Below are 54,549 nucleotides of genomic sequence, written 5' to 3' on the forward strand. Positions count from 1 at the left end.
ATATCTTTTTTTAAAAATTTACTTAGAATTTAAAAATATCCCTCAACATTATGAAAGGGCTGAATATATTCAGCCCTGAACTAACTACAGACTACTAACTATTAACTGATCTTAATTGTTAATTGTCAATTGCTTCTATACATTTATTCCAGCTTCTTCAAACGTAATCATTTCATTATTCATATAAACTGCTGCTTCAACAATATTAAAGGCTAAAACTGCACCTGAGCCTTCTCCAAGTCTCATATCCATATCTAGCATTGGCCTTAATCCTAATAATTTAGAACCTTTAATAGCACCCTTTTCTGCTGAAAAATGTGATGGAATTAAATAATCTTTAACCTTTGGCTCTATTTTATAAGCTATTAAGGCAGCAGCCGTAGATATAAATCCATCAACTACCACTGGAACTCTATTTGCGGCCCCTGCAAGCATTACTCCTGCCATTCCCCCTATTTCTAATCCTCCAACCTTTGATAGAATATCTATTCCATCTTCAGGATCTGGTTTGTTTATTTCAATTGCCCTTTTTATTACACTTGCTTTATGTAATAGCTTATCTTCTGGATAGTTAGCTCCCTTACCAGTAACCTCTATAGGGGCATATCCTCCAATTACAGATACTATTGCAGAACTTGGAGTAGTATTACATATTCCCATCTCCCCTGTTGCAAGTAGATTTCTTCCTTTTTTAATTTCCTTTTCTGCTATTTCTATTCCAACTTCTATAGATTTTATAGCTTCTTCTCTACTCATCGCAGGACCTTTAGCCATATTATCTGTCCCATATTTTATTTTTCTATTTATAATTCCTTCTTCCTTAACATCTTCTTTAATACCAATATCAACAGGTATTACATCTGCTCTAGCCTGCTTAGCAAGTGCACATACACCAGTTACACCCTTTACAAAATTAAGTGTCTGTATAACAGTAACCTCTTGAGGATAGGCTGCAACACCTTCTTCATATACTCCATGATCTGCTGCAAATACTATTACTGCTTTATTATCTACCTTTGGAAAAGGCTTTTTAGTTATTCCCGATAATTTAACTACTATATCTTCTAGTTTTCCTAAACTACCTATTGGCTTAATAAGATTATCTACTCTTTTTCTTGTCTTTTCCATAATTTCATCATCAAGCTTACCTATTTTTTTTACAGTTTGATTTAATAAGTCCATTCAGATACCCTCCTATTTCCTTTTTACACAATAAAAAAAGTTCATGATCTATTTGCATATAACAAATAGACCATGAACTTTACCATCATTCATGACCGTAAAAAGTTATAGGCAGGTCTCCTGGCTTAGGTTCATAGCCTTTATACGCCTTCCCAGCAAATTTCATTGCCAGTGGCATAATGTATAAAGACTCCCCCTTACAGTGGCGGGACCGCTGGAGATTTTCACTCCATTCCCTATTATCCTTAACCTATATAGTTAAGGCACCTATAACTTTTTGATATTCTTTTTTCTATATAATTATATTCTTCAAAGCTCTATAAATTCCTCTTACAATTTTAATTTTTCTAAATCAATTAGTTAACTCTATTTGTCTATTATTATTTAGTATATTAGTAATCTTTTTTCTCAATTCTTCACTACTTATACTACATTTTTCTAATTTTGTTTCTCCCTTTACTATAGCTTCAGCAAATTTTCTACAACTATCATATCCACATCCTCCACAGTTATATTGTGGTAGTCTATTTTCAACTTTTATAACTAAATTACTCTCCTTAGCTTCCTTTCCATTATCCTTAATTATCTCTTGTTTATCAATTAACTTTTCTACCATATACCCAATAAATATAATAGCCGGAACAGTTAAAATTCCTCTAATAATCATAAACTGAAAACCTATAAACTTACTCTCAACTATCATCATTGGCACTTTTACAACTGCCCATGAACTTATTATTATAACTATATTAGATATACTTGCCCCTTTTCCTAAAAGTGAAAATGCTACTGGAAAGGCTGCATATATTGGCCCTGCAGATATAGAACCTATAAATACAGATATTAATTTTCCCTTTAAACCTGACTCTTTACCAAAGTTCTTAATTATTACTTCTTTAGGAACCCATACTGTTATAAGACCAGAAATTATAAAAACTGCTGGAAGGATCTGAAACATCTCTTTTAAGTAACCTGCTGTTGTTTTAATTGCAGTAAAGAATATTTCTGAATTAACCACTAATGTAAAAAGGTATAAAATTACTGTAACAATTTTTAATCTATGTTTTTTTATACTACTTGTACTTATCATAATATCACTCCCATCCCAAAGGCGATTAATATAGCTGCAATAATACTAATTCCATTTCTAATAAGAGTAAATTTTTTACCAAAATATTTTATTTCTATAGGCATTGTGGCAAAACCTACCATTGTTAAAGTAGTTAAAAAAGCAGCAATTGCCACTAAATTTGAACCACTTTTTAATAATGATCCTGCAAGTGGAAAAGCAACAAAGGCTGGAATAATCGTTATAGTACCAATGGCTGCTCCTAAAAGAATACTAAATATTTCATTAGAGCTTCCTAAAAGTGTTTTTATTACTGACTGTGGAATCCACGCTAAAAATAAAGCAACTAGTGCCATTATAAAAAAGACTTCTGAAAAAGTATTTTTAAACAATTTAGTAGAAATTTTAAGTGTTTTTTTAGTTTTTGCCTTATCTTTTATAAATGACCATAACAAAGAAATAACCGCTATTAAAATCAAAATTATTGTGGTCATAAAACCCCTCCTTTGAATGAATGTTCATTCACTTATTCTTAAAAAAAATTATTTTTCTATACCCTTTAGAATAAATTGAAGTACTTCTTTCTTAGTCATTTCATAATCCTTTAAAATATCGTTTGTTGACTCAACCCTATAAACAGCTCCCCTTATAGCATGAAATATAACATGGGAAACCAGCTCATAATTTAATTCTCTTATTTCATTTCTTTCTTTTGCCTTTTTTAACATACTTGTAAATATAATTGGTAAGTCATTTAAAAACTTTTTTACTCCTTCAATTGAACGTCTATTTGGCATCATACTCTCTTGTATTAATACTTTACCAACCTTCGGATTTTCTTTTAACTGTTCAAAGTGGAAATCCAAAAACTTACTTATCTTTTCTGATATATGCTTATTATTATCTTCAATGTCTTTTAAAAATTTTACCCTTTTATCATGTTCAACTCTAAAAATATAGTCGATTATTTCGTCTTTATTTTTAAAATAATTATATATAGTTCCTACTGCAACATTAGCTTTATCCGCAATCATCTTTATCGTAGTATTGTGATATCCCTTTTCTGATATTACTTCTATTGCACATTGTCTTATTAATTCTTTTTTTTCCATACTACTCCTCCTCTGAATGAATGTTCATTCACTTTTTATTGTAATTTTTTCTCCATTAATTGTCAAGTAGTAGTTTAGTATTCCAAATGAAATGTATTACAAATCCATCAACAACGGTTGAAACAGTTTTTGGTGTTTAGTGGATAGTGGTTGGTTTAATAAATCATTAGCTCCATTAGCATTTCAATTTATTTTTGTTTTAAATTTTTTCTAACTATAAATTCTCAATTGTCCATTGTCAATTGCTTTTTAAATGCAGTTTTTGGTGGTTAGTGGAACGTAGGTAAAAAAATACTGAGGGACTAAATGCCCCTCAGTATTTTTAATCTATTTTATGATTTTACTAAATCAGCATCATCGGCTTTACCTAAGTCTAGTATCTGTTTAGCCTCTTTACCAACAATAAGAGCTAATATTATTAATATTATTGCTGTTATTCCTAGCACATAGTTAGGCTCTACTCCAAACAAGTGATTGTATCCTTGATATATTAATGCTGCAATTGTTGTTACAATCATAAATACTGCAGGATAAAGTGTATACTTAGTTGGTTTCTTAACTCCCACTAAGTATGCTGTAACAACTAATAATGCTAATGCTGCAACTAACTGGTTAGCAGCTCCAAACATTGGCCATATGATTCCATAAGTTCCTGTATATCCTAGATAGAACGCTGGTATTGCTATAAATAATGAACCTGCCATTCTATTTTTAAGTACAGGAATCTTTGGACCTAAAAGCTCAGCTGTAACGAATCTTCCTAGACGGATAGTTGTATCAAGGGTTGTCATAACAAATGTCTTAAGCATTGTAACACCAAATAACATACCGAATGTTCCAAGTAGAGGCTCAACTAGTCTACCATATCCTACACCAAATGCTTTAATAGCCCCACCTTTATTTAATATTTCAAATAAAGCAAACTCTTCCATACCAGCTGGTGCTTTCCAGAATAATCCTGCACTAACTGTTAATAAAGCTAGTGTTGCAAGAACACTCTCAACAAGCATTGCACCATAGCCAACTTTTTTACCATCAGTTTCCTTAGCTAGCTGCTTAGATGTTGTACCACTACCTACTACTGAGTGGAATCCAGAAATTGCACCACATGCAACCATGATAAATAGCATTGGCCAAAGTGGTCCCTTGCCACTATTTACAAATCCTGTAAATGCTGGTGCATTAATAGGTGGGTGAGTAATTAATGTTCCTATAACACCTATTGTTAATCCAATAATTAATACCCAGTTTGATATATAGTCCCTTGGTTGTAAAAGCATCCAAACAGGTAATACTGACGCTATAAGTCCATATAACATTAAAAGTACAAACCAAAATGCAAAAGCAGCGTTTCCAGTAAAAGGAGCTGATATTGGGAATAAATATCCTAAATAAATTAGTAAGAATAAACCTAATATTGCTATAATAGTCCCAACTACAATATTTACATTTCTCTTATATACTAAATAACCGAATAACATAGCCAATGGTATTATTCCAAATGTAGGTATAACTACTGCTGGAGTTGTCATTAATGTATTAGCAGCAACATATCCAAATACTGCAACGATAAGTATTAACGTAATAAGTAGGAAAACTGAGAATAGATTTCTTGCCCTTTTTCCTATTACTTCTTCAGCAACCTGTGAAATAGAATGACCTTTGTATCTTACTGATACCATAAGTGATAAATAGTCATGAACTGCACCTATAAAGACTGTACCTAAAAATATCCATAATATAGTTCCACCCCATCCAAATGCGGCTACGGCTGCTATTGGGCCAAGTATTGGGCCAGCACCTGCTATTGATGAGAAGTGATGTCCAAATAAAATCCCGGCTTTACCTGGATAGTAGTCTACACCATCTTGTAAAGCTACTGAAGGAGTAGGATTATCATCATTAGGTTCTACTAGTTTTCTTTCCATCTTAGTCCCATACCACTTATAAGAAATAGCAAACCAAACAACAGAAAGAATTAATAGTACTGCAGAATTCATCTAATCTCCCCCCTTTCCATCGTTTTTAACATCTGGCAATATTCAGAAGATTTCGACTCCTAAAAATATCTCACCTCCTCGTGTTTTTTTAGTTATAATTTTGCCAAAAAATTATCTAGAAGTCAATTTCTTCTAGATAGAAAATTAAAATTAAAGGTTAAAATGTAAATATAAGGGAGTGAACTGTTTGCTGTTAACACTTAAGATTGTGATGCCTTTTCCCTTACTTTGTTCAAATTTTCAATAGCTACATCTCTTTTTATTTTTAAAAGCTCTACATTTTTCATCTTAGCTACATTCTTAAAATCTTCAATTGATAGTTCAAGTTTATCCATTTCTCCTTTATCTTTTTTATCTAATTTAATTTTTTTCCTAAGCCTACCTAAACTTGAATCTATCTCTTTTAAAGCCATATTAGCCTTTTCCCAATCATTCATCTGACCATACAAATATACTTTATTTATTGAAAATTTTAATCGCATTATTTCTCCATCAGGCTTTCCTTTATATAAGTCTAGAAACTTAGATAAATAAAAAATCATATTATTTGCTTCTATTAAAGATCCCATTTCATTTTCTGCTTCAACATTTACTGTAAGTCGATTTAAAGTTTTTTCAAAGCCCTTTATATCTTCTTCACTTGCTCCATCCTTTATTGCAGTTATTTCATATGTGTTCCAATCTGTATGTATTTTGGTAACTTTTTCGTTAATACTATCCCACATTCCCTTAATCTTGTCTTCCTTTGTTTGTTGTTTACTCTGTTGTTGACCTTGATTTTGTTTACCTTGCTGATTTTGTTGTCCTCCCTGTTGGTTTTGCTTATCTTGTTTTTCATTTCCTTGCTCTTGTTTATTTTGATTTTCTTCTTGTTTATTTTGTTTTTCTTCAGGCTTTTTCTTCTCTTCCTGTATTTTTTCTAATTCACTAATAGTATCTTCTACTCTTTTTTCTATGGTTTTTAAAGGCTTAGGTACTTCCTCTGACTCTTTTTTTACCATTGGCTTTTCTTGTTTAGGGCTACAGCCAAATAAATTTATTATTAAAAGTATAAAGATAAATATAGGTATTATTGACTTTATTTTCTTTCCTTTGTCCATCAACATTATCACCTCAAGGTTAGTATATCCTAATATATCTATTTTAATGAGAAATATTAAATTCTAATTAGCTATTTCCCTGGAAATTAGTAGTATCAATGAACTAATTTTTTTACATCCCTTGTTAAAATTTTAGCTGCCTCATTATCTCCAATTATATCTTCTATATGCTTTAATCCTAATTCCTTTAATATTTTTACTACATTCATATTGTCAAATGGAGTCATTATAAGGGAATCTTCTCCAAATTCATTTACGATATTGGTTGCTTTATCTTTATCAATATTGGTCCTTGGTCCACCTACACATCCACCTTCACACCCCATACCTTCTATAAAGTTTGCTCCTATGTCCTTACCATTTGAAATATCATCTAATATCTTTTTACAGTCTTTAACACCATCTACTTTTTTAGCTTTAAATTTAATAAGTCTTCTTGGTGCAAGCCTGTTTACAACCGTTTTAACAGAAAAGCTTACTCCACCTGTCCTAGCATATACTCTACCTCCAAAGGATGCTTGGTCCTTTTCATCTCCTGGTAATTCCTTTAATCTTATATCTAAAGCTTTAAAAATCTCTTCCATCTCCCTAAAGGTTAGAACAAAATCTATGGCTCCTTCTAACCTTTCATCCTTAGCTTCTGCTTTTTTAGCAATACATGGTGCTATAAAAACTACTTTTGAATTTGGATATAGCTTCTTTAATATCCTTCCAGAAGCTATCATTGGTGATACAGAAGGAGACATATGTTCAAATAATTTAGGATAATTCTTTTCTGTAAGATTTATCCATACAGGGCAACAGCAACTAGTTAGGAAAAAGTCATCTTTAGTAGTTACCAATTCATCAAATTCAAGGGCTTCTTTTATAGTAAGAATATCTGCAAATAGAGCAGTTTCAACCATATCTTTAAAGCCTAAAAGTCTAAATGCAGTCCTTAACTGTCCCATTGTAATATTATCTCCAAATTGTCCTACTATTGATGGTGCTACTGATGCAAAAACAACAGTATCTTTATCTTTTAAAAAGTCAACTAATGGCATAAACTCTATTTTATCTGCTATAGCTCCAAAGGAACAACTAGTAACACACTTACCACAGCTTAAGCATTTATTATTAACAATTACAGGACCTCTACTCCTTTTATAAACCTGTGCTTCATATTTACATGAACCATAGCAATCACTCTCTTCAAATTTCTCACCACAATAATGACATACTCCATCTATTTTAGTAACTACAGGACCTTTTACACAGTTTAAATCTCTTACTTCCTTTAGTTCATCTGAAAACTCTGTATCCCTTCTAGGATTAAGTCCCATGGCTAATCTAATATGGTTTTTAACAAAAGGTATATCTCCTTCATTATAGTTATACTTATCCTTCATTTTATTTACTAGTCCCTCTAAATCTTCATTTTTTAATTGTCCTTTCCATCTTTTTTTTACTAATTCCCTAAAGATTTCCATTCTCTTAGCTTGAAAATCATTAAACCTTTCATCCATAGTATCACCTTCTTTATTTTTTTCTCATTTTAGTTTTTCAAATAAAAACAAAATAAATACAAAAAAGATAGTATTATCAAATAAATAGACTATGTTTTTAGTACTGATTTTTAAAAGTTTTCTATTTTACCTAAAATTTTAAGTTTATTTTGGAAAGTTAATGATAAAACTAACACTAAGAAAGTGTGAAAGGAGGAAATTTTTTGGTAAGAATTGGACAACATGCTCCAGAATTTGAACTTCCTAGTACCCATGATAAAGATATTTCTTTAAGGGATTATAGAGGTAAATGGGTTGTATTATTCTTTTATCCACTAGACTTCACTCCTGTCTGAAGTACAGAGGTTCCAGAGTTTAATCGTAGATTAGATGATTTTAAGCGATTAAACTCAGCTGTATTAGGTATTAATACAGACAGTATTCCAACACATAAAGCTTGGATTGAAAGCTTAGGTGGGATAGACTATCCACTGTTAGCCGATTATGATAAAGAAGTAACCAAATCCTATGGTGTTTTCTTTGATGAAGCCGGTGGTATTGCTTTAAGAGGTACCTTTATAATAGACCCAGAGGGCGTAGTACAGCATATTTCTATCAACAATCTTGATGTTGGAAGAAGTGTAACAGAAGTGTTAAGAACCCTTAAGGCTTGCCAAACAGGCGCAGCATGTCCTGTTGACTGGGATGAAGGTCAAGAAACTTTATAAAAATAAGGCACTTTTTTGTGCCTTATTTTTCATTATAATGTGATTCAAATCATATTTTTACAATTTTAAATCTTATATAATTTAAGTGAGATACTTAACATAAACACCCAACAATTATAAACAACACATCTTACAAGGAGATGATTAGATGAGTAGATTTTTAGCACCAATACACTTTTGGTTATTTAATAAGATTAAACTTTATGAGAAATTAGAATATGAAATAGTTGAAAATATTGAAAAAGAACTTAGTGCTAACATATCTGATATAGTATCAGATTTAAGAAATAAAATTGGAAACCCTATTGAAGATAAACCTCTAGATGAATTGATTGATACTAATAATATCCATGGCTGGCTTCAAAATAAAATTAATATTGCAGAAACTAGACAGGCGGCACTTATAACTGAAATAATTAAGAAATTTGGAGATAAAGGATTAAATATTGTAAAAGAAAGCTATAAAGACCAAGCTATTAGATGTGGAAAAGAGGCTAGCAAGGAACTTGATGTTTCAACAGCTCCTTCCCTTTACAAGGCATTAAATAACTATATTTTAGATGGTATGCCATGTGATAATGTAAATAATATAACTATAGAAGAAAACGATAGACTTCAATGGAAGGTAGTAAATTGTCTTCATAAAGGTTACTGGGAAGAAGTAGAAGGAGATATAAACATTCTTTATGAATTGCGTGAAATATGGATATCCAATTTTATAAGAAATGCAAATCCAGATTTTGACTATCAATTTAAAATAGATAAAATAGATGATAGGAAGATACTAGTACATGAAATTAAGAGAATTTAAGGAGGTTTTAAAATGAAAATTACAAAGGATATGTTAATAGGTGAGATTTTAAAACAAAATCCTAAAGCTGCCGAAATTTTAATGGGCTTTGGCATGGGCTGTCTAGGTTGTCCTTCTTCACAAATGGAGACTCTTGAAGAAGCTGCCAATGTTCATGGTATTGATTTAGATAAATTGTTAGAAGAATTAAATAAATAAAAAAACATCTGGATTTTAAGTCCAGATGTTTTTTTATTTATTTGCTATTTTTTCTATTTCTTCTGCAAGTCTTAAATATTTTTGTTGTACTCCCTTTTCTTCAGCCTCTTTTTCAACCTCTTTGCTTTTCTCTTCTACCTCTTGTAATGAAGATTTACTTAGTTTTTCCTTTCCAAACTTATATATTGTATTATCTTCTTTATCTATATGTCTGTGTAATAAGTCGGTATATGATATTGCATTAGCTATAACATCTACCCTTGAATCCATATCTCCATTTTTTACCCTTTCTACTGCTTCTTCTAAGTTTCTCATATAGAGTCTGCCTAAATCGTGTTCTGCCAACATGCCTAAGATTGGATTTTCAACTTCTAATTCCTCTGTCATCTTTTTAAATAGAATATCCTCTTCTTTGCTATGATGATGTCTGTCTGCATAGTTTCTCACAAAGTCTATAATTTTATGAAATACATCATAATCTATCTCTTCATCATTTAAAACTTTAATACATAACTTTCTAATGGCTTTTAAAACCCTTTTTATAACCTTATGTTCCTCCATCATTAATGTTATAGAATCCATTTTAACACCTCCATATTTGTTATTTATTTATTTTATCTTTCTCTTCCTTTAGCCTTTCAAATAAAATATTATTTTCTAAATGAATATGGCTAAATAGGTCTGCTTCTATACTTTCAAGCTTTTCATAGGTTAATTCAAATGACTTACAACCTGTTTCAGGTACTTTATAATCATTAGTTATTCTTCTCATTTCCTTAAGAATATCCCCTGCTGTATTATGTTCATCTTCCGTTTCATTCATAACCTTAAATATTTTATTTAGAAGCTCTTTAGATGGCTTCTTTTCATATTCTTTTATAAGTGGAAAGAGAACCTCTTCTTCCTTTACAAGATGCTGTTCAATATCAGCTTTTAAGCTATTAAATAATTTATGGAGTTTAGATAGAACCTCTCCACTATCAACATAGTGAACCTTTAATATTTTATTTAGTAGTTTAGATGTAGATGGTAGTTCTTTTTTCATAAAAGTATGATGTTTTTCAATTATATGGTCTATTAGATCTGACATCTTTACTAATCTCCAGTCAACTTCTTTAATCTTTTTGTTTACAGACTCTTCATATACTTTGTTTAACCTATTAAGAACTTCTTCTTTATTTAAATTTTTCTCTTCTAGTGCATCTTTTAATAATCTATTACCTCCACAGCAGAAATCTATTCCATATTCCATAAAGATTTCTGAAGCTTTGGGAAACTCAGCTACTATTTCTCCAACCTTTTGATCTATATTAAATTTTTTTTGAAGTGTTGGCATTATAATTCCTCCTTAATTTTATTTGTTAATTCCATTATATAGGTTAATCCATAAAAAATCCGTGATTTAGGTCAAATAAAAAATACTTAAACTGTATACTTTTCTAACTCTTCTTCATCTAATAAAAGTATTTTCTTATTTCCTACTAATTTAATAATTCCTTCATCTTCAAATTTCTTTAACTTTCTACTAATAGTTTCCCTAGCCACTCCAGTATAATTCGACATATCTTCTCTAGTTAATGGGAGATTAATCTCTATACCCTCTACAGTTACCCTTCCATATTCATCTTTTAAGTCTAATAGTAAATGTGCTACCCTTGCATCTACATCATTAGTGGCTAGATTTTTTACCAATGTCTCTAATTTTGATAACCTTCTAGCTACTGCCTCTAAGATTTTAAGACCTATTTCTGGTTTTTCTAATATAATTTTTCTTATTTTTTCCTTACTTAAAGTACAAAGCCTAGTTGGAATAACAGCCTGTGCATTAAAGCTATATTCTCCTTTTTTTAAGAGATTTAATTCTCCAAAAAACTCTCCTTCAGATAATATATGTAAAATCTGCTCTTTTCCATCCTTTGTATATTTAAATAATTTTATTCTACCCTTATTTACAATATATAAGGTATTACTTTCCATTCCCTCTAGAAATATAGTTTCTCCCTTTTCATAATTTTTTCTAACTATCATAGAGGCTATTTCTCTCAATTCTTCATCTGAAAGGGCTGAAAAAATAGAAACTTTCCTAGTACACGTTTCTCCCCTACAATTTAAGCATCCGTGCTTCATCTCTTTTCCCCCTTACATTCCTTCCATTTATCATATAGTATACCCAAACTTTACATAATAAAAAAGTCTTCTATTAAAAATAGAAGATTGTTAAGGTTGACTTTTTTGAAACACATAACGGAAATTATATTTTATCCACAGTTTTTATTTGTTTATAATTTTATATGTGTTATAAAGACATAAAATATAAGCGACCAACAGGGTCGCTTATATTTTTTATCCCATCATTTTTTCTAAATCTTTTTTAGCATCTCCACTTATCATTTGTAGATTGAAAGTATCTTGTAACACTTTTAGTACTCCCGGTGTTACAAATTTTGGTGCACTTGGACCAATATACATGTTTTTCACACCTAAGCTGAATAACCCTAGAAGGATTGCTACAGCTTTTTGTTCAAACCATGATAGAACAATTGAAACTGGTAAGTCATTTACATCACAGTCAAATGCATCAGCTAGAGCCAGAGCAATTTTAACGGCTGAACCTGAGTTGTTACATTGTCCAAGGTCAATATATCTTGGTATATCAGTTCCTGGTACTGTACCATAGTCTACATCATTAAATCTAAATTTACCACAGGATGTTGTTAGGATCGCGCAATCTTTTGGTAATGAAGTTGCTAATTCTCTGTAATAATTTCTACCTTTAGTAGGAGCATCACAACCAGCAATTACAAAGAACCTCTTAATTTTACCTGCTTTAATTGCATCTACAATCTCTGGTGCTATATCTAATACTGTATTGTGGTGGAATCCTGTTGTCAATGTTTTATCTGATTTAATATTAGCCTTTGGTAATGATAATGCCTTTTCAATTATAGGAGTAAAGTCATCATTTTCAATCTTCTGTACTCCTTCTAATCCAGCAGTTCCATAACTCCAAAATCTATCAGCATAGCTTCCTTTAATAGGCATTAAGCAGTTTGTAGTACCTAAAATTGCCCCTGGGAAGCTTTCAAATACTTTTCTTTGGTCATACCATGCTTTACCTACATTTCCCTTTAAGTGAGGGAATTTCTTTAATTCTGGATAACCATGTGCTGGAAGCATTTCTGAGTGAGTATAAATATTAATACCTTTTCCTTCTGTTTGCTTTAGAAGTTCATGTAGGGCATGTAGATTATGTCCTGTAACAAGTATTGAATGTCCTTCTACTTTATCTTGAGAAACTGTTACAGGTTGAGGTACACCAAGTTTTGATGTATGTGCTTTATCTAGTAAATCCATTACTTTAACTGTAGCTTGTCCGACCTTCATTGCCATATCAATATGCTCTTTTAGATTAAAGTTTGAATTTGTTAGTGTAGTATAAAGTGCTTCATGAGTTATTTTATTTACTTCTTCATCCTCTAATCCTAATTCTCTAGCATGTGTAGCATAAGCGGCAACACCTTTTAAACCAAAGATAATTATATCTTGCAGACTAGCTATATCAGGGTTTTTACCACATACACCAAATTTAGTACATCCAGTTATAGGGGTTTGTTCACATTGGTAACAGAACATTGGGTTAGGTTCATTAGTTTTCTTTACTTCGTTATTATTTTTATTTTTAAATAGTCCAAACATTATCTTCTGTCCTCCCTTTCATGTCTTATTACATAAATAAATATATAACAATTCATATAGACATACTGTGATTTATGTCACATTTTAATTTTTTTGTGATTTTTTAAACAAAACAGTTTTTTTAATAAAGAATAAGTGAAGTTTTTTTACGGAAAAATAAAATAGAATAGAATAGCTAAAACTAGAAAAAAGGAGGTAGTCAATTGTCAAATAAAGGTGTAAAAGAATCCTATAAAAAGAGTGCTGAGAGAATGAGGGGAGATAATAAAACCTTAGGTTCTCAACTTACCCCTGAGGATTTTAATGACCCAAATATTAACCAAAAAGCCTTTGAAAGTAAACAGGTAAACTATGATAATATTGAAAAATCGCCAAATATGGAAGAGGTCCATAAGTGGCAAAGGGAACACATAAAAAAGGATGACCAATCAAAAGATGGATATCCACTAAACGTTATATTAGACCCGGCAATGCGAGAAATGTATCAAGTTGTTCATAATTCTGATATGACAAACGTATTTGACAGATTTAGTCAGCAACAACCTATTCAATGTAAGTTTTGTGTAGAAGGTCTATCCTGTCAATTATGTGCAAATGGTCCTTGTCGTATAACACCAAAGGTACCTAGAGGAGTATGTGGTGTTGATGCCCATACTATGGTAGCAAGAAACTTCATGTATAGGCATGTAACCATAGGTACAGCTGCAAACATATTCCATGCCCATCAGGCTGCAAGAACTTTAAAGGCAGCAGGACAGCACCCTGAAAGTGGACTTAAAATTAGAGACCCAGAAAAACTAAGGAAATTTGCCGATATGGCAGGACTTGATGCAAATAAACCTATAGATACTCTAGCAGTAGAATTTGCAGATTGGGTTATGAATGATATTCACAGTCCTTATCATATACCATCAAAAACAGTAGAAGCCTTTGCGCCTACAAAGCGTAAAGAATTATGGAAAAGATTAGGCTTATTCCCTGGTGGAGGATATAGTGAGGTTTCATATGCACAAACAAGCTGTATGACAAACTTTAGATCAGATCCAGTTGAATTCTTATTAAATAGTGTTCGTCTTGGTGTAGCAAATGAATATCAAGGTTTATTTATGTTAGATATACTTCAGGAAATTTTAATGGGAACACAAGAGATTCAAAAGAAAAAGCAAAATATGGGACTTCTTAAAGAAAACATGGTAAACATTGTAACAAACGGTCATATGCCACTTGTAGCCCATGTTGCTTTAGATTTAGCTTCAACTGATGAATGGCAACAAAAGGCTAAAGATGCTGGGGCAAACGGAATACAAATACTTGGTCATGTATGTGAAGGACAGCAGATGATTAACTATAGTGGAACACATAATCAAGTGGCATATGGAGGACAAGAGGGTGAATGGTTATCAGAAGAATATCTATTAGCTACTGGTGCAGTTGACCTATTTATGTTTGACTATAACTGTACAGTTCCGACCCTTCCTTTATATGCTGATAAGTTTGGTACTAAATTAGTAAGTACCCATCCAGTAATAAAACTACAGGGAACTGAAACCCTAGACTTTGTACCTGAAAGAATGAAAGAACAGGCTGAAAAACTTCTAAATATGGCTATTGAAGGATTTAAAGAACGTAAGGCATCAGGAAGAGAAGTATATATTCCTCCACATACATCTGATTGTATGGTTGGTTTCAGTACCGAATCTGTTAAAAAAGCATTAGGTGGAAGCTTTAAACCCCTAATAGATCAAATAGCTAATGGTAATATAAGAGGTATAGCAACAATAGTAGGTTGTACAACTGCAAGGTATGGTCAAGGTGGAAGCAATATCTTCAAGATTGCAAAAGGTTTAATTGAAAACAACATTTTAGTTTTATCTGGTGGATGTACTTCAGCAGTAATGGAATACACAGGACTTACTGATCCTAAAGCTGCAGATGAAGCTGGAGAAGGGTTAAAGGCAGTTTGTAAGCAACTTGGAATACCACCAGTATTAACATATGGTGCTTGTGTAGATATTGGTAAAATGACTCAAACTGCTAAAGAAATAGCAGATGCACTAGATGTTGATACAAATAAATTACCACTAGTTATAGGTGCCCCTGAATATCTTGAGCAAAAGGCAGTAGCAGATGCTTGTACTGCTGTAGCATTAGGTTGGTTAGTACATGTTGCACCTGTTCCTTCTATTACTGGTAGTGATGTTGTTGTTAAAACCTTAACTGAAACTACAGAAAAATTAGGACTGGGTAAAGTAGTAGTTGAAATGGATGCTGAAAAGACAATTGAAATTTATAAAGACCATATTGAAAAGAAACGTAAAGAATTAGGATTAAATTAAAAATAAGCGGCATATGCCGCTTATTTTTATGTAATACTTTTAGCTATTTTCTAAAATTGGATATAGTTCAGTATTTTCTTTTTCTAATCTCTTCATTAAAATAGTTAAAACTTTTTTTGATTCTTCTATAAATTTATCTACATTTGATAATATTTTACTTTTAGTATTATATTTAGCCTTATAGGACATAAATAAATCAAATATATTCTCCATTTCATTTTTGTAAGTTTTATGGAATTCTCTCAATTTAGGATTATCACTTTCTGCTATATTAGGATAAAGCCATCTATCCTCTTCCTTTAGATGTATTTTTAATTTACCTGCCAAAATACTTATATCCTTTGAAATATCTTTAGATTTTTCCTCAACTTTATTCTTTTTTATAGTATCCAAAATATTATTTACTATTTTGTCTATGTCTTCATGCTGTCTTTTTAGCACAACTATATTAAACAAGTTAATCACTCCCTTTTTCTACTTTCAATTTAACTTTACATTATATATGTAAATAGGGCAGTGATTAGAGTCACATAATAAAAGGGCCACCATCAGGTGGTCCCTTAAACTTATTCTAATTCTTGTTTTATCTTATCATATAATTCTTCAGGAGTATCTGCTTGAATAAACTCATCATTTACTAAAGCAAATGGTCCCATTGCACAATCTCCACAATAGCCAAGACAAGGCTCTACCTCAACATTAACATTATCCATTTCATTTTCTACCTTCAATTTTACATCCCCAACTCCTTGGGCGAAATTATTTTCACAAAACTTTACTTCTGACATTTAATTCACACTCCCTTATTTTTTATTTCATAATAAGCTTTCTCTTTTTGCTCTTTAGTGTATCTACAAATTCATCTATAGACATATTTTTATAGTCAATTCCACTTAAATCAGTTTCATTTTCAATTGCTTTCTTTAATACTGGTGAACTTTTAATATTTCCAATTACTACTGCTCCTATAACCTTATTATCTTTTATTAAAATTTTTTTATAACTATTTTTTTCTGAATTATCTTCTACTAAAATTTCTGATGCATCAGCTTCATTTACATCTCCCATTGAAAATAGTGAAAGATTAAAGGCACTTAACCTTGTTACTGGTACTATATGTTCATATATGGCTTCTTTCCCTACCATGTTGTAGCCAGCAACTTTTCCCTGTCCTATTGCAATATTCCATAATCCATAAATGTTATTATCATATTCAGCAACATCTCCAGCAGCATAAACATCTTTAACATTAGTCTCCATTTTTTCATTAACAATAACTCCGTAATTAGTTTCTATTCCTGTTCCCTCTAAAATATCTATATTTGGTTTTATGCCTATTGAATAAACAACACCATCACATTCTATAACAATCCCATCTTTTGTTTTAAATCCTTTAACCTTATTTTCACCTAATACTTCATTAACTTCTGTATTTAGCATAACTTTTATATTATGGTTTTTAATAGCTCTTTCTAATATTTTTGATGCCTTTTTATCTAGTTCCTTGGGCATAAGTCTTTCTGAAATTTCTGCAATTATAACTTTCTTACCAAGCTTAGATAATGTCCAAGCTGTCTCTAAACCTTGTATTCCTCCCCCTATATTTACTATAGTTTCCATATCCTTTATTTCATCAATTATCTTTCGGGCATCCTGTAATGTTTTTAAAGTTAAAACACCTTTCTTATTGATACCTTTTACTGGAGGCACCCTATTTTTAGCTCCATTTGCCAATAAAAGTTTAGTATATGAAACCTTTGTTCCCTTTGAAAGTTCTACCTCCCTTCTATCAGTATTTATAGATACTACTTTTGTATCTATATTAAGATTTACATTATTTTCTTTATACCAATCTTTTTTCTGAAGTAGTATTTTATCTTCTTCTAATTTATTAATTAGTCCCTTTGATAAAGCTACTCGATTATATGGATAGAATCTTTCATCACCAAATAAGTGTATCTCACTTACTGTGTCAATCTGTCTTATTGACTTTATAGCTGTTATTGCAGCTATTCCGTTTCCTACAATGACAATTTTTTCTGACAAATCTTTCCACTCCTTTTATTTGTCTTTTGTCATTTAGTTTTTCATCTTTTTTTGTTTTTTATAAAAAAGTCTTCTATATAAAAATAAAAGATTCTGAATGTTGACTTTTTTGAAACACATGACGAAAATTATATGTTATCCACACTTTTTATTTGTTTACAATTTTCTATATATTAAAAAAACGGCATGTGCCGCTTACTTATTTTCAAATTTACTCTCCATATATTTAACTAATGGAGCTATTTGAACTAATGTTGGTGCGCCCTTCATCCAAACTTGTTGCTTCAATACTTCTAATATTTCTTCCCTTGTAGCTCCATATTTTATTGCTTTGTTCATCTCTAATTTTGCCCTTTTTTCATTTTCATCAAAAACTGCTGTAGCTAAAGCAATTAAATATCTATATTTTAGAGGTATTACACCCTCACCCCAAATTTCATGATGATATTCTGTAATTATTTTTTGAAAATCTTCTCCAAGCTTCTCTGCAACCATAACTCCAGGTGGTATGAAACCAATCTCATCTTTAAATTCTTCTTGTAATTTTTTCCTATCCATAATTATCCCCCTTAATTTTCTTTTTCTGTTAATTATATGTTACCCTTTTTTACCTTTTTTATCAGTAATTTGAATCAAAATATAAAAAATAAAAGCGGCCAAATGGCCGCTTTATATCTTATTCATTTATTTTAACTTCATATTTTTCCTTAAGTTCATTTCCTTTGTTTTGATATGCTTCATTTTGCTTTACTGCCATTAGATGTTGCTTTATTCTTCCTTTAACCTCATCTAATGTACTAATTCCTTCTTCTTTCTTATCAATTACTTTAATTATATGATACCCAAATTGAGTTTTTACAGGTCCCTTTACTTCACCTTTTTCCATACTAAAAGCTGCTTTTTCAAACTCTGGAACCATTTTACCCTTTGTGAAATATCCTAAATCTCCTCCTCTAGATTTTGAAGGACATTCAGAATACTTTTCAGCAGCTTCTTCAAATTTAAGACCTGACTCTAACTCATTTAATATCTCATTTGCTTTTTCTTCTTCTTTAACTAATATGTGACTTGCCTTTACTGATTCAGGTTTTTTAAATTGTTCTTTATTTTCATTATAATAATTTACTACTTCATCTTCATCAACAGTTATTTTCTTTAAAAACTTTGTTATTGCATATTGCTTTAGAAGATTTGCTTTAGTTTGTTCAAGCTGTTTTTTAAATTTTTCTTCTTCATCTAAACCTTTGTCAATAGCATCTAAGTAAAATAATTCTTGATTAATTAACTCATCTAATAATTTCTTTTGTCCTTCTTTTGAAGCAAATTGCATAGCCCTCTGCTGTCCTAGGCTTTGCATTAAAGAATTTACATCATTTTGTGTAATTTCTTTACCATTAACTGTTGCTAAAACTTTTTTTTCCTCCATTAAACAAAACTCTCCTTTATTTTAATAGTTTTTTCTATGATAACAAAAAAAATTCATTATGTCCAATTTGTAACTAATTCCCTTAAAGCCTTTTCAAAGTTTTCATCATCTTCTTTTTTCCTTTTCTTTGTATTTTGAGTCTTACCACCTGCTCTTCTTACCTTAGCCGATAAATGCCTATGAAATAATAGTCTGTCTATATTTTCATTATTATATACAAGTCCATTTTGATTTAATGCTTTAGCACCCTTTGAAAGTGCCATCGTAGCAACTCCATAGTCTTGAGTTATAACAATATCATTTTTTTCAACCTTGTTTATAAGGGCTATATCTACCGAATCCTTTCCTTTTCCAACAATTACTGTTTCTGAATATCCATCTTCTATAATATGACTTGTATTTACAACCATAATTATAGGAATACCATACTCCTTTGCTACCTTTACTGTTATATCCTTTACTGGACATCCATCTGCATCAACTAATATCTTCACAATATCACCTTTTCTACTATAGTTTTTTTACAATTTATTTATCCCATAACTTCCTTTATTACTCTATAGAAGTTTTTATACTTTATTTTTTCAATATCTTCTTCTGTATAGCCCCTTGTTCTTAGTATTTCTATAATATTATTAACCTTAGTTACATTCTCAATTCCCTTTGCTCCAAATCCTTCTCCTGGGTCTTCTTCTAAGTATTCAAAAAAGTCGAAACCAAATCCTACATGGTCTATCCCCATAACTTCTACCATATGGTCAATATGATTAGCTAAATATTCTATATTCTGTTTATCTTCATTAGTATGGACAAATTTTCTAAATGCGTTTATACCTACTACTCCGTCTTTTTCGGCTATAGCCTTTAATTGTTTATCTGTAAGATTCCTAGGGACATTACATAATGCTTTACAATTAGAATGTGAAGCTATTATTGGCTTTGTTGTAACTTCACATATATCCCAAAATGTTTTTTCATTTCCATGGGATACATCTACAATCATTCCTAGTTTTTCAAGCCTTTTTACTGCATTAATCCCATATTTAGTAAGACCCCTATTAGGATTTCCATTTACCCCTGTTGCCAGTTCATTTTCTTCATTCCATGTAAGTGATGCATGTCTAAAACCTAATAAGTATAATGTATCTATTAAATCTATATCTTTACCAATCCCACTTAATCCTTCTATACCAATTAAAACAGCTAACTTTTTTTCAACTTCTGCTTTATCTATATCCTTGCAGCCTTTAATAATATTTAGTATATCTTTATTTTCTAATAGTTCTACTGACATGCTTTTAATTATTTCTAAAGTCCTTTTTTTAGAATCCTCATTATATGGATCAATCCATACTACAAAAATTCCCCCATTTATTTCTCCTTTTTTAAAATTATCTAAATGATAATTTTTTATAATATTTTTATGTCCTCTTTCCCTCTTAATAGCTACATGGGTCCAAATATCCGCATGAGCATCAAATATCATATATATCCCCCTTATTTACTTTATAAACTCTATATTAACTATTCCTTGACTATCATTAATACTATACTTATATCCCTGAAAATCAATATTATAGTTCTTATTTGCAATATCTTGTATAGTGTTAGGGATATCATATATTTTACTATTATAATTTAATATCTTTAACTCTAGCTTACTCTTATTATTTAGTAAAGCATCTTTAATTTTATTATAAAACTGATTATAATTTTCAACAGCCATATCATTGTAATAGTAATAATTATACTTTATACCATTACAGGATGGATATTTACTTCTGTTCCAAATATGGTCTTTACTCATTTGTTTGTCAGACAAGTTAAAATAATCATACCTTAGTACATCACTACCATCATCCATAACTGGGTCATCCCATGTTAAATCTATATGATAGTATTCTCCATCTAATTTAATTATGTTCCAAGCATGGTCTTGATTACCTGCCCTTCCAGAGACAATTATAGATTCAATTCCTAAATCATCCATTATTAACTTAAAGGCCTCTGCATAACCTTCACATACCCCTGTACCCTTTACTAATATTCCATAGGCTGAATAGGATTCAGGGGGAATAGTGTTATTATTATAGTTAACACTATCGTATTTAGAGTTATTTATTATATAGTCATGTATAGCCTTTACCTTTTCATAATCAGACATATCAGGTTTTATTATTTCTCTTATTATTTCATCTTTTGCTTTTTTAAGTACATTTAAATGTTTATTAATTGTACTTTTATCTTTACTGTATTCAAATTTAAGTATTCCATTACTCCAATACTCTGCACTTTTGTAGTATAGTACTTCAGGATTTTCAATAACAACCTTTTCTACTACCTCAAATACACTTTTACTATATTTGCCCTCTGGAAAGTCTGAAACATCAACCTCTTTTTTGCCTGTAATAAGGGCTTCTTTTATCACATCATATATACTATTTTCTTTTTTATTTTCATTAGTCCTTTTAGGTAAGCTTTTATCTTCTTCATTACTTTCTGTTTTATTATCAGTATCTTTCTTAGCATTATCTTTAGTTTTATTGCCTATTGATTGCTTGTCTTTATTATTATTAATCTCTTTTAATTCTTGTCTATTAGCATCTATATTTTCCTCATAGCCATTATTTGTATTATTAAAAAGAGCTTTCTCAATTTCTTCATTTTCATTATTGGAAGAGAAGATAAAAAAATAAGTAAAAATTGATATAAAAAATAACCCTATTATATTTACCCCTATAATAATTAGCCAAGCTATTGGTTTAGGTATTCTTTTTTCTTCATTACTCATAATTTTTCCACCTGCTTTTTATATTTCATTCTTTATATTATATTTTATCATAATATGAATTAGTCTATATTGTTTGCACATATACTGCAAAGACTATCTCCATCATAAACTTCATTGCCACAAATACTACAGTATCCTGTTACTCCAGATTCAACTCTAGAAAATATGTCTTCTAAATATTCTTCTTCTGAACTTTCTACTTCATACTCAGTTTCCTTTTCCCTTATTCCATAATCATTTATTATTATTATGTTATTGAGTATATAGTAGTAAAAAATTTGTCCTAATATCATAAGGTCTAATAGATCTAATAATGAATCAAACTCATAATTACAGCAACATCCACTTGTATTAGAAGTTATTATTCCTTCTCTTTTTAATGATTTATGGAAAGCCTCAAAAAATGGGTCGTTTAAACCTAAATTAGGTTCTTCTCCCATTGAATCAGCAAATGGTACAAAAGCATCATATGTATTTATAGTTTTGTATACTTTACCCTCTATTTCTAATTTTCTTACATGAATTGCTCTATTTTTTCTAAAGTTAGCTATTTCAAAATCCACTACTCGAGAAACTTTAATGTTTTTAGGAAAATAATTTAACATTATTAAATCAGTATCAGACTTTAAAAAAATAAGTTTAAAGTCATTATATAATATTTGTTCAATAGAAGAATCAGGATATTTTTTTAATACTTTATGACGGGTAATATCTCCACTATGTTCTTGATATATTTTTTTATTAAATCTTATTAGATTCTTACATAATTCTTCTATATAATCAGAAAAGGTTTGTCCTCTTCTTCTCTTTTGTAGGTTATATGGTATTTCTTTATTATTCTCACAGGCTTCCCGTAATTTTAACAATACAGGATAAGTATTTGAAACTTTTATTATTCTATAAACTTCTTTATTATACTCATTAATGTACCATTCTTTATATTCATTGAACGCAATTTCTTCCATAAAAATCCCCCTTTTTACAAGCTTATATTTAATCTATATGTAAAAAGGGGGTAGTTATTAATTATTAAATTTAAAAACTTTAATTTTATTCAGTTTTTATATATATGAAAATAGTGTCTATTCTTCACATATTAAAGAAGATTTTAATTCTAAATTAATTTTATATTTTTATACTACTTCATAAGTTACAAGCAACTTTAGGTCTTATTATATATAAACTAGTCTATTTGCTATTATCTTTATCATTTTAGTATTTCTTTGATTATTTTGTAAAAATTTATATATTTTATTTTATCTAAATCATTCTTACTATAACCTCTACTTTCTAATATGCTTAAAAGTTCACCTACTTTAGTAATATTTTCAATTCCTTTAGCTCCAACCCCTCCTCCTTTAGTAAATGAACTTACAGTATCTTCCTCTAAGTATTCAAAAAAGTCGAAACCAAATCCTACATGATCTATTCCCATTACTTCTACCATATGGTCAATATGATTAGCTAAATATTCTATATTCTGTTTATCTTCATTAGTATGGACAAATTCTCTAAATGCGTTTATACCTACTACTCCGTCTTTTTCGGCTATAGCCTTTAATTGTTTATCTGTAAGATTCCTAGGGACATTACACAATGCTTTACAATTAGAATGTGAAGCTATTATTGGCTTTGTTGTAACCTCACATATATCCCAAAATGTTTTTTCATTTCCATGGGATACATCTACAAGCATTCCTAGTTTTTCAAGTCTTTTTACTGCATTAACCCCATATTTAGTAAGTCCCCTATTAGGATTTCCACTTACCCCTGTTGCCAGTTCATTTTCTTCATTCCATGTAAGTGACGCATGTCTTAAGCCTAGTAAATATAATGTATCTATCAAATCTACATCTTTTCCAATTCCACTTAATCCTTCTATTCCTATTATTACTCCTAATTTTTCTTCATCTTCTGCCCTTTTTAAATCACTATATTCCCTTACTACCTTTAATATATCTTGGTTATTTACTATTTCTACAGCCATATTCTTTATTATTTCTAATGTCCTTTTTCTAGGCTCTTTGTCATGAGGAGGATCTACCCATATTACAAATATTCCTCCTTTTATATTTCCTTTTTTAAATTTATTTATATGATATTTCTTTATTATGTTGTTTTGTCCTTTCTGTCTTTTTATAGCAACATCTGTCCATATATCTGCATGGGCATCAAATATCATAGCCTTCCACCTCTACTTTCAATATGCAGTTTATAATACTTGAAGAATATTTCCCATGAAAATACCAAAATAATTTCCTATAACATAACCTAATGTTCCTACTAAAAGTATTGGAATAACAAGTTTAGTCCACCCTTTTGCTATAGCCATTGCTGCAGCTGTAGTTGGCCCTCCAATATTAGCATTAGATGCTAATAACATTTCTTCTAAATCAAAATTAAATAGTTTACCAAAAGTTAGAGTTACTAACATATTGCATAATACCATTATTGTACAAAATACTAAAAGTAAAGGAGATTTTGAAATGATTAATGGTATTGATGCAGGGACTCCTATTACAACAAAGAATATGTATATTAAAAATGTTCCTAACTCTTGGGCACCCCTTATATTACCAAAAAATTGTGGAAAATAAGTAGCTAGTAACATCGTTAAAGTAGTCATAATTAAATATTTGTTTCCCAACATTCCATTTAGTAAATCAGTTATAAAATTACCAGTAGGAATAATACTGCCTAAAAAACTAGCTATTTCACCTGAAACGGCAACAATTGTAAAAGCTGATCCAGCAGCAAAGGCAATATCTTTTAAAGATATTTCTTTTCTTCCCCAATATGAAGCTGCTAAAGTTTTACCTTTATCATTTTTTCCTTTTCTTTCAACTTCATCTATATGTGGATGTTTATATAATTTTCTAAATAATCCTATTGAAGGTATAGCAATTAAAACAAAAAAGTACAATGCCATAAGAAGGTTATCAGCTACAACTGCTGCTGAAACTAATTCACCAGGAGCATTAAAAGCATCAGCTGTAGCAACAAAATTAACCCCTCCTCCAATGTACGAACCGGCCATCATTGCTGCTACTTTATACAACGAACTAACAAAATTTTTTAGAAGGAAAAAACCAATAAAAGCACCTAACATTGTACCTACGGAACTTATCAGATATATTATTAAAATACGTCCACTTTCACGCCATATTTTTCTTACATTAGCTTTATAAAGAAGAAGTGGTATAGCTAAAGGAACTACATAACTCCAAACTTGATCATATGCTGGTGCACTAGTTGGAATAACTTTTAGATTAGCTAAAACCATAGCTCCTATTAAAGCAATTATAGCCCCAGTTATTTTAGAAGCCCAATTATAATTTTGCTCAAGCCAAATACTAATAGCAGCCCATCCTGTTAATATAGCCCATAATACCCAAGTATTATCAGGACTTATTAGTGTACCACTAGACATAACAATTCCCCCTTTTAAATTTCTAATAATTCTGAATTTTATTTATATATTAAATTATAATAAATTTTTTCTAATTTTTCAATATATTTAATTTTATTTCATTATATTGAATTATAATAGTATAATACTTATTCAACTATTATTTTTTATGTGGTAAAATGAACTAAAAGGTTAAAAATATTTTTTATATTTTGTAATATTGGGAGTGATTAAAATGGAAATAAATATAGGTTCAAAAATTAGAAGCCTTCGTAAATCAATGAATATGAGTATTTCTGATTTGTCAAAAAAAAGTGGCATAAGCACAGGTTTAATTAGTCAAATAGAAAGAAATATGGTAGTTCCTTCAATAGAATCTTTGTGGAAAATATCCAAAGGTCTTAATGTCTCTATAGGATACTTTTTTAATGAAAAAAATAAAGTACCTATTAATCCAATTGTACGAAAGGATCAAAGGAAAAAAATTATTACTGCAAACTCAAATGCAATATATGAATTACTTGTACCAGATTTAAATAGAAAAATTGAATTTCTTTATATAACTATTGAACCCGGAGATTCTACTACTAAAGAATTGATACAACATGAAGGTGAGGAATGTGGAATTGTGATCAAAGGCAAATTATTAATTAAGACGGAGCTAAAAGATTATATCCTTGAAGAAGGCGATAGTATTTACTTAGACAGCTCAACACCTCATAGATATATTAATATAGGTGACAAACCCTGTATCTCTATATGGGCAATGACTCCCCCTAGTTTCTAGTTAGTTTATTTAGTATTTGTCCCGTTTTAAATATATTTTTCCTAGTTTTATACTAAAAAAATTTTAACTTCTCTGGTTTTTATATAAAACCTATATATAAATTTATATATAGTAACATATAAAAACCTCTTAATTTTTAATATATCAAAAATTAAGAGGTTTAAGTTTTCTATAAAATCATTCTTAATTTAAAGTTAAATCTCCATATATTATCAATTACTAGTAAAATAACTAGATATGTTAAGTTCTTTCACTCTTTTTAATTCACCTTAATAAACTATTTTTAATGTTTATTAATAGTTCTTTTATTATGGTTTTAATATTACCTTAATACAATCATCCTTTTTCTCATCAAATATTTCATAGGCATGTTCTCCCTTATCTAAGGGTAAAACATGAGTTATTATATCTGTTGCATCAATTTTATTTTCTTTTATTAAAGTTAGTATAGGGTCTACGTATGAATGTACAGGACATTGTCCCATTTTTAATTTAACATTTCTTGAGAAAAAGTCTCCTAGTGGAAACATGTTATATCTTGCCCCATATACACCAACTATTGATACAGTTCCACCCTTTCTTACAGCTTGAGTGGCGATCTCAATAGCAGATTTTGATCCTCCCTGAAGTTTTAACGCTGATTCTACCATTTCTAAAACTGTCATTTTCCCGTCCATACCAACACAATCAATTACTACATCCGCTCCACCACCAGTTATTTCTTTTATATATTCACCTACATTATCATATCTATCAAAATTAATTGTTTCTACTCCATTGTATTTTCGTGCATGCTCTAACCTATAATCAATATAATCTACTGCTATAATTCTTCCTGCTCCCATATAAGCAGCCCACTTTTGTGCCAATAATCCAACTGGTCCACACCCTAATATTACTACTGTATCTCCTAATTTAACTTCACCATTTTCAACTCCCCAATATGATGTTGGAAGTATGTCAGTTAAAAATAGTACCTCTTCATCCTTAAATTCCTCTGGTACAACTACAGGACCTACATTGGCATAGGGTACTCTTAAATACTCTGCCTGTCCCCCATCATATCCACCAAATGTCTTACTATATCCAAATATTGCACCAGCTTCACCATTAGGATTTGAATTATCACATTGACTCCATAACTCATGTTCACAATACCAGCAATGTCCACAGGATATGGGGAATGGTACTATAACTCTATCACCTTTTTTTACCTTTCTTACTTCTGGCCCAACTTCTTCAACAATCCCCATTGTTTCATGTCCTAAAATAAAACCTTTAGGCATATTAGGAACCATTCCATGTATCAAATGTAAATCTGAGCCACATATTGCAGTTGATGTAACTCTAACGATTATATCATCAGGATTTATTATCTTTGGGTCATCTACTTCCTTTACCTTTACATCTTTTATCCCCTCATAAGCTATTGCTTTCATAAAATACCTCCTAAACCTAATAGTTTATATTTAGGTTTTCTCACAATGGTAGGAGATATTCCAAATTAATAAAAAACCCTCTTGATTTGATATGTATCGAATCAAGAGGGTCAACCTATCTTATAATTGTACATAATCTAAAAGTTATATCTCTAAATCTATACCGAAAACACCTTTAACATTATCATTTTGGTCATATATTGGGTGTGATATTGTTATACATGTACTATCAGTTTCTAGTGAAATATATGGCTTAGATATAAATAACTGTCCTTCCTTAGCCTTTTTAAACCAAGTTCTAAAGGAAACTTCTTCACCTTCATAATTTCCATTGTTTGTACAAACTACAACTCCTTTACTATCTGTAACAAAAGCAAACTGATAAGCTTTATTTCCTTCCACTATAGAACCAACAAGATTTTTCATATTTTCCTTTTCCATACTTATAACTTCATCTCTACTAGCCATATCTTTTAGAAGATTCTTCGCATCTTCTAGCTTTTGCTTATGTTTTTCATCTATATAGCCTTCTCCTGCAAAATCATCTATAAGTTTTACTTGATTATTTGCAGCATCATTTAAAAGCTCAGCTATATCTTTTATGTTGTCCATTACAGCATGATGATTTTCACTTGCAGCATTTACTTCTTCAATGTTAGATAATGTATTCTGTGCAACCTCTGATAATCTATCTGTATCTTCAAATATTCCCTTTGCCTTTTCTACCTCTGTAGCAAGGAAACTCTTAACTTCATCAATTGATTTTTTAATAGTTACAGTTCCCTTTGATAATTCTGCAAACTGCTTAAATGCAGTTTTTACATTATTAATATTCTCTGTAGTCATTTCAACAACCTCTTCAACGTTCTTAGCCGTTGTAGAAGTCTGTTTTCTTATATCTTGTGCTAAATTTTTAATATCTTCAACTGATCTTTGAGATTCCTCTGCCAGCTTTCTTACCTCTTCTGCAACTACCGCAAAACCTTTACCTGCTTCTCCTGCTCTAGCCGCTTCAATAGCTGCATTTAATGCTAATAAATTAGTCTGTTCTGCAATATCTGTAACAAATAGTACGATATTTTCTATTTCATCAAGCTTACTTTCAAGCATTCTCATATTCTCAGCAGAAGCTTTATTAGAAGAGGCTGTCTTTTCTATTTCTTCTACTAGTTTTCTAAGGGTTGACTCCATCTTATCCGAAGTTTCTCCAATTTCTTCTACTAAATTATATACCTTTCCTACTTCCTCTTCAGTATTTGTTGCATAGTCTACAAGTTCTTTTACAGCTTGGGATATACTTTCTGAAGAACTAGCATTTTCTTCTGCTCCACTTGATAACTCTTCCATAGCCTTTACTATTTCTTCACTAGAATAACTTGCATCTTCTACACCATTTAAAAGTTTGCCTGCATAACTAGTATCTTTCTCTGCTCCCATTTCCAGTTCTTTTATTATTTTATATAGACTGTTTATTAAAAGCTCCATTAAGTCTCCAAAAATACTATTTTTAACAGTCTTTTTATCCTTCACTAGTGCTGCAGCATAATAAAAATTTCCAGATGATATGTCTTTAATGATTTGTGATATATACTTTGAAGGTTTAAACAATTTGCTATTTATTATATAAACAATAACTAATCCAATAATAATGTTAATTGCATAAAAAACAACTGAAATATTTGTATTCTGAAAATTTTGAATATTAGATGTGAAATTAAAAATCATAAAAATTATATTAGGCAAAATCAAAAGTGTAGCAATTAAATAAAGAAGTTTTTTGTTTTTCATATTTTCTTCCTCCATTTTTATAAAATATAAATAAAGACAACTTTTTATCTAATAATTCAATAAATTTCCACAATTTCCTCCTTTATTACAAAAAAAATTAAAAATAAGTCGGAAGTACCGACTTATTTTTATATATTATCTATATCAAAATTAAATGTATAAACCTTTCTTATTTTTTCTCTAACTTCCCATGTACATTTTAATCCTTTTGGGAATGATACAAGCATGCCACCTGTAATATGTACAGTTTGTTCTCCAGTTTTTACAATAACATCACCTTCAAATACATATGCAGTTTCCTGTTCAGCATATTCCCAATCAAATGTATCTGGTTCACATTCCCATGTATCCCATGAATCAATTCCAAGCTTTTTAGCCTCTTCCAAGCTTAGTTTCCTAGTTTTAATTTTATCCATACTTATCCCTCCTGCTTTAACATTATATTTAATCAATATTTCTTTTAGCTTTTTCTATTAAAACTGTAACAGTAAATAGTAAGATAATAATAAAATTTATATAAATAGTATCTATTGTTATATTACTAAATCCTTTTTGAAGATGTAAAGAAATACTGTTATATTTTAATTTCACTATGTTTATATAGCTTGTTAATGAAAAAAAATTATCCGGTAATAAAGAGGGTGGTATTTTTAAATACGACATGATCTTAAATATGCCTAAGATTAATGCAATTACTATTGTAGCTTCAGCTATAATCTTTGCTAAACATGTCTTTTTTATTAATAAATATTTATTCCAGTCAACAATTCTATTTGCTTTTTTATATTTATACCACAAACTTAAAATTTTATCTAATATTCTTTTTATAAGTTTTCTTAAAAATTTAGCTAAAATAATAATCCCTAATATTATAAGCAGATTTAGATACCCATAAATTTTTTCTTTATATATGACTTTATCTATGATATTTATGCCAATTAGTTTAAGTTCATTTTCTATCTTTTGTATAGTTATATAAAATTCTTTTGAATTGGGAATATTAAAAATTACTCTTTTTTTCTCCCAATTATTTGATAATAATTCATCATTAAATGGAATATATATGATATTACTATTTTTTTCTACCCCTATTATTTTAAACTCCTTACCTAAAATATTAATACTTCTTCCTAACGGAGTCTGAGTCTTAAAGTATTTTTGTACTACTTTATCACCTATAACTGCCTCTAACTCACTTATATCAGATAAATATTGTCCATGTATTATTTCTATTTTTCTAATCTGTGTATCTAACCCAGAAGTCATAATTAATGTATGTCCATTATAAAACCTTTCATAATTTATCGAGAAAGTATTTAATTTATATTTTTTCTTTAGTTTTTGACACTGATTTATTGTTAAATTTCCACTATAATTTATTTCCACAGCCATAGGATTGTATTTATCTTTTAAATATAAATGAGCACTAAATAATATTAAAATAATAAAAATTATTATTAGTTTCTTTTTTATTCCCATATTCTAACCTTCACTCCATCCCTTATCTTAAAAGACGGATTAATTACAATCTTTGGATTATCATACATATCTATTCCATCTATGCTAACAACATCGTCTCCCACATCTTTGATAGTTATGTTTACTCTTTTTACAATATATTCTGTACCTAAAGCCCCTTTTTCCTCTAATACAATATAAACATGTCCTTTTTTTCCAGCTTCAAATTTATCATGAGGTATTACAGCTATTTTAGGTACAGTTTTTTCTCCAACATATTTCTTTTCAATTATTCCCTTGATTTCTTTGTTGATTATTGGAAAGCTATTGTTATCATTTAAAAATTCACCTTCTATTTTAATCATTTTATTATTAATTACTTTACTTACTTCAGTTATATTAACTTGATCTGGCATTTTATCGTTTTGAGAGTTAATTTTTATCATATCAGCATCACTTATAAAATTATAGTATTTTTCAGGGATCTTTGTAACAAATTTTACAGAATTGAAGTTTTTAACTAATCCTAATTCTATAAGAACAGTGTCTTGAGGCAGTATAACCTCAGTATCATTAGTATTTAAAACTATACCGTCTACATCAGAATAACATATTCCATCACTAGATATTTCGTAGTAAAAGTTTTTTGCATTTTTAGCTTCACTGATTTCTGTTTCTAAATTTTCGATATTCCCCAATGTTTCTTGTATTTCTAACTGATTTTCTTTTCTTTTTTCTTGCAACATTAATTTTTCTTTTTTTAGATTTATTTCTAATGATTTTAAATTTTGTTTTTTTACATGTAATTTGTTAGCTGTTATTGCTCCTGCTTTATATAACTTCTCAAGTTTTTTTATTTCTTCTTTCATGTTTTTCATTTTTTCTTCTAATAACTGTACATTCATTTTATCTATATTATATGTAGTATTTTGCAGTCTTTCTAATTTAAATTTTTCTTTTTTTAGATCTATTTTTAATTCATCGATATCCTTATATGATGATTTAACCCCATAATTTTTATTAATTTTTAATAATGGATCACCCTTTTCAACTTTCTCTCCTATTTTTACAAAATAATCTTCTACTATAACACTTCCAGCTAATCTTATTTTTACTTTTTCTTTAGGTACTATTTTCCCCTTTATGTTTAAAGTTCTTGAAAAAGTACTCTTTACAGGTGTTGTAACCTGAACTTTAGGTATAAATAGATTTACTACTGATTTTGAAAAAAAACCTAATATAAACACAAGAGTAAAAAAAGTTATTATTGTATTTTTACTTATTTTAAGTACTTTACTTTCCATCACTTTAGTCCTCCTATATTAAGACCTTCCATTAAATATTTTTCACCTTTTATAAACAAGATTAAAGAAGGAATAATATATAGAACTGCTCCAGCATAAAATACTTTAAAATCATTATAATAAATATTTTCTAAAAAGACAGACAATGGAAGTTTTGAAGGACTATCTAGAAAGATTATAGCTTGTTCTACAAGATTCCAATTATCTATAAATGTAAGAATAATTAATGTAAATATAGCTGGTCTTAAAATTGGCAAAACTATTTTAAATAAAATTTTTGTATAACTGGCTCCATCTAACATAGCTGTTTCTATAATCTCATTAGGTATGTTTCTTATAAACTGCCTTAATAATATCACTCCAAAGGATGTAAATATTCCAGGTAATATTATCGCTGTATGAGTATCAAATATTTTTATATTTATTAATCTTTGTATCTTATCAAATACTAAATAATTAGGCACTAAAGTTACTTGAAAAGGAAGTAATATTGCTAATATATAAAGTATAAATATAAGGTTTCGTGCAACAAAATCCATTTTTGCAAAAGCAAATGCTGCAAATATTCCTATAATTACTTGTCCAAATATTATTATAGATGTTAATTTAATAGAGTTGAGAAAATAATGGAAATATTCTCCTTTAAATGTAATTATCGAATAATATTGCTGCAGATTAAATTCTTCTGGTATTATATGTATATTACCTGACATAATTTCTTCATATGACATAAATGAACTTGTAAATGTAAATATTATTGGATAAACATATAAAAGAGATATTATTAATAAGACCACAAGTAATAATTTCTTCATATTAGTTTCCACCTACTCTTTTTGCATGTTTTTTATCTAAAATGAACAGTAAAAAAACAACAACAAATATCATTAATGAAAAAATATATGCAGATGATGTAAGTTTTTCATACTGTAAATCATTAAATTTATTGTTAATATAATGTTGAAGCATGTATATTTTAGGATTTGGATAACTACCTTGTAGCATATATATATCCTTAAAAATTTTAAAGGAGTTTATAATTGTAACAATTGCTACAAAAACATTTATAGGTGTAAATAATGGGATAATTATATACTGCAATCTTTGAAAATAATTTGCTCCATCTATCATAGATGCCTCTATAACTTCTTTATCCATTTGTGATAAACCTGCTAGATAAATAATAAGATTGTATCCTGTGTTTTTCCATATAAATATAAGTATAACTACAAGCATGGCGTATTCACTATCAATTAGATTAAAACCATTAAATCCGAAAACTTTTTTAAAAAAACCTACTACTGTACCTGAAGGAACTGCTATAGGTAGCATAATAGAAAGCTTTACAATTTTAGGTGCTTTTAATTCGTATATCATAAGAGCAATCACAAAAGAAATAACTATTAGTACAGGTATAGATATAATCATAAAAAAACAAGTATTTTTTAATGCTATTTTAAATGCATTGTTTTTAAATACATCAGTATAATTATTAAATGCAACAAAGGTGCTATTAAAACTACTTTTACTTACTGAATACTTTATTCCTCCAAAAAAAGGAATAACATAAAGAATACCAAAACCTATAAGGCTTGGTAGTATAAAAAGAAGTCCTTTATACTTTTTTGACTCAAATATCATGTTCTTAAATTCATCTCCCCCAATTTATAAACTTTTACTCATTAAGCCATATATTATATTTATTTTCTAGCTTTTGTAATTCCATACTTAGCTCTTCATCTGTGTATAATTTATCAGTAAAAATAAGCTTCATAAGGTCCTTATGTAACATAAGTTGAAATTCATATTTCACTGAGTCTATTTGCCTATATGGCTTATAAATTCCAGCTTTTATCTTTTTTAATATATATTTTCTTAATTCAATGGCCTTTTTACTAACATTATTTTTTCTTTCAATTTTACTAATTTTATCTTCAATATTTTTATTAACTGGATATCCCCCGTAAGTTGAAAAATTAAACATCAGTAGTTGAACTTCGTCACTTAACAAACCATCTAAAAATTTCATACCAATTTCAACATTTTTCCCATTTTTATTTACAATAAATCCCCAGGTTTTTAATCCAATATCTTTGTCAATTCTAGGTAAAATTAATAAATTTTCTTTTTTCATTTTAGTGCTTGTAACCAATGTCTTTAATCCATTAATTCCAAATCTGTATTTTAAAACTTTATTTCTATTCTCATAATGGTAATCCTTCCTCATTGACTTTAAATATTTATCAGAATCATAATCAAAAAACATTTCATAATAATCCATATATGAATATTTAGAATTAATGATATAGTTGTCTGAAAAGATTTTTTTCTGTGCATCTTTTATAACATTTTTAACTTTTAAATTATTTAAAGTAACTATTTTTTTGTCTTTATCTATTATTTCTAGTCTATTCAATGGATTGACTACGATATCTTTATACTCTGTAATATTAAAATATCTCGGCTCCTCTTCTAACCATTTCTTTTTAATATGTAAATACTCTTTATTAGTCCAATTAAAATTAGGTTCTTTCATTCCTAATTCTTCTAATAAATTTTTGTTTAATATAGTAGCTACGTAAGTCATTCCAATCGGTACAAAGGAATCTTTATATTTTAAAGAATTATATATTTTTTTATAATTGTTAATCCTTCCTTTAACATTTAATGCAACACCGTTATCTATATATTTGCTATAGTTTTCAGATTCTGAAAATAATATCAACGTAGGTCCTTTTTTAAAATACAATTTAGTATTAAGCTTTTTAATATAATCATCATAAGTGTTGGCTTCTATTGCATCAATTTTAACTTTTATTCCTGTTTCTAATTGGAATTTATCTATATATCCTTGTAATACAGGGTATTTCTTGTAAGTATCATTATATGTCACAATGGTAATTTCATTATGTTTATGAATTTCACTATTACTTACAATATTTTCTACTGTACATCCAATCATTAATACTATTGATATAATCAAAACTAATATTAATAATTTTTTCATTATTTATCCCCTTATCTTTAATTCGGATATTTTTAGATTATATAGCTTAGTTTTGATTGTTAGATAGCTTACATTAATATTTTGGACACAAAAGTTTAACAAATTAAGAAGCTGACTTTGAATTATTCTCAAATTGGTCTGGATTCATATAATTAATACTACTGTGTATTCTTTTTCTATTGTACCAAGACTCAATGAATACAAAATAGACTTCTTAGCATCATTAAAATCTCTATACTTTTTGTGATAGACTTCTTCTTTTTTTAATATTGAATGAAATGATTCTATTGGGGCATTATCATAAGGATTGCCCTTATTACTAAAAGAAATATTTAATCCTAGACTTTTAACCTTTTTCATATATTCATAGCTAGTGTATTGGCTACCTCGGTTAGAATGAATGATAACTTAACCACTAGATCTTTGGTTAAAATAAGCATTTTCTAAAGCTTATATTGTTAATTTAGTAGTCATAGATTTAGAGAATGAGTAACCTATGATTTTTCGTGTATATAAATCCATAATTGATGCTAAGTGATACCAACCATCTTTAATAGTGTAAATATAGGCAATATAGGCTACCCACTTTTGATTAATATAAGTAGCTGGAAAGTCTCTTTTGATAATATTTTCACCTATTCCATCATTAGATTTAGAAGAATAATACTTAAATTTTTTACTAACAATTGACCTAATACCTAGCTTTTGCATCAATCTTTGTACTCTTTTTAGACTTATTGACCATCCACGAGATTTTAGTATTTGTCTAATTTTAGGAGCACCATAACGTTTTTTGCTATCTAGATAAACAGACATAATCTCTTTTTTAAGTTTTTCATTTTCAAGAGTTTTGTTAGACTTTTTTCTAGGTCTACGGTCATAGTAAGTGCTAAGAGGTAGTTCTAAAGTTTCGCATAACAATTTAATATTATGTTTTTTCTTATTATCTTCGGTAAAAAATGTATTGCTATAGCAAATCCAGAAAATATAATTAATAATATTAGTATGATCGTTGATATAACATTTTTTATGAGTTTAAAACAGACTTAAATATTTCCTAAATATTACAAACATAGAGAAACTTCATAGTTATTACGTTTAATTTTATTATCTTAGATTGAATAGTAGAAGTACAGTAATAAACATAATCTTATGATTACGGTTCTAGTGCTTACATATTCTAAAACTGCTATCTTCAAAATAATATATCTCTGTTGATTTTGAAAAAATACAGCATACACTCCCTCCTTTTTTTAATATTACTTACTTAATATTACTTTAATAGTCTTTCATGAGTCTTTCATGTAAGCCTATTTTTAAACAGATTGAAAGATAAAACTACATGATTCTGCAAGATTTTTTTGAATAGGAAATTTACAAATCCTTTAAGTGAATTTGGTTAATCCTTAAAAATTACTGTAATTTAAATTGTAATTTTTAATTACCTAAAAATGGTAATAATTTAATTCTTGTTAAATATCTTATTATTACCTCTCAACTATAATTTAAAATATATATTCATACGCTAAGTCTTTTAGTAATGTATATTTAAATATTTGTTAATTGTACATTTTTTACCCAAATTAACTTAAATTAGCATTATTTTAGAAATCTACTTAATAAAATTTATCTTTGTTCCGTTTTGTTTTTATACTAAAATTATATATTTGTTCACTTTTTCCCTTCCGAAAAGCATATATAGCCATATTTAATGCATATTTAGCCACAAATAAAGTATATTTAACCAAATTTAGATATTTTTCATTAGACTTCAAGTATTTCGTTCTATTTTCAATTTATACAAAAATAATAACAATACTATCATTTTATGTACTCCCTTTAGATGGATAAACTAAATAAAAAATCTGTTACTTAAAAAGCTTTTTATTATTAGGCTTAAAAAATAAATACACAGGAAAAGTATTCACTAAAAGTAAAACTTTAAATTTATTAGAACATATAGAAGGATTGAAAACTGTTTTAGATGTTACCTAAACTTATGGAATAACAAAATCTACGTTTTGAAGCTAGCGCTATAACTATAGAACATATTTGGTGAATGGCCTAAAGAATCCAAATCAAGAAAACGGTATTCAGAAGCATTAAAAGAATAAGATGTCTTAGAATATCTTTTAAAAAATAGTTCTAAAGAAGAAATAGTTAAAAAGTACTAAATATCTTCTAGAAGTGTTTTAAGTAGATGGATAAAAAAGTATAATAGCCATAGAGTATTTAAAAATATAGAGAAAAAAATAAATATCTCTATGACCAAAGAAAATTCTAGTAAACAAAAAAGAGCTGATATCATACTGTTTTGCATTAAAAACGGATATGATTACCGATAAGTGTCGACCACATTTGAGGTGTCTTACCAACAAGTCTATCGATGGGTGAAAAAGTATAAAAAAGAACAAAAAGATGTTTTATGGACTCACTTCAATATTTTAGATACAAAAAATCGAACATTTTTATGACTTTAAATAATATTTCTATTGAAAGCCTTGACATGCAGTCTCTATAAACATTCTTAAGAGCAAATGAGGCGGTAGCCTTTATTTTCCCTTGGAAGCTGTAGTATCATGTCTATTTCTCATGTAAAGGCATACTATTTCCCTGATTTTAACTTATTTACTTTAGCTAATTTCATATTCTTCGGGTGCCATGTAGTCTATACCACTATGTATTCTTTTTCTGTTATGCCAACTTTCCATATACCTAAATATGGCTAATTTAGCAGCTTCTTAATCATAATATTTCCCTTGATTTACCTCTTCTTTCTTTAGCACTGAATGAAATTACTCAATACAGGCATTATCGTAAGGACATCCTTTTTGGCTAAATGAGTGAATTATATTGTGTTTTTGTACTACTTTATTAAATTCATGCCTTGTATATTGAGCTCCTAAATCTGTATGCAATATCGCTTCTTCACCAGGAGACTGCTAAGTAATATCGTTTTTAAAAGCTTTTTTAGTAAATTTGTATTTATTGTTTTAGAAAATGAATAACCAATAATTTTTCTAGTATGAAGATCCATAACAGATGCTAAATAACACCAACTATCTTTAATTGTATGGATATATGTTATATCAGAAACCCATTTTTCATTTATTTTACTTGTTATGAAATCTCTAGATATGATATTTTCTTTGTTTTCTACCTTAACTTTAGATGAATGTGGCCTATATTTCTTTTTAACTATAGAAGATATATTAAGCTTTTTCATAAGTCGTTGTACACGTTTTAAGCTTATTTTATAACCTTGTTTTTTAGTATTTTATGAATTTTAGGCGCTCCATATCTTTTTTTACTGTCATCGTATATTTTAAGAATTTTTCCTTTATATTTTTTATTTCCTTTAGCTCTGTTAGATTCTACTAGGTTTAGGGATTTATAATAAGAACTCCTGGGTATCTGTAATACACTGCAGATTAATTTTATACCATGATTATCTTTGTTCTCTTTAATAAATTCAACAATAGACCTAGTATTATTTATTCTTTTGCGAATATGGTCATAGCCTTTTTTAATATCTGGTTTTCCTCCTTAGTTTTAGCTAGTTGTTTCTTTAATTTATTATATTCTTCAACAGTTATAGTTTTATTATCATCAACTGTGATTTCTTTTTTCTCCTTAATCTAGCCATTTATAGTAGATTTTGCTATGCCATATTCGTTACTTAGCTTTGTTATAGATTCTCCAGATTTATATAAATCCACTATTGTATTTTTAAAATCTCCATTGTATCTTTTTGCCACTGTAGACACATTCTTTCCCATTAATCTTATTTTATAATGTTCGAGAAAATGTGTCTACAATATTATACTAACATCAAGATTCAAATGAAATAACGTAAAATATGTCGTGAATTAGTAGATGTATCGACAATGTTTCAATGGAGAGTTTTTAGTGAATTTTAAGTGTAAAAAATATTACTTAAAATAAATATGAAACTTTTAAAGAATTAAAGCAATCAATAGAAAAAAATATAAAATTCTACAATAACAAAAAGTTATAGAAAAGAGTAAACAACCTAGTCGCCAAGGAATATCAAGCATTGGCTGCTCAGACTACTTTTATTATTTCTACTGTACTTGACAAGAGTCGGTTCAATTCTTCTCAGACTGCCATTATTTATATCCTGATAATTTCAAATTTAATTTTTATTATAGATTTCTAATAATAAAAACACAATACTAATCTTTATTACCCTTTTTATATTCATTAATCCACCTCTTACATTCTACTCAATTTCTTTATACCTTTTAATAGTGGTTCCAGCTAACATCATAAATAAAACTATTGATAATATGATAAATACAATTAAAATTATAGAATAAATTACTAGAAGTGATAGATTTATCTTTGATAACACAAAGATTAGTCCACCATATATCAACATATATAAAAGACCAGCTACCATTGAAAATAGTACATTTAGGTTTTGTTTCATGGCCTTTTGAGGATTATCCCAATCAAGTAGTGGCCTTAATATATCTATTAACATACCTATTTCAATAATTGGTATACTACCTAGTAATCCTAAAGTAGTTACTAATAAAATAGTTGAAATTTTAAGGTTTACTAAAAATGATGCTGTTATAAGGATTACAGCTATTGTTAGTAATTGTACTAAAAGACTTGATAATATCTTACCTGTAACCTGATATTCTACTCTAACAGGAGCTACCCTTGATATCCAAAACTGCTTACCTTCCCTTGAAAAAGTAGTTGAAGCAACTCCATTTGTAGCAGAAATAAATATAACAAATCCAATTAAAAAGTAATTTGCTATGTTAATAAATTCTTCAGAATATAACCCCTTTATATATTCAAAGACTTCTGGTGAAGCAATAAGTGGTATTAATAAGGCTATAGGTATAACAATTATAGCACCTATAGAGTTTATTAAGAATATTGGTGTTCTCAATAATAGTTTTATCTCCCTTAACAGTATAGATACTACAGGATGATTTGCCTTTGATGCTCTTTTTCTAAACTCTTTATTAGAAAGCTTTTTCTTCTTAGCTGTGACCTCTTCTCCTCCAATTAATCCTTTATAAAACACCCTTTCTCCTAATAAGACCATTAAATAAAAGATTATAGAAGATGTGCCAATAAAAGTAATAAATGAAGTAAAACCTTCTATACTATTTGAATTACTTAAACTGATAGCTGCCCATCTACTTGGTGGAAAGGCTACGGCCGATTTTGCAACAAGGGCATTCTTTTCTTTAACAAGATTAGCAATATACTCCTGCTCTTGCCCTTGAGGTACATCTCTAGACATATATTGTACTCCAACCTGTATTCCTATAATTGTAGCTATTATTAGGATAAATCCAATTACCCTTATTAAATCCCTTCTAGCTTTAATATTGGTATATCTCATAAATACCATAATAATAATTGACGAAAGGGCTAAAGGTATAATTGGTACAAATAGTATTATTAAAATACTATATAACCAATATAATATATTAGTATTATTATTAAGTGCATAAATAGTTACTACTGGTATGTTTATAGGTAGTGTTATTAAATATTCATTTACAAGAATTGCTATAAATTTTGATATTACAATATTACTTGGTTTTATGGGTAATGGTATTAAAAATTTTAAGTCATTGGCAAAATAAAACTTTGATGCAACATACATTATCCCAAATATGAATATAACCATTTGTGATATAAGAAATCCTACAAGAAGAAACATACCTTCTTGGTTAATCATTTCAAAACCTTTATAAACACCATTTAAAAACCCTAAAAATAGTAAATATGTTGGTATTAAAGAAGATATTACTACCAAAAACAATATTGGCTGCCATAGTTCTTTCTTCTGCTTAAAATACTTATATTTAAAGGCTGAAATACCAAAATTAACGTTTAAATTTACTTTTATTAATGACATTAACTCTCTCATTTTTCAGTCAACTCCAAGAATATATTTTCTAATGATTCTTTGTTTTCTGATTGTCTTCTTAACTCTTCCATAGTACCTTGAGCTATTATTTTACCCTTATTAATTATTGCAAGTCTATCGCATAATTTTTCTGCAACCTCTAAAACATGGGTTGAAAAGAATACAGATTTTCCCTCACTACATCTTTCCCTCATTATCTCCTTTAAGTTAAAGGCAGACTTAGGATCAAGTCCAACCATAGGTTCATCTAGTATAAAAAGCATTGGATCACTTAAAAGTGCAGCAGTAAGTACAATCTTCTGCTTCATACCATGAGAGTAACTTTTTATAAGGTCATTAACTGCATCCTTTAATTTAAAAATCTCTAAGTATTTTTCTATTCTTTTTAATCTTTCCTCTTTAGAAACACCATACATATCAGCAATAAAGTTTAAATATTCCATACCACTAAGTCTATCGTATACTTCTGGATTATCTGGTACATAACTTATGATTTTCTTTGTTTTAAGTGGCTCTTTTTGATTATTAATTCCATTTACAAAAATATTTCCCTCATCAGGTTTAAGTAAACCTACTATCATCTTTATCGTGGTTGTCTTACCTGCACCATTTGGACCTAAAAAACCAAAAATCTCCCCTGGTCTTACATTTAAACTTATGTTATCTACAGCCTTTATGGCACCTTTGTTATAGGATTTACTTACATTTTCTATTTTCAGCATACTATTTTCCCCTTCCCACTTTCTTAATACATTTTATTAATATATTATCCAGCTCATATTTATATTATATATCTATTGGTTGATTATGGAAATGGTGTAAAGAAAAAACCTTCCTAAGTTAGGAAGGGTTTTTATTTAGGCTTTCTAAAAATAAATAAGTATTCATGAGCTATTAAAAGAAAATTGTATTTGACACTTCTTTTATACCAAAAACCTGTGGCTCTACAATTATGTTGCTCTTTTATTATAGTTTCTTTTAATATAAATCCTGTATTTAAGAAAATTTGCATTACATTAAATCCTAAAGGAATCATATGCTTTTTACGTCTTGTATCCCCTATTAATATTGCACAATATTTATCTTTTTTTAGTACTCTATATGCTTCTTTAGCCACTTTTTTCATTTCATAAAGAAATTCATCAATATCATATTGAGATAAGTCACCATCAATATTTTGACTATACTTAATAATATTAGCATAAGGAGGATGAGTACAAATTAAATCAATACTATTATCAGGTATAAAATCTAGTTTTCTTGCATCCCCTTCGTATATTTTAGGATGATATTCAATATTTTTTCTAAATCTTAAATTATCTTTGGCTAAGTTAATTGCATCTGGATTAATGTCAATACCAATACCTTTTCTTTTTAATAATTTAGTTTCTATTAAAGTAGTTCCACTACCTAAAAACTGATCTAATACCACATCATCCATTTGAGAATATCTAAGTATTACATTCCTGGGTATATATGGAGACCAATTTCCTCTATATTTTCCGCTATGTGTTGCCCATTTACCCCTATTAGGAAAACTCCATACAGTTGTAGCTTCTAAATTAAAGTCTTTAGGTTTCCATTCTTTTACCTTAAGCGGCTTCTTTATACAATATTTGGCTTTATTTTCTTTTACAATATTTAGCTTGTCCAATATGTATTTTTTTGGTAATTTGATTTTTTCTTCAATTTCTTTTATAGTAAATCCTTTATTATTCAGCTCAGTAATATTTTCTATTATATCATCTAAATGTTCACTATGCTTTGCTTCTAGGTGATTTACATAATGTTTCTTATAAAATTTTTCTTCACAAAAACAACATTTTATTTTTTTAGCCATATTTTCCCCTCTTATTTCTTATAATTTAATTATTTCTTCTAATACTCCGTCAGCTATCATTCTAGTATTAATTAAAAAGTCATTATTATTAAAAGCCTCCCTCAGAGGTTTATGAGCAGTTTTCCAACCAACACCATCAGTAATCCATATAAACTTATCAACTATATCTTTATCTTTTAAGAAATTATTTAATGTACTAAACTCTCCTGCTACTGATTTTAACTTAGAGCCCCCACCTGAGTAAAAATTAGTTTCTATCAATATAACTTTTCCTTTATTATTTATGGCAAAATCGTATTGCCTGGATGATTTATCTACTGGTATATCTATATTCCATTTTTGAGAAAGTTTCTTTTTGGTTGCTTGAGAAATATATTCTAGTTCTAATTTATTACATACTTCTTGTATATACCATTCAGTGATTTTTTCCATTATTATACCACTCCTGTTTTTACGGGCATTTGTTCCAATCCCTACTTCCAGTCCTATGCAATAATCTACAATATTTTTTATTTTTTTATTTGTGAAAATTTCCAACAAACCTATTTTATCACAAAATTCTACTATATCGTTTATTTCTTCAACATTGTACCTTTTTTTCTTTCTGAAACTATATTTTTTATATTTCCAATCCTTCCCTTTAAAATCTACAAGCACCTCTAAATTTTTCTCTCTTACAGCTACTAAAATAGGAATAACTGAAACTACATTAGGATATTTTTTAATTAATTCTTTCATTCTATTTTTTATATCATCTTTTCCTATTAGATAATTTAACAGATTTAATTCTACTTCAATATTACTAACATTTTGAAAAACTTTCCCCCAATCAATAAAAAATTCAAAAGTTCTATTAGTATGTTTTAAATTATTTATTAAATAGTGAAAAACATCATCTTTGGTTTTCAAACCTAATTTTTTATAAACTTCTAATTCTTTCATTGAGTTATCCCCCTAACATAATCATCTAATAATTTATAATTAAAAGTTCTTTAATTTTCCCTCTTTTATTTGCCTTGGAATTAATACTTCTTTTAGCATCAACTCGTAAAATATTATAATGTTTATTAGGATTTTTTTTGTTACATTCATATAAATTATCAAAAAAATTATCTTCTACATTAGCATTCTTAGGATCAGAGTTACTTAACATCAATTTAGCTCCTTTTAAATCTAATTTATCATAAAATTCTGCCAATCTTACTTGCTCATCATCATTGAAATCACTTTTTTGATAAGCTGTAAATGAAGACGAAGTGCTTAATGGTCTATAAGGTGGATCTAAATATACAAAAGTATTTTCATCTATATATTTTTCAACTTTTTCAAAATCTCCATTTATTATTTTTACATTCTTCAATACTTCTGAAACACTCATTAAATTCTCTTTATCTAATATACAAGGATTTTTATACCTTCCATGCGGTACATTAAATTTGCCTTTTTTATTTACTCTATATAATCCATTAAAACATGTTTTATTTAAAAAAATAAAATATACTGCTTTTTCTACTTTACTTAAATTTCCATTATTAAATTTATCTCTAATATTATAATAATATTTCTTCCTCTCATCATTACATAATCCTAAATATTCATTTGATAGTTCTTTTAAATAATCAATTAATTCATGCACATTATATTTTATGGTTTTGTATGCATTGATTAAATCTTCGTTTATATCATTTATTATTATCTCTTCAAATTCATAATTTTGAACTAAATAAAATAATATCGCTCCCCCTCCTACAAAAGGTTCTATATATCTTTTTATTTCACCTTTTTTTAATTCTAATGGTAATTTTTCACTTATTATAGGGATTAACTGTCTTTTTCCTCCTGCCCATTTGACAAAAGGTTTTACCTTATCAGCATTTATTTTCACATTTATCACCTGCTTAATTTTTTTCATTAGTTAGATTTATATAGTCTTTTAAAGCAATGTTATAAATATTATAAAACAATATTACTTTTTAAACAACAAGGGTAAAGTGCCAAAACTTGCCGTGAACTATTTAACTTTCAACTCTAATACAAACCTTTGCTCCCCAAAAACATATTTTCATAATCCCAATCATTTTATCTAATACTAAATAATATAGAAATATTTCTATATAAATTGGAGGCATATTTATGAAGAAAAATAATAAAGAGAAAAAGGAATGTACTGAATCAGTAGAAACTCCTTTAGGAAGTTTGAAAGTTAACTGTAAATTATTGGATAAATCTTTAACCGAATGGACTAAGGAAAGGATTAACAAAAATAAATAGTTTTTTAAATGTAAAGAGCCAATAGCTTGGCTCTTTTTTAAGATATTTATTTTAATATAGGATGGTGTTTTTATGCCTGTAGAAATTTCCATACAATATTTTGCTATAGCTATTTCTATTTTAACTTTAATAATAAAACACAAAGGAATGAAAAAATACGTACCAGTTGCACTATTTGCAAGTTTATATGCAAATATATGGGGTTATATAGCTAAATACTTTAACTTTTGGTCTTATCCTATTAAACTTTTTCCTGTAGCTGAAGATCTATCATTAGTTGTAGATATAGTTGTTGTTCCTGTTATTGCAATGTTTTGGGTAAGGTATTGTCCTAAAAGGTTCAAAGATAAACTTTTTTGGGCTCTTGAATGGACAGTTGTATTATCAATTATAGAGTTTTTTCTAGAAAAATATACTGATGCAATGGAATATGGAAATGGATATGCTTGGTATCATTCATCAATTTTATGGTTTATTAGCGGGTTTATTTGGTTAGGATTCCACTTGTGGCTTAATGATTGGAAAAGGGATATAGACAACATTTTTAATAGATATTAGTCATAAATTTTACATTTTAAGGGGATAATATTTTTAGTGTATACAATACCAATTTAAGTAAAGGGGTTATCTTAAGTGACATCTCGGAAAAAGGGTATTGAAAGGGCTTTATGGAGTATAGCTATTCCTGGATTTGGACAACTGCTAAATGGAAAATATATAAAGGGACTAGTACTTATAACATTAGAATTTTTTGTTAATGTTAATGCAAATTTAAATACAGTTATAATTTCAAGCTTTTATGGAAATACATTAAAGGCCATTAGAGAAGCTGATTATCAATGGCTTATGTTTTATCCCTGTTTATATATGTTTGCTATATGGGATACATATACAGATGGATCAGACATTAAAGAGGAACTCTCTAGTTCTGTCCCCTTTGCTCTAGGAGCTTATTTTGGTACAATTGGAGTTATATATTCAAAGACATTTTCTATAGGTGGAATATTATTAGGGCCTATTTGGCTATCAATAATTTGCATTTTTATTGGACTTATCATTGGTTATATTGCTAAATTATTATACTTTAAGTAATAAAAGGTGGCTCAAATCAGCCACCTTTTATTTTTTACTCCTTTATAACTGATTCAATTACTCCTCCACCTATAACCTCGTTGCCATTATAAAATACAACTGATTGCCCTGGTGCAATTGCCCTTTCTTTTTTGTCAAAAATAACCTTAACCTTTCCATCTCCCAAGTTTGAAACTGTAGCAGGTAAAAACCATCCCCAATAACATACCTTTACTTCTACCCTTATATCTTCTTTTAATTCATCAAAGAGTGTAAAGTTTACATTCTTAGCAATTAAACCTTTAGAATAGGTATATTTGTCATCACCTAACATAACCTCATTTTTTTCTGCATCGATATTTATAACAAACATTGGTTTTCCAAAGTTTATACCTAATCCCCTTCTCTGTCCAATGGTATAGTTTACAATTCCCTTATGTTTACCAATAACATTACCTTCTATATCTACAAAATTACCCTCTTTAATTGCATCAGGCTTTATCGATTTTAGATATGATACATAATCTTCACCTGGAACAAAACATATTCCTGTACTATCAGATTTCTTTGATATTTTAATGTCTATTTCTGAAGCAATCTTTCGAATTTCTTCCTTTGACTCAAAATCTCCGAGGGGTAAAATAATATGCTTTAATTGGTCTTGAGTCAATGAATAAAATACATATGCCTGGTCCTTCATATCTGCCTTTCCTCTGTATATTCTATATCTTTTTATTTTCTCGTCATACCAAATTTTTGCATAGTGACCTGTAGCAATATAATAGGCTCCTAAACTATGGGCTGTTTCTAAAAGCTTACCAAATTTTATTGTTCTATTACATGTAACACATGGATTAGGGGTTCTCCCACTTAGGTATTCATTCACAAACTCATCTATAACCATGCTTTTAAATTCATCCCTGTAATCTACAACATAATGGGGTATATCTAAAATTTTTGCTGCACGTTTAGCATCTTCAATAAATTTAGGCTTAATATTATTACCATCTTTATCGTATTCATCAAAAAGATACATTGTAATCCCTATTAACTCATATCCCCTTTTCTTGAGAAGATAGGCAGTAGTTGTGCTATCTACACCACCACTTAATGCTACAGCTACTTTATTTTTATCAAGCTTCACTTTATCACCTTCTCATCTATTATTAGTATTTTTTTGTTATTCTCCTTTGTTCATTGATAAGTGCCTAATTTGAATTATTTCCCTATTTGTCATATCATAACATATAGGGCTTTGTTTAAATATTCAGATTTTCCATAATATTAGTTTAAATTTTTTCCTCCTGCAAAAAATATTAGCATATTACCTATTAAAATAAAATACTCATTAATTCTTTCAGAAAATTTAGGCGTAATAATATAATCCTTTACTATATTAAGATAAAAAGTCAATGTACATAAAGTTTTTTAATAAATAAAATCTTGTAAACTATATAATAACTTCAAGGAGGTTAATAATGGATAAAAGTATAATTAAAAACAGGGTTGGTAAAACCCCTATTTTACGTGCAAGAAACTTAGAAAAGGAGCTTGGGATATCTAAAATTTATCTAAAGTTAGAGGGAAATAATCCTTCTGGCCACAGACTAGACAGACTGGCATATCTTTTAATTAAAGATGCTATATCTGTAAATAAGCGAACTATTTGTCTAGGAACTTTTGGTAATCTTTCAAAAACTATAGCCTTTTTATCAAAGTATTATGAGGTTGATTGTGTATTTATATTACCTAAAAATAGTGAGTTTGCTAAGGATGAAATATTTTCTTCACCAAATATTAAAATCATTGAACATGGTCAGACACCTGCTGACTGTATTGAATATAGTAGAGAGTTGGCTGAAAAAAATGGATGGTATAACGCAAATCCTGGTATGGAAAATAATATTTTGTATATGATAGCCCTATCTTCTATAGCCCATGAGCTTAATAGACAGATTAAGGGTGAAATAAATACGGTGTTTTCACTATTAAGTTATGGTTTTTCAGTATCAGGCCTTGACTTAGGATTTAGACGTTTATGGATTGATGAAAAGATTAAAAGACTTCCAATGCTTTATAGCTGTACTATTAAAGAAGGTAACGTAATTTATGAATCATATAAGAAGAATAGTTCTAAAATACTTCCTATGTCTAATGAGCATGTTGAAATAACAAAGTATAATAAACACTTGGTTAATTTAGAAAGTTCCATAGCTCAAGATGCCTTGGATGCAATTTATGATACTAACGGAAAGGTTACAGGTGTAAGTGAAGAGGAACTAATACACTATGTGAAAAGATTTAGAGAATTAGAAAACGTTAATTTTAGTATAGCTAATGGGTATCCAATAGCTGGTTTTATGAAGGAAGCCGAAAAGGGTAATATATCTGATGGAACACATGTAATATTACTTAATGATGGAAGAGTAGATTTAGATATACGCCAATTTGATAAAGATGAAGATGACATAACCAAAGAGGAGATAGCAGAATTAACAAAGGAATGGCTTGTGGAATTTGCTGATCCTATATACGAAATTAAAGATGCCTTAAATAATGCCTTTGAAAATGGCTTCATTTTCTTAGCATACCATGATAATGAACTTGCAGGTATTTGTATAATAATAAATACGGGCTTTGAGACATTTATACCAACATATCACTTAGCATATATTGCCACTAATAAACATTCAAAGGGAAGAGGAATAGGTACCCAGCTATTAACTAAAGCTATTGAAGCCACCGAAGGTAACCTATCTTTACACGTAGAAAGTGACAATGATAGAGCTATAAAGTTATATGAAAAAATGGGCTTTGAAAAGTCCTATTATAGAATGATTCATAAGGGTTGGAAGTAATAGTAAAAAGTAACCAGTTTAGCTTACTGGTTACTTTTTATATTATATATTTTCTTAACTTTTCTTTATAATATTTAATCATTATGCTAAAGAAGTAATCATAGATTATAAATCCAACTTGAAGCCCTAAAATTACAGCCCATATCGGAAGAAGTGACTTTATGTTTATAAATAGAAGAATATCTGCTATTTTATAGGTTATATATGTAGCTATATTAAAAAGAAGAATCTTTATTCCCCATTCAAGGGGTAAATTGTTTAACCTTTCGATATAGTATTTTACTATAGCATAGTATCCAAAAAATATCACATAAGGTACTAATATAAGTTTATTGGGTACAATTATAAAGCCTAGGATTGTTGTAGCAGCAAAGGTCAATATTGCAGAGGAGACTCCAAATTCTACTACCATGGCTGCTGTAAATATTGTACTTATCCAAAAAAGGAATATTCTATTTGTTGGAACTATGGAAACTAAATATAGACATACAGAGTTAAGCAATGTAATAATTCCACCTAAAGCCACTTTTTTAGCTGGTCTTTTTTTATCATTCATAGTATAGTCCTCCCATTAACAACAGGTTAAAAGATCTCCTCCTAAGCATTCACAACAGCAATCTGAACATATTAAACATTCACATATCTCGCAGGCTGAAGGTTCTCTTCTTCCATAGCCCATTCCATGTCCAACATCCCTATATGTCCTATTTCTCATTGATATATTATTTAAAACTGAACGATACTCTCCATTAGTTGGATTTAAGTTTACAGCGTGTTTAATATACTGATAAGCTTGATCATACCATCCTTTTCTTAAAAGAACTACACCTTTAAGAAAATACCATTCATCATTTCTATCCCTTACATTTTCTAGTAACTCTTCTGCCCTGTTTAGGTTACCCCTTTCAATAAGAATACGAATTTCACCATATATATTTGTATGACTATTATGTTGATTATTATTCCAGTTGCTATTATGACCGTTGTTATAATTTACACCTTTATTTTTCATTAAGTAGTCATATGCCTCATTTATTTCTCTCATTTTTTCTTCTGCTAAATCTGCAAGTGGGTTATTGGCATATTGGTCTGGATGGTACTTTTTTATAAGTCTTCTGTAGGCCCTTCTTATTTCCTCTTCACTTGCTCCCTCTCTAACTCCTAATACTTCATAGGGATTTTTCATTTATAACAACTCCCTTTCTTAATATCTTATTCATTTTATGTCTGGTTCCTATATAAATGATATTCTCTATTATCTCTTTGTTTTGTTTTATATCTAAAAGTTCAAAGCTTTTTGCTATATTATCTAAAGTAAATGTTAGAGTAAATTCAATAGAATCCCTTATTCTAGATTTAAATTCTTCTATATCTTCACTTTTATTATATTTGTATTGCAGTAATATAGGATTATAGTTCTTTTCTTTAATATCCTTTTCTATGTCATTAAATGCATCTAAAATGTATATCCACCTTCCCATATTATAACCTAGCCATTTAAGAATTCTTATTTCCTTTTCATCTATTATAAAAGGTGCTACTGCTATTTCTTCCATTATTTTAGCAAAGGTATTTGCACTTTCATCTATTACTTCACAATTATTCTTTTCAAGCTTTATAAGTTGATTTAAGTAATGCTTTATTATGTCATATTTATCTTCATAGGTCTTTTTAGCCTTCTTTACAGGTAAAATATATGGTATTGATGCCAAAAGAGAGGGAATGGACTTTTCATCTCTCCAATCATCTATAAGTTTAAAATAAATAAGTATTACACTAATATATGAAGTATATTTTAATGAGTTATTCTGCTGAATTATGGTCTTTTTCTTAAATGGATTTGAAATACATGCTTCTCCTTTAAGCTTGTCCCTTTTATTTTCTAATGATGATAGTAAAAGGGCTAAAAAGGTTAAATCATAGTTTAATCCCAGCCTTACAATTTGGTTAAATTCTCTACCTAAAGTTTTACATAGTCCACAGTAATATCCTTTAAATACTCTGTATTCTCTAACTTTAAGCTCGTCTTTATAGGGCATTATATATCCAAACACTTTTTTCACTCTTTCATATATTTAGTAGTATTAAATATACTACTATTTTAAAATACCTTACAAGAAATAGCAATAAATAAAAAAAGTTGATGGATTACCAATCCATCAACAACGGTTATGGAAACAGTTATTAGTTCCTGGAACGATGAACCCGGTTTGCCGTTCCATGACAAACGAAACGTCCCTATGTCATTAAAAATTGAAACGCGAACCAGGTTCGCGTTTCATTTTTTTATTTCTTTAATTGTAAATTGTCAATTGCTTATACAGTTTTTCATATTCTTTAGCAGAATTTTTCCAGCTGTAGTCTCCTTCCATTGCCCTTTTTACTAGCTTGTTCCAAGCCTTTTTATCATCATAAAATTTAACTGCCCTTTTTATTGTATAAAGCATGTCATATGCATTGTAGTTAGTAAAGCTAAATCCATTACCTTCGTCTGTAAATTCATTATATGGTTGTACTGTATCATTAAGTCCTCCAGTTTCCCTTACAATTGGAAGGGTTCCATATCTTAAGGATATCATCTGTCCAAGTCCACATGGTTCAAATAGTGATGGCATTAAGAACATATCTGAAGCTGCATAAATCTTCTTAGCAAGTGTATTATTAAATAGTATATTAGCTGATAGCTTATCTGGATACCTATGTGAATATTCCCTTAGTATTGATTCATAATATGGTTCCCCTGTTCCTAATATAACCAACTGTACATCTAATGCTAATATTTCATCTAATACTTGAATTAATAGATCAATACCTTTCATATGTGCAAGCCTTGATACCATTCCAATCACTGGAACATCTTTTCTTCGTGGAAGTCCTAATTCTTTTTGAAGCTTTAATTTGTTTTCTACCTTTTTATCTATTGAATCAACACTATACTTAACATATATTTCTTTATCCTTCTTTGGGTTATACATCTCATAGTCTATTCCATTAAGTATTCCACAAAGCTTGTAGTTTAGTTTTCTTAATAAGCCATCTAGTTGTTGGCCATACTCGGGTGTCTGTATCTCTTTAGCATAAGTTTTACTTACAGTTGTTACTGCATCTGAATAGTTTATTCCACCCTTCATAAAGTTTATATTGCCATAAAACTCTAATGCCTCAGGATTAAAGTATTCCATACCAAGGTTTAAGAGACCAGTAAGTACTTCTTGTGGGAATATTCCTTGATATTTTAAATTGTGGATAGTAAAGACTGTTTTTATATCAGAATATTTATGGTCCCATCTATAGTGAGCATTAAGTAACACACTCACCATAGCTGTATGCCAATCATTACAATGAATTATATCTGGGTTAAAGTCTATATGCCTTATTGATTCTAATATAGCCCTATTTAGGAATGTAAATCTTTCACCATCATCATAATATCCATATAATCCATCTCTTTTAAAGTAATATTCATTGTCTATGAAATAATATGGTACACCTTCATATTCAAGATGTAATATTCCACAATACTCATTTTTTTGTCCTACTGGTACATCAAATTTAGTTATAAACTTCATCTTATTTTTTATTTCTTCTGGAATTTGAGAATACTTTGGAAGTATTACTCTAACATCTATACCAATCTTTCTTAATGCCTTTGGTAGAGAATATGCAACGTCTGCAAGTCCCCCAGTTTTTACAAAAGGTGCCACCTCACTAGCAGCATACAATATCTTTAATTTTGTCATTCCCGCTTCCTCCTTTTCTTTAAAAAGCAGTTCCTAGCTCTTTGCTCTCAGCCCTTAATAAAACTAGAAACTATCATCTGTTTCTTATCTAAAAACTAGGAACTGAGAGCTAACAACTGTTTTTTTACTAACCACTAACATATATTTTTAATTATATTTCGTCTTTTCATCATTAAACCTAGGGGACAGGTCTCCTGTTTCACTACGTTCAACGATAGAACTGTCCCCCGTTTCACTAACACATATTTTTTTCTCTTTATTTGCTTTTCTAATTCTCAATTTTCAATTTTCCATTGTCAATTGTATTTTAATGCAGTTCCTAGCTCTTTGCTCTCAGCCCTTAATAAAACTAGAAACTATCATCTGTTTCTTATCTAAAAACTAGGAACTGAAAGCTAAGAACTGTATTTATTACTTGTCAATTGTATTTATCCTATTTTACATTTTACATTTTCAATTTTTAATTTCTTTAATTCTCAATTGCATTACAGTTTCACGTCTTTCTTTATAACTAAAGGACTTTCGGAATCTCCATGTAATACTTTATTTTTTGTAATATGTACGTTTTTATCAAGGATTACATTCTCTAAATTGGCGCCTTCATCAATAACACATTTCTGTAGGATAACACTATTTCTAATTACTGCACCTTTTTTAATTTTTACTCCCCTGGCAATAACACTGTTCTCTACTGTTCCTTCTATTACTCCACCATTTGCAACAATAGAATTTTGAACCTTTGAACTATCAGTATATTTAGTAGGGGGCTCATCCTTTACCCTTGTATATATAAGTCCATTTTCGAAAAATAATTTTTCATATAAGTCCGTATTTAGTAATTCCATATTTGTTTTAAAATGACTCTTTATAGAATTAATACATGCAAGATAGCCATTAAACTGGTATGCATTTACTTTTAAATGTTCTACACTTTTTTGTATAGCTTGCTTAATATAATTATAATTACCCATAGTTATACTGTTTTGGATTATATCTATTAAAAGTTCTTTTTTCATAATATACATTTCCATAGAGATATTACAATAATCATCAGTGCCAACATTTTGACCTATACTTAAAACATTACCCTTTTCATCTAAATTAAGGGTATCACAGTTTAAAAATCTTTTGTTGTCATTTTCTACCCTTTTATAAACAATTGTAATATCTGCATTAGATTCTTTATGAAATTTATAAACATCAGCTAAATCTATATTGCAAATCATATAGCTTCTAGATAAAATAACATATTCCTGTTTACTTCTTTCAATATAATCTAAATGATTTCTAAAGTTCTCTATATCTCCATCATTTGCTATTAAATTAGGTGCATTAGATACGGGAGTAAAAACAAATAATCCATCTATCTTTCTATCTAAATCCCACTCTTTCCCTGTTCTTAAATGATCTATCAATGAACGGCTCTTACCACGAGTAAAAATTGACACATTCTCAATACCAGCATTAACCATGTTGGATAGCATAAAATCTATTACTCTATATCTACCAGCTATTGGTATAGCTGCCAATGGCCTGTGATGGGTAAGCTCCCTTATTTCATCTTCCTTTTCACTTAAATTAATAATTCCCATAAGATCTTTCATCTTTTTTTCTCCCCCTTTCTAAGCATCTAACCTTATCCTCATTTACCACTGTTATTTCTTCTGAATCT

At 28.9% G+C, this 54,549-nt stretch carries 52 protein-coding genes, 1 pseudogene and 1 riboswitch; of the genes and pseudogenes, 9 read left to right on the plus strand and 44 right to left on the minus strand.

The genetic code is table 11. The features are described 5' to 3' along the window. Nucleotides 1–135 precede the first annotated feature (135 nt). From cobT to BET03_RS07670, 7 genes are all read right to left on the minus strand, one after another. A complete protein-coding gene (gene cobT / locus BET03_RS07640) occupies nt 136–1,182 on the minus strand; it encodes a nicotinate-nucleotide--dimethylbenzimidazole phosphoribosyltransferase (RefSeq protein WP_120168983.1) in 1,047 nt (348 codons plus the stop codon). Nucleotides 1,183–1,275: 93 nt separating this feature from the next. Further along, nucleotides 1,276–1,468, minus strand: a riboswitch (cobalamin riboswitch). Between the two features lie 66 nt (nt 1,469–1,534). Next, entirely contained in the window at nt 1,535–2,272 is a 738-nt protein-coding gene (locus BET03_RS07645) for a permease (protein ID WP_120168985.1), read from the minus strand. After that, nucleotides 2,269–2,745 carry a permease gene (locus tag BET03_RS07650; protein WP_120168987.1) on the minus strand — a complete coding sequence of 159 codons (477 nt, stop codon included), beginning with the start codon at nt 2,743–2,745 and terminating at the stop codon, nt 2,269–2,271. The genes BET03_RS07645 and BET03_RS07650 overlap by 4 nt, the downstream gene beginning before the upstream one ends. Nucleotides 2,746–2,793: 48 nt before the next feature. Beyond that, complete coding sequence (locus BET03_RS07655) at nt 2,794–3,363, minus strand: TetR/AcrR family transcriptional regulator (RefSeq protein WP_120168989.1); 570 nt, start codon at nt 3,361–3,363, stop codon at nt 2,794–2,796. A gap of 332 nt (nt 3,364–3,695) precedes the next feature. After that, entirely contained in the window at nt 3,696–5,363 is a 1,668-nt protein-coding gene (locus BET03_RS07660; protein WP_120168991.1) for a carbon starvation CstA family protein, read from the minus strand. Nucleotides 5,364–5,563: 200 nt separating this feature from the next. After that, a complete protein-coding gene (locus tag BET03_RS07665; protein WP_120168993.1) occupies nt 5,564–6,463 on the minus strand; it encodes a hypothetical protein in 900 nt (299 codons plus the stop codon). Nucleotides 6,464–6,558: 95 nt separating this feature from the next. Beyond that, nucleotides 6,559–7,968, minus strand: a complete 1,410-nt coding sequence (locus BET03_RS07670; protein WP_120168995.1) for a [Fe-Fe] hydrogenase large subunit C-terminal domain-containing protein — start codon at nt 7,966–7,968, stop codon at nt 6,559–6,561. A 203-nt stretch (nt 7,969–8,171) separates the two neighbouring features. Here BET03_RS07670 and BET03_RS07675 point away from each other — a divergent pair, with 203 nt between their 5' ends. From BET03_RS07675 to BET03_RS07685, 3 genes are all read left to right on the plus strand, one after another. Then, a complete protein-coding gene (locus BET03_RS07675; protein ID WP_120168997.1) occupies nt 8,172–8,675 on the plus strand; it encodes a redoxin domain-containing protein in 504 nt (167 codons plus the stop codon). A gap of 148 nt (nt 8,676–8,823) precedes the next feature. Next, entirely contained in the window at nt 8,824–9,486 is a 663-nt protein-coding gene (locus BET03_RS07680; protein ID WP_120168999.1) for a hypothetical protein, read from the plus strand. Nucleotides 9,487–9,498: 12 nt separating this feature from the next. Then, nucleotides 9,499–9,684, plus strand: a complete 186-nt coding sequence (locus BET03_RS07685) for a DUF1858 domain-containing protein (protein ID WP_120169001.1) — start codon at nt 9,499–9,501, stop codon at nt 9,682–9,684. Nucleotides 9,685–9,717: 33 nt separating this feature from the next. Here BET03_RS07685 and BET03_RS07690 read toward each other — a convergent pair whose 3' ends face one another. The 4 genes from BET03_RS07690 to hcp all read right to left on the minus strand — a co-directional run bounded on the left by BET03_RS07690 (nt 9,718) and on the right by hcp (nt 13,380). Beyond that, nucleotides 9,718–10,266 carry a hemerythrin domain-containing protein gene (locus BET03_RS07690; RefSeq protein WP_120169003.1) on the minus strand — a complete coding sequence of 183 codons (549 nt, stop codon included), beginning with the start codon at nt 10,264–10,266 and terminating at the stop codon, nt 9,718–9,720. Nucleotides 10,267–10,285: 19 nt separating this feature from the next. Continuing rightward, the gene (gene ric / locus BET03_RS07695; protein ID WP_120169005.1) at nt 10,286–11,020 is read right to left on the minus strand and encodes an iron-sulfur cluster repair di-iron protein; all 735 of its coding nucleotides are present in this window, start codon (nt 11,018–11,020) and stop codon (nt 10,286–10,288) included. A gap of 86 nt (nt 11,021–11,106) precedes the next feature. Continuing rightward, nucleotides 11,107–11,811 (minus strand): Crp/Fnr family transcriptional regulator, encoded by a 705-nt coding sequence (locus tag BET03_RS07700; RefSeq protein ID WP_120169007.1) that lies wholly within the window; start codon nt 11,809–11,811, stop codon nt 11,107–11,109. 216 nt (nt 11,812–12,027) lie between these two features. Next, the gene (gene hcp / locus BET03_RS07705; RefSeq protein WP_120169009.1) at nt 12,028–13,380 is read right to left on the minus strand and encodes a hydroxylamine reductase; all 1,353 of its coding nucleotides are present in this window, start codon (nt 13,378–13,380) and stop codon (nt 12,028–12,030) included. Between the two features lie 203 nt (nt 13,381–13,583). Between hcp and cooS the strand changes: the two genes are divergently transcribed. After that, nucleotides 13,584–15,716, plus strand: coding sequence for an anaerobic carbon-monoxide dehydrogenase catalytic subunit (gene cooS / locus BET03_RS07710; RefSeq protein ID WP_120169011.1), 2,133 nt, complete (start codon nt 13,584–13,586; stop codon nt 15,714–15,716). A gap of 39 nt (nt 15,717–15,755) precedes the next feature. Here cooS and BET03_RS07715 read toward each other — a convergent pair whose 3' ends face one another. The 11 genes from BET03_RS07715 to BET03_RS07765 all read right to left on the minus strand — a co-directional run bounded on the left by BET03_RS07715 (nt 15,756) and on the right by BET03_RS07765 (nt 25,409). Then, complete coding sequence (locus tag BET03_RS07715; RefSeq protein WP_183108780.1) at nt 15,756–16,172, minus strand: hemerythrin domain-containing protein; 417 nt, start codon at nt 16,170–16,172, stop codon at nt 15,756–15,758. Nucleotides 16,173–16,282: 110 nt separating this feature from the next. After that, complete coding sequence (locus BET03_RS07720) at nt 16,283–16,504, minus strand: YuzB family protein (protein ID WP_120169015.1); 222 nt, start codon at nt 16,502–16,504, stop codon at nt 16,283–16,285. Between the two features lie 22 nt (nt 16,505–16,526). After that, nucleotides 16,527–17,762 (minus strand): NAD(P)/FAD-dependent oxidoreductase, encoded by a 1,236-nt coding sequence (locus tag BET03_RS07725; protein WP_120169017.1) that lies wholly within the window; start codon nt 17,760–17,762, stop codon nt 16,527–16,529. Nucleotides 17,763–17,957: 195 nt separating this feature from the next. After that, nucleotides 17,958–18,320, minus strand: a complete 363-nt coding sequence (locus tag BET03_RS07730) for a carboxymuconolactone decarboxylase family protein (protein WP_120169019.1) — start codon at nt 18,318–18,320, stop codon at nt 17,958–17,960. 118 nt (nt 18,321–18,438) lie between these two features. Next, nucleotides 18,439–19,188, minus strand: a complete 750-nt coding sequence (locus BET03_RS07735; protein ID WP_120169021.1) for a peptidylprolyl isomerase — start codon at nt 19,186–19,188, stop codon at nt 18,439–18,441. 56 nt (nt 19,189–19,244) lie between these two features. After that, complete coding sequence (locus BET03_RS07740) at nt 19,245–19,682, minus strand: YaiI/YqxD family protein (protein ID WP_120169023.1); 438 nt, start codon at nt 19,680–19,682, stop codon at nt 19,245–19,247. Between the two features lie 38 nt (nt 19,683–19,720). After that, complete coding sequence (locus tag BET03_RS07745; RefSeq protein ID WP_120169025.1) at nt 19,721–20,674, minus strand: dipeptidase; 954 nt, start codon at nt 20,672–20,674, stop codon at nt 19,721–19,723. Between the two features lie 15 nt (nt 20,675–20,689). After that, on the minus strand, nt 20,690–21,979 hold the full coding sequence (locus tag BET03_RS07750) for a transglutaminase domain-containing protein (RefSeq protein WP_120169027.1): 1,290 nt from the start codon (nt 21,977–21,979) through the stop codon (nt 20,690–20,692). 59 nt (nt 21,980–22,038) lie between these two features. After that, nucleotides 22,039–22,944 (minus strand): hypothetical protein, encoded by a 906-nt coding sequence (locus BET03_RS07755; RefSeq protein WP_120169029.1) that lies wholly within the window; start codon nt 22,942–22,944, stop codon nt 22,039–22,041. Between the two features lie 242 nt (nt 22,945–23,186). Then, the gene (locus tag BET03_RS07760; protein ID WP_120169031.1) at nt 23,187–24,161 is read right to left on the minus strand and encodes a dipeptidase; all 975 of its coding nucleotides are present in this window, start codon (nt 24,159–24,161) and stop codon (nt 23,187–23,189) included. A 30-nt stretch (nt 24,162–24,191) separates the two neighbouring features. Then, entirely contained in the window at nt 24,192–25,409 is a 1,218-nt protein-coding gene (locus BET03_RS07765) for a DUF819 family protein (RefSeq protein WP_120169033.1), read from the minus strand. A 214-nt stretch (nt 25,410–25,623) separates the two neighbouring features. Between BET03_RS07765 and BET03_RS07770 the strand changes: the two genes are divergently transcribed. Further along, the gene (locus BET03_RS07770; protein WP_120169035.1) at nt 25,624–26,175 is read left to right on the plus strand and encodes a cupin domain-containing protein; all 552 of its coding nucleotides are present in this window, start codon (nt 25,624–25,626) and stop codon (nt 26,173–26,175) included. Nucleotides 26,176–26,483: 308 nt separating this feature from the next. On the opposite strand, the gene BET03_RS07775 is transcribed toward BET03_RS07770, so the two are convergent. The 16 genes and pseudogenes from BET03_RS07775 to BET03_RS07850 all read right to left on the minus strand — a co-directional run bounded on the left by BET03_RS07775 (nt 26,484) and on the right by BET03_RS07850 (nt 44,849). Continuing rightward, a complete protein-coding gene (locus BET03_RS07775) occupies nt 26,484–27,614 on the minus strand; it encodes a zinc-dependent alcohol dehydrogenase (RefSeq protein ID WP_120169037.1) in 1,131 nt (376 codons plus the stop codon). A gap of 144 nt (nt 27,615–27,758) precedes the next feature. Then, a complete protein-coding gene (locus BET03_RS07780; protein WP_183108781.1) occupies nt 27,759–29,402 on the minus strand; it encodes a methyl-accepting chemotaxis protein in 1,644 nt (547 codons plus the stop codon). Between the two features lie 128 nt (nt 29,403–29,530). Then, nucleotides 29,531–29,818: a cupin domain-containing protein gene (locus tag BET03_RS07785; protein WP_120169041.1), complete on the minus strand. Its 288-nt coding sequence runs from the start codon at nt 29,816–29,818 to the stop codon at nt 29,531–29,533. A gap of 28 nt (nt 29,819–29,846) precedes the next feature. Next, entirely contained in the window at nt 29,847–30,881 is a 1,035-nt protein-coding gene (locus tag BET03_RS07790) for an ABC transporter permease (RefSeq protein ID WP_120169043.1), read from the minus strand. Continuing rightward, complete coding sequence (locus tag BET03_RS07795) at nt 30,872–32,164, minus strand: efflux RND transporter periplasmic adaptor subunit (RefSeq protein WP_120169045.1); 1,293 nt, start codon at nt 32,162–32,164, stop codon at nt 30,872–30,874. The genes BET03_RS07790 and BET03_RS07795 overlap by 10 nt, the downstream gene beginning before the upstream one ends. Next, complete coding sequence (locus BET03_RS07800) at nt 32,164–32,979, minus strand: carbohydrate ABC transporter permease (protein ID WP_120169048.1); 816 nt, start codon at nt 32,977–32,979, stop codon at nt 32,164–32,166. Before BET03_RS07800 ends, BET03_RS07795 begins: the two co-directional genes overlap by 1 nt. 1 nt (nt 32,980) lies before the next feature. Beyond that, nucleotides 32,981–33,805 (minus strand): carbohydrate ABC transporter permease, encoded by an 825-nt coding sequence (locus tag BET03_RS07805; protein ID WP_120169050.1) that lies wholly within the window; start codon nt 33,803–33,805, stop codon nt 32,981–32,983. Between the two features lie 34 nt (nt 33,806–33,839). Next, entirely contained in the window at nt 33,840–35,171 is a 1,332-nt protein-coding gene (locus BET03_RS07810) for an extracellular solute-binding protein (protein WP_120169052.1), read from the minus strand. A 144-nt stretch (nt 35,172–35,315) separates the two neighbouring features. Then, nucleotides 35,316–35,531 carry an integrase core domain-containing protein gene (locus BET03_RS07815; protein WP_120169054.1) on the minus strand — a complete coding sequence of 72 codons (216 nt, stop codon included), beginning with the start codon at nt 35,529–35,531 and terminating at the stop codon, nt 35,316–35,318. A gap of 90 nt (nt 35,532–35,621) precedes the next feature. After that, on the minus strand, nt 35,622–36,092 hold the full coding sequence (locus tag BET03_RS07820; protein ID WP_183108782.1) for an IS3 family transposase: 471 nt from the start codon (nt 36,090–36,092) through the stop codon (nt 35,622–35,624). 1,712 nt (nt 36,093–37,804) lie between these two features. Beyond that, nucleotides 37,805–38,950, minus strand: a pseudogene (locus BET03_RS07825) (IS3 family transposase). 464 nt (nt 38,951–39,414) lie between these two features. Continuing rightward, complete coding sequence (locus BET03_RS07830; protein WP_120169058.1) at nt 39,415–41,097, minus strand: putative ABC transporter permease subunit; 1,683 nt, start codon at nt 41,095–41,097, stop codon at nt 39,415–39,417. Further along, nucleotides 41,094–41,819, minus strand: a complete 726-nt coding sequence (locus tag BET03_RS07835) for an ABC transporter ATP-binding protein (RefSeq protein ID WP_120169060.1) — start codon at nt 41,817–41,819, stop codon at nt 41,094–41,096. Before BET03_RS07835 ends, BET03_RS07830 begins: the two co-directional genes overlap by 4 nt. Before the next feature lie 131 nt (nt 41,820–41,950). After that, entirely contained in the window at nt 41,951–42,937 is a 987-nt protein-coding gene (locus BET03_RS07840; RefSeq protein ID WP_120169062.1) for a DNA methyltransferase, read from the minus strand. An 18-nt stretch (nt 42,938–42,955) separates the two neighbouring features. Beyond that, nucleotides 42,956–43,879, minus strand: a complete 924-nt coding sequence (locus BET03_RS07845) for a type II restriction endonuclease (RefSeq protein WP_120169064.1) — start codon at nt 43,877–43,879, stop codon at nt 42,956–42,958. A gap of 25 nt (nt 43,880–43,904) precedes the next feature. After that, nucleotides 43,905–44,849, minus strand: a complete 945-nt coding sequence (locus BET03_RS07850; RefSeq protein ID WP_120169066.1) for a DNA adenine methylase — start codon at nt 44,847–44,849, stop codon at nt 43,905–43,907. Between the two features lie 221 nt (nt 44,850–45,070). Here BET03_RS07850 and BET03_RS13640 point away from each other — a divergent pair, with 221 nt between their 5' ends. The 3 genes from BET03_RS13640 to BET03_RS07860 all read left to right on the plus strand — a co-directional run bounded on the left by BET03_RS13640 (nt 45,071) and on the right by BET03_RS07860 (nt 46,300). Then, on the plus strand, nt 45,071–45,208 hold the full coding sequence (locus tag BET03_RS13640) for a hypothetical protein (protein ID WP_183108783.1): 138 nt from the start codon (nt 45,071–45,073) through the stop codon (nt 45,206–45,208). Nucleotides 45,209–45,280: 72 nt separating this feature from the next. Next, nucleotides 45,281–45,766: a CBO0543 family protein gene (locus BET03_RS07855; RefSeq protein ID WP_120169068.1), complete on the plus strand. Its 486-nt coding sequence runs from the start codon at nt 45,281–45,283 to the stop codon at nt 45,764–45,766. Between the two features lie 75 nt (nt 45,767–45,841). After that, nucleotides 45,842–46,300: a hypothetical protein gene (locus BET03_RS07860; protein ID WP_183108784.1), complete on the plus strand. Its 459-nt coding sequence runs from the start codon at nt 45,842–45,844 to the stop codon at nt 46,298–46,300. 34 nt (nt 46,301–46,334) lie between these two features. On the opposite strand, the gene mnmA is transcribed toward BET03_RS07860, so the two are convergent. Continuing rightward, complete coding sequence (mnmA, locus tag BET03_RS07865) at nt 46,335–47,423, minus strand: tRNA 2-thiouridine(34) synthase MnmA (protein ID WP_120169070.1); 1,089 nt, start codon at nt 47,421–47,423, stop codon at nt 46,335–46,337. 334 nt (nt 47,424–47,757) lie between these two features. Between mnmA and BET03_RS07870 the strand changes: the two genes are divergently transcribed. Further along, the gene (locus BET03_RS07870) at nt 47,758–49,137 is read left to right on the plus strand and encodes a pyridoxal-phosphate dependent enzyme (protein ID WP_120169072.1); all 1,380 of its coding nucleotides are present in this window, start codon (nt 47,758–47,760) and stop codon (nt 49,135–49,137) included. Nucleotides 49,138–49,174: 37 nt separating this feature from the next. On the opposite strand, the gene BET03_RS07875 is transcribed toward BET03_RS07870, so the two are convergent. The 5 genes from BET03_RS07875 to glgD all read right to left on the minus strand — a co-directional run bounded on the left by BET03_RS07875 (nt 49,175) and on the right by glgD (nt 54,481). After that, nucleotides 49,175–49,693 (minus strand): hypothetical protein, encoded by a 519-nt coding sequence (locus BET03_RS07875; RefSeq protein WP_120169074.1) that lies wholly within the window; start codon nt 49,691–49,693, stop codon nt 49,175–49,177. Between the two features lie 15 nt (nt 49,694–49,708). Continuing rightward, entirely contained in the window at nt 49,709–50,323 is a 615-nt protein-coding gene (locus tag BET03_RS07880) for a J domain-containing protein (protein ID WP_120169076.1), read from the minus strand. Continuing rightward, entirely contained in the window at nt 50,307–51,200 is an 894-nt protein-coding gene (locus BET03_RS07885; protein ID WP_243096891.1) for a DUF5685 family protein, read from the minus strand. Before BET03_RS07885 ends, BET03_RS07880 begins: the two co-directional genes overlap by 17 nt. Before the next feature lie 231 nt (nt 51,201–51,431). Further along, on the minus strand, nt 51,432–52,877 hold the full coding sequence (gene glgA / locus BET03_RS07890; protein ID WP_120169080.1) for a glycogen synthase GlgA: 1,446 nt from the start codon (nt 52,875–52,877) through the stop codon (nt 51,432–51,434). Nucleotides 52,878–53,362: 485 nt separating this feature from the next. Next, nucleotides 53,363–54,481, minus strand: a complete 1,119-nt coding sequence (gene glgD, locus BET03_RS07895; protein WP_120169082.1) for a glucose-1-phosphate adenylyltransferase subunit GlgD — start codon at nt 54,479–54,481, stop codon at nt 53,363–53,365. Nucleotides 54,482–54,549: the final 68 nt, after the last annotated feature.

The sequence above is a fragment of the Thermohalobacter berrensis genome, from assembly GCF_003609645.1.
Taxonomy (GTDB): Bacteria; Bacillota; Clostridia; order Tissierellales; family Thermohalobacteraceae; genus Thermohalobacter; species Thermohalobacter berrensis.

What these genes read in the sequence shown, in the direction of transcription:
- BET03_RS07835 (WP_120169060.1), bottom strand. Translation starts at nt 41,819, where the DNA reads ATGCTGAAAATAGAAAATGTAAGTAAATCCTATAACAAAGGTGCCATA.
- cobT (WP_120168983.1), bottom strand. Translation starts at nt 1,182, where the DNA reads ATGGACTTATTAAATCAAACTGTAAAAAAAATAGGTAAGCTTGATGAT.
- BET03_RS07845 (WP_120169064.1), bottom strand. Translation starts at nt 43,879, where the DNA reads ATGAAAGAATTAGAAGTTTATAAAAAATTAGGTTTGAAAACCAAAGAT.
- BET03_RS07735 (WP_120169021.1), bottom strand. Translation starts at nt 19,188, where the DNA reads ATGGAGGAAAAAAAAGTTTTAGCAACAGTTAATGGTAAAGAAATTACA.
- BET03_RS07680 (WP_120168999.1), top strand. Translation starts at nt 8,824, where the DNA reads ATGAGTAGATTTTTAGCACCAATACACTTTTGGTTATTTAATAAGATT.
- hcp (WP_120169009.1), bottom strand. Translation starts at nt 13,380, where the DNA reads ATGTTTGGACTATTTAAAAATAAAAATAATAACGAAGTAAAGAAAACT.
- BET03_RS07720 (WP_120169015.1), bottom strand. Translation starts at nt 16,504, where the DNA reads ATGTCAGAAGTAAAGTTTTGTGAAAATAATTTCGCCCAAGGAGTTGGG.
- BET03_RS07790 (WP_120169043.1), bottom strand. Translation starts at nt 30,881, where the DNA reads ATGGGAATAAAAAAGAAACTAATAATAATTTTTATTATTTTAATATTA.
- BET03_RS07795 (WP_120169045.1), bottom strand. Translation starts at nt 32,164, where the DNA reads ATGGAAAGTAAAGTACTTAAAATAAGTAAAAATACAATAATAACTTTT.
- glgD (WP_120169082.1), bottom strand. Translation starts at nt 54,481, where the DNA reads ATGAAAGATCTTATGGGAATTATTAATTTAAGTGAAAAGGAAGATGAA.
- BET03_RS07870 (WP_120169072.1), top strand. Translation starts at nt 47,758, where the DNA reads ATGGATAAAAGTATAATTAAAAACAGGGTTGGTAAAACCCCTATTTTA.
- BET03_RS07685 (WP_120169001.1), top strand. Translation starts at nt 9,499, where the DNA reads ATGAAAATTACAAAGGATATGTTAATAGGTGAGATTTTAAAACAAAAT.
- BET03_RS07775 (WP_120169037.1), bottom strand. Translation starts at nt 27,614, where the DNA reads ATGAAAGCAATAGCTTATGAGGGGATAAAAGATGTAAAGGTAAAGGAA.
- BET03_RS07830 (WP_120169058.1), bottom strand. Translation starts at nt 41,097, where the DNA reads ATGAGAGAGTTAATGTCATTAATAAAAGTAAATTTAAACGTTAATTTT.
- BET03_RS07670 (WP_120168995.1), bottom strand. Translation starts at nt 7,968, where the DNA reads ATGGATGAAAGGTTTAATGATTTTCAAGCTAAGAGAATGGAAATCTTT.
- BET03_RS07665 (WP_120168993.1), bottom strand. Translation starts at nt 6,463, where the DNA reads ATGGACAAAGGAAAGAAAATAAAGTCAATAATACCTATATTTATCTTT.
- BET03_RS07700 (WP_120169007.1), bottom strand. Translation starts at nt 11,811, where the DNA reads ATGAAGCACGGATGCTTAAATTGTAGGGGAGAAACGTGTACTAGGAAA.
- BET03_RS07645 (WP_120168985.1), bottom strand. Translation starts at nt 2,272, where the DNA reads ATGATAAGTACAAGTAGTATAAAAAAACATAGATTAAAAATTGTTACA.
- BET03_RS07765 (WP_120169033.1), bottom strand. Translation starts at nt 25,409, where the DNA reads ATGTCTAGTGGTACACTAATAAGTCCTGATAATACTTGGGTATTATGG.
- BET03_RS07810 (WP_120169052.1), bottom strand. Translation starts at nt 35,171, where the DNA reads ATGAAAAAATTATTAATATTAGTTTTGATTATATCAATAGTATTAATG.
- ric (WP_120169005.1), bottom strand. Translation starts at nt 11,020, where the DNA reads ATGCCAACACTTCAAAAAAAATTTAATATAGATCAAAAGGTTGGAGAA.
- BET03_RS07730 (WP_120169019.1), bottom strand. Translation starts at nt 18,320, where the DNA reads ATGGATAGGAAAAAATTACAAGAAGAATTTAAAGATGAGATTGGTTTC.
- BET03_RS07855 (WP_120169068.1), top strand. Translation starts at nt 45,281, where the DNA reads ATGCCTGTAGAAATTTCCATACAATATTTTGCTATAGCTATTTCTATT.
- BET03_RS07770 (WP_120169035.1), top strand. Translation starts at nt 25,624, where the DNA reads ATGGAAATAAATATAGGTTCAAAAATTAGAAGCCTTCGTAAATCAATG.
- BET03_RS07880 (WP_120169076.1), bottom strand. Translation starts at nt 50,323, where the DNA reads ATGAAAAATCCCTATGAAGTATTAGGAGTTAGAGAGGGAGCAAGTGAA.
- BET03_RS07650 (WP_120168987.1), bottom strand. Translation starts at nt 2,745, where the DNA reads ATGACCACAATAATTTTGATTTTAATAGCGGTTATTTCTTTGTTATGG.
- BET03_RS13640 (WP_183108783.1), top strand. Translation starts at nt 45,071, where the DNA reads ATGAAGAAAAATAATAAAGAGAAAAAGGAATGTACTGAATCAGTAGAA.
- BET03_RS07655 (WP_120168989.1), bottom strand. Translation starts at nt 3,363, where the DNA reads ATGGAAAAAAAAGAATTAATAAGACAATGTGCAATAGAAGTAATATCA.
- BET03_RS07760 (WP_120169031.1), bottom strand. Translation starts at nt 24,161, where the DNA reads ATGATATTTGATGCCCATGCAGATATATGGACAGATGTTGCTATAAAA.
- BET03_RS07755 (WP_120169029.1), bottom strand. Translation starts at nt 22,944, where the DNA reads ATGGAAGAAATTGCGTTCAATGAATATAAAGAATGGTACATTAATGAG.
- BET03_RS07785 (WP_120169041.1), bottom strand. Translation starts at nt 29,818, where the DNA reads ATGGATAAAATTAAAACTAGGAAACTAAGCTTGGAAGAGGCTAAAAAG.
- BET03_RS07815 (WP_120169054.1), bottom strand. Translation starts at nt 35,531, where the DNA reads ATGAAAAAGGTTAAAAGTCTAGGATTAAATATTTCTTTTAGTAATAAG.
- glgA (WP_120169080.1), bottom strand. Translation starts at nt 52,877, where the DNA reads ATGACAAAATTAAAGATATTGTATGCTGCTAGTGAGGTGGCACCTTTT.
- BET03_RS07875 (WP_120169074.1), bottom strand. Translation starts at nt 49,693, where the DNA reads ATGAATGATAAAAAAAGACCAGCTAAAAAAGTGGCTTTAGGTGGAATT.
- BET03_RS07690 (WP_120169003.1), bottom strand. Translation starts at nt 10,266, where the DNA reads ATGGATTCTATAACATTAATGATGGAGGAACATAAGGTTATAAAAAGG.
- BET03_RS07800 (WP_120169048.1), bottom strand. Translation starts at nt 32,979, where the DNA reads ATGAAGAAATTATTACTTGTGGTCTTATTAATAATATCTCTTTTATAT.
- BET03_RS07745 (WP_120169025.1), bottom strand. Translation starts at nt 20,674, where the DNA reads ATGATATTTGATGCTCATGCGGATATTTGGACCCATGTAGCTATTAAG.
- BET03_RS07850 (WP_120169066.1), bottom strand. Translation starts at nt 44,849, where the DNA reads ATGAAAAAAATTAAGCAGGTGATAAATGTGAAAATAAATGCTGATAAG.
- BET03_RS07750 (WP_120169027.1), bottom strand. Translation starts at nt 21,979, where the DNA reads ATGAGTAATGAAGAAAAAAGAATACCTAAACCAATAGCTTGGCTAATT.
- BET03_RS07660 (WP_120168991.1), bottom strand. Translation starts at nt 5,363, where the DNA reads ATGAATTCTGCAGTACTATTAATTCTTTCTGTTGTTTGGTTTGCTATT.
- BET03_RS07805 (WP_120169050.1), bottom strand. Translation starts at nt 33,805, where the DNA reads ATGATATTTGAGTCAAAAAAGTATAAAGGACTTCTTTTTATACTACCA.
- BET03_RS07780 (WP_183108781.1), bottom strand. Translation starts at nt 29,402, where the DNA reads ATGAAAAACAAAAAACTTCTTTATTTAATTGCTACACTTTTGATTTTG.
- BET03_RS07840 (WP_120169062.1), bottom strand. Translation starts at nt 42,937, where the DNA reads ATGGCTAAAAAAATAAAATGTTGTTTTTGTGAAGAAAAATTTTATAAG.